Genomic DNA, 52,872 nt, shown 5'->3' on the forward strand with positions numbered 1-52,872 from the left:
TCCGGCGGGTTGCTTTCCAGCGCACAGACCAGCGGCGCGATGTCCAGCGTCGCCGATATCGCACCCGGCAGCGCCCCGCGCCCCGCAAGCAGCGCCAGCATGCCCTAGCCCCCCGGCGTCAGGAACGAACGGTCGGTCTCGCCCATGACGAAATCGACGATATGGCGCACGTAATCGCTGTCGGTGTCCTCGCCCAGGCGACGGGCGCGATCCTGAAAGGTGCCCTCGCCCTGGGCCAGCATCTGGAACGCCGCGCGCAGCGCGGTAATGTCCGAGCGCGCCACCCCCCGGCGCTTCAGCCCGATCAGGTTCAGCCCGTCAAGCTCGCCGCGCGGGGCCTGCACCAGACCATAGGGGATGACATCGTTGGTCACCCGGGTCAGCCCGCCGATGATCGCGCCACGCCCGATCCGCACCCATTGGTGCACCCCCGACAGGCCGCCGACGATGACATCGTCCTCGAGCACGCAATGACCGGCGATGGCGACATGGTGCACCAGGATCACCCGGTCGCCGATCTGGCAATCATGCGCGATGTGGGTGCCGGCCATGAACAGCCCGTCGTCGCCGATCCGCGTGACCCCGCCGCCCCCCGTGGTGCCCGGGTTCATCGTCGCGTGTTCGCGGATCCGGTTGCGGGCACCGATGACCAGCCGGGTATCCTCGCCCTGGTACTTCAGGTCCTGCGGAATCTCGCCGATCACCGCGAAAGGAAAGATCACCGTGTCCTCGCCGATCCGGGTATCGCCGGTGACCACCACATGGCTTTTCAGTTCGACCCGATCGCCCAGAACCACCTTGGGGCCGACAACGCAGAACGGGCCGACGACGCAGCCCTCGCCCAGCCGGGCGCCGTCCTCGACAATCGCGCTGGGGTGTATCCGGCTCATCTCGGTCATTCCTTCCGGATATCGACCATCGCGGAGAACTCTGCCTCGGCGGCGGTTTCCCCGGCCACCGTCGCCTTGCCGGAGAATTTGAAGATCTTGCCGCCGGGCTTGCCGCGCAGGGTGGTCACATGCATCTCGAGCACATCGCCGGGCACCACCTTGCGGCGGAACTTGCACTTGTCGATGTTCATGAAATAGATCAGCAGGTCGGAATCGATGATATCCATGCCGACCCCCAGCATTACGCCGGCGGTCTGTGCCATGGCTTCGACGATGGTGACACCGGGCATGATCGGGGTTCCGGGGAAATGGCCCTGGAACTGCGGTTCGTTCATCGTCACGTTCTTGATGCCACGCGCGGCGCTGTAGCCGTCGATATCGACCACCTTGTCCACCAGAAGGAACGGATACCGGTGGGGAAGGATGCGCTGGATCAATTCGATATCCGCGCTTTTCAACTCTGCGGTCATGGATGGTTTCCCGTTGTTGAACGTTGCGGCCTGACTAGCAACCCCGCCCGGCTTCGGCAAGCCGCGCTATTGATCGACCTCGGGTGTCGCACTCTTGCCGTCGCCGATGGCCGCGTCGATGCGCATGATTGCCAGATCGGTGATATCGGTGGCGTTGGCGCTGAGGAACACGCTGGAGCGTTCCAGGATCACGCCGGCGCCGGCCTCGCGCATGAGCGCCTCAAGCACCGGTCGTGCGGCGCGCAGGAACTCCACCCGCGCCTTGTCGGCCCGCTGGCTCAGGGCCCGGGTCTTGGATTCCTGGGTGCGCCGGATCGACTGGACCTTTTCGTCGAAGGCATCGGCCAGGGTACGAAACGCCTCGGGCTCCATCTCCGGGCGGCGCGTGGTCAGGTCCTGCTCCTCGGCCATCAGTTCGGCCTCGATGCGCCGGTTCTCGGCCGCCAGCACCGCGCTGTCGGCCTCGATCTCATTGGCGGTGCGCCTGCCGAAGGCCGATTGCGAAAACAGCCTGTCGGTCTCGATGGTCAGGATCGCCGACTGCGGCAGGCCAAGCTGCTGGGCGGCGCCCGGACCGGCCGGAGCGACCAGCCCGGCGCAGAGCAGAGCCAGCACTAGCCCCCAGACGATATGCGCCCGCGACCGCGCCATCCCCGGCGATCAGAACTGCGCCTGAAGGGTCAGGTCGAAGGACTGTTCCTTGTCGTAGGATTCCTTGCTGATCGCCTTGGAGAAATTGAACCGCAAGGGGCCGAAGCCGGTGTTCCAGAGGAACGACAGCCCGATCACCGAGCGCCAGGCGCCATCGGCGCCGACGATGCAGGACGAGGTGCCGGCCGGCCCGCAGGTCGAGGCAGCGGCGGCGGTGTTGGCATCGCTCAGGTCCCACAGGTTGCCGACATCGAGGAACACCCCGCCGCGAAGGCCCAGTTCCTCCGGCAGGCCAAGCGGGAAATCCGCCTCGAACCGGGCCACGGCATAGAGGTTGCCGCCGAGACCGTCGTCATAGGCGACCCCGGTCGCGTCCGGCGACAGGTCGCGCGGACCGATGCCATAGGATTCGAACCCGCGCATAATGTCCGACGACAACACGAAGCGGTCCAGAACGCGACTGTTGTTGTTGCTCATCCAGCTCAGCGCACCGGCTTCGACGGTGGCGCGCAGAGTGATTTCCTCGTTGAAAACCTTGGTCTGCGCGGTCGCCTTGGCGCTGGTCCGCAGGTATTGGTTGTCGCCGCCCAGGCCGGCGTAGTCAGCCCCGAATTCCAGCAGAACACCCGAGTTGGGATCAAGCCCGGTGACCCGGCTGTCGTAGGTATAGGTGAACCCGAGCGAACTGCTGGTCAGGGCGCCCTGACCGATTTCGGTGCCAATGACCGGGCCGTGGATCGGGGTTTCCCGCGATTTCATCTCGCTTCCGTCCCAGGAGTACCGGACGTTCAGCTTGGATTTTTCCGCCAGTTTATAGGTGAGCGACGGTGAGAAGAACGCGCGCCCGGTGTCGAAGGCGGAGTAGCTGGAATCGGTCTCAGCATAGCCCATGTCGAGATTGAAACGAAGTTCGCGCCCAAGCAGGAACGGTTCGGTAAAGCCCAGAATGTAGGATTCCGCGTCCTCCGCGGTCGAAAAGGTGAACGACAGGCGCTGGCCCCGACCGAGGAAGTTGTTCTCGGTCAGGCCGATGGCGACGCCGAATCCGTTGCTGACCGAAAAGGAACCCCCGAGGTTGAGCGAGCCGGTCGGTTTCTCCTCGACGTTCACATCGACGATGACCTGTTCGGGAGAGGAGCCTTCGCGCGCCTCGACATTGGCGTTTTCGAAGAACCCGAGCGCGCGGATGCGTTCGGCGCTGGCACGGATTTCACGCGGGTTGAACGGGTCGCCCTCGGCGATCTGGAACTGCTGGCGCACCACGCGGTCGAGGGTCGTGGTGTTGCCCTCGATATCGATACGTTCGACGAAGATCCGCGGCCCCTTGGTCAGGGCGAATTCCACGTCCAGCGTCAGGTCGCGTTCATTGCGGGTAATCCGCGGTTCGACCCGGAGGAAATCGATTCCCTGCTTGATCGCCAGCCGTTCCTGGCGCGTGATCGACGTCTCCACGAGCGTCGGCGTATACACCGCCCCGGTCCGGATCTTGAGCGCGTCCTGGAACGCCGCGGCATCCACGCCGGGATACTCGCTGACCGTGGTGATCTTGCCAAAGCGGAACTGCTGCCCCTCCTGCACGTCCATCACCAGGTAGAAGGCGTCGCGCTCGCGGGTGAATTCCACGTTTGCGCTGTTCACCCGGAAATCCACGTAGCCGCGCGACAGGTAGAAATCGCGCAGCACCCGCTTGTCGAACTCGATACGGTCCTCGATCAGCGTATCGGAGCGAAAGAAGGCGCGCAGGATGTTGGCCTGTTTGGTTTCCATCACCTGCCGCAGCCGCCGGTCGGAGTAGATGCGATTGCCGACGAAACTGACGCGCTCGACCTCGATCGTCGTGCCCTCGGCGATCTCGAAAATCAGATCGACCCGGTTGTCGCTGCGGCGGATGATACGCGGCGTAACCGTCGCTGCGACTCGCCCCTGCTGCGAATAGGCGGTGGCGATGGTGTTGGCATCACGCTCGGCCTGTGCCGGGTTGAAGACCTGCCGCGACGTGGATTCGACGATCTTGGCCAGATCCTCGTCCTTGATCCGGCGGTTGCCCTCGAAGTTGATCACGTTGATCGTGGGATACTCGGTGACCGAAACCACCAGCGTTCCGCCGCGTGGCGTCAGGTCGACGGTCTCGAACAATCCGCTGCCGATGACGCGCTGATAGGCGTCGTTCAATTCACCGGCCGAAACGGTCTTGCCGCGTTCGATCCCGGTATAGGCCACGATTGTGGCCGCTTCGATCCGCTGGTTGCCCTCGACGCGCACCGAATTGAAGCGATAGCTTTGCGCCGACGCGGTCTCTGGCAGTACCGTGAGCAGCAGCGAAAAGATGAAAACGAACGCGGGAAGCACACGATGCAGAATGGTGCGACCAAAATCACGTTCAACGCAGGGTTCCCCTGCGGTGCTCCCCAATCCCATTATCTTGAACCCAGTGTTAAGCAGACATTGGGACTGTGAGTATCGGGATTGCCCGGCGTTGTCAAAAGCCCAGTTGACGTTTTTCGGGGGGCTTCGCCGCAGCCTGCGCAGAGCCTAGAGCAGGCTGCCCAGCCAGGCGCCCGCCAGCAAGGCCACGGCAATGGTGGCCATGTAAATGATCAGGTCCCAGTTCAGTTCCATCACCAGGCTGAGCCCGCGATATGACCGCTCCAGAGTGTGCATCCCGTGGTCCTTCCGGCATTCTATTCCTGCGTTTGCACAGGTTAGGGGCCGAATATGGCAACACTAGGGCGTGCAGTCTGCCGCCATCCCGCCGCGCCGGCGCCTCAGCACAGCAGATCGTTGCCCAGGGCAAAGACCATCAACGACAGAATGAGCGCCAGACCGATTGCCATCAGCACGCGCACGACGCCGTCGCTGGGCGGTTTGCCGACCACCGCCTCATAGGCGTAGAACATCAGGTGACCGCCATCCAGCGCCGGGATCGGGAACAGGTTCAGCAGCCCCACCGCGGTGGACAGCACCGCGATGAAGGAGATGAAGCTCTGCGCGCCCTGGCTGGCCATCGCGCCTGAGGTTTCTGCAATGCCGATGGGACCGGAGATATTGCAGGTACTGATCGCGCCGGTGACCATGTGCCACAGCCCCGACAGCGAGCCCTGGATGATCGACCAGGTCTGCGACAGCCCGCCCAGAAACGCGGCGACGGGCCCGGCGGTCTCGGTCGCGGGCTCGAACGCCATGCCGCCGGCGATGCCGATCCGCCACAGGGTGGCAAAGCCGCCATCGGGCGTCGGTTCGTCGGTGCGGCGCGGCGCCAGCGCAAAGTCCAGCATCTCGCCGTCGCGCCACACATTGAGCAGCAGCGGCCGCCCGCCCGAGCTTTCAACCGCCTGTTTCAACTGGTCGAAGGCATGGATCGTCTCGCCGTCCAGGGCGGTGATCACGTCGCCCGGGCGCAGGTCGATGTCCATCGCGGCGCTACGCGGCGCGACCCGATGGACATAGGGCGGAAACGGGTAAGGCCCGGTGACCGTCATCTCCTGCCCGTCGCGGCGCACGCGATAGTCCAGCACCGGCGCCTGCGGCAGCGCCGCAGTGAACGCCGACCACGAAATACCATCCTCGGCCCCCGGCGCCTCGACCCCGCCGATCGACAGGATCTCGTCGCCTTCGCGCAACTCGATCCCCTGCTCCGGCAGCGGGTAGAGCTTGCCCACGGTCAGCGGATCGCGCGCCACCCCCTGCACCATGAACACCGCCGTGAAGACCAGGATCGACATGACGAAATTGAACACCGGCCCTGCCGCCACCGTCGCGCTGCGCGCCCAGAGCGGCGCGCCATGCATGGTGTGGCGCAGATCCTCGGGGCTTTCGCGATAGATCTCGGCCATGGTCTCGCCGTCCTTGCCCGAGGCCGCGTTGGCATCGCCGAGGAACTTGACGTAACCGCCAAAGGGCAGCGCCGCGATCTGCCAGCGCGTGCCGCGCCTGTCCTTGCGGCTCCACAGCACCGGACCGAAGCCGAGCGAGAACACCTCGGCATGGATGCCGGACCAGCGACCGACGATGTAATGGCCGTATTCATGCACCGCAACGATCACGGAAAGGGCGATGACAAAGGCAGCAATCGTATAGACCAGCCCGCCAAACTGCGGGATCAATTCAATAATATTCAAAAGCTTTCCCCTGCCCTCTCGGTCATTGCCTCATCTGCCCATATCCGGGCGACATGGTCTGTTTGCAGCACGTTATCAAGGGTCATCGCCGCGTTCAGCCGGTCGCCCTGGGTCACGAAACGGTCAAGAACGCGTTCCACGACGGTGGCCATGTCGAGAAATCCGATACGCCCGGCGATGAACCCGTCGAGGCCGCGTTCCTTGGCGGCGTTGAAGGCCGCACCGGCCAGCCCGCCCATGTCCATCACCGCGCGGGCCAGACGCAGCGCGGGATAGCGCGCCTCGTCCGGCGCCCGGAACGTCATCGTGCCGACCTGCGCGAGGTCAAGTCGCGGCACCGGAAGCGCGCGGCGGTCAGGCCAGTGCAGCGCATAGCCGATGGCGTGGCGCATGTCGGGCGCGCCGACATGGGCCATCAGCGCCCCGTCATTGAACCCCACCAGTGCGTGGATCAGGGATTCGGGATGCACCAGCACCTCGATCTGCTCCGGACGCACGCCGAAGAATTCCCGCGTTTCGATCACCTCCAGCGCCTTGTTGAACATCGAGGCGCTGTCGATGGTGATTCGCTGGCCCATGTCCCAGTTGGGATGGCTCGAGGCCTCGGCCACGGTCGCCCGGGCCAGCCGGTCCATCGGCCAGTCACGGAAGGCGCCGCCGGAGGCGGTGATCACGATACGCTCGACCGCCGTCATCTCCTCGCCCGCCAGCGCCTGGAACACCGCCGAATGCTCGCTGTCCACCGGCAGGATGCGGGCGTCGTGGCGCCGCGCCGTCGCCAGCATCAGCGCCCCGGCACAGACCAGCGATTCCTTGTTGGCCAACGCCAGCGTCGTGCCCTGCTCCAGCGCCGCGAGGCCGGGCGCGAGGCCGGCCGATCCGACGATGGCGGACATGATCCAGTCGGCCGGGCGGCGGGCCGCCTCGATCACCGCCTGCGATCCTGCCGCCGCCGCGATTCCGCTGCCTGCCAGTGCGGCGCGCAGATCCTCCAGCCGGTCCTCATAGGCGGTCACTGCCAGCTCCGCCCCGAGCGCGCGGGCGTCCTCTGCCAGCCGGGCGATATTGGCTCCGCCGGTCAGCGCCACCACGTCATAGGCCTCCGGCTCGCGCCGGATCAGGTCGATCGTGTTCTGCCCGATCGAGCCGGTCGCGCCCAGGATCGTCACCCGCCGCATCACGCTTGTCCTTTCCGAGTGCTCCAGATCATACAGGTCCGGGCGGATAGCCGGTCAGATGCATCACCACCAGCACCAGAATCGCCGCCCCAAGCATACCGTCGAACCGGTCGAACAGCCCGCCGTGCCCCGGGATCAGCGCGCTGGAGTCCTTGACCCCGCTTTTGCGTTTCACCGCGCTTTCGGCGATGTCACCCAGTTGCGCGGCAAAGGAGGTGGCGGCCGACAGCAACACCAGCCACGCCCCGACCCCGGTCAGGAGCATGAAGATCCCGCCGACCGCAGCGGCGACGCCCCAGCCGGCAACGGTGCCCGACCAGGTCTTTTTCGGGCTGATCGCGGGCCAGAATTTCGGCCCGCCGAGGAGGCGGCCGGCAAAGTACCCGGCAATATCGGTGCCCGCCACCACCAGCACCAGCCAGAGCATCCAGACAAAGCCGAATTCGCTGCGCACCGACATCATGCCGAAGGCGGCCAGCAGGATGAACACCAGGAACGGCACGAACACCCTCCGGTGCGCCGGCATCCAGGCGTATCCGACGATGGCCGGCACCAGCAGCGTCGGCAAGGCCAGGCCGGCGGGGAAATAGATCGCCAGGAACCCCGCGACGCCGGAGACTGCGCCCATCACCACCGCGCGCATCCCGTCCTCGGGCGCCAGCATCCGGGTCAGTTCCCAAGCGATCAGCCCGGTCACCACCGAAACGAAACTGACGAAGTAATAGCCGCCCGCCCAGACCGCGCCGAGCCCTGCCACCGCCAGCACGAGGCCGGACAGCAGGCGCGCGGTCAGGTCCCCCCATTGGCCCGCTCCGCTCATGCCTTGACCGACCCGAAGCGGCGGTCGCGCGCGCCGTAACTCTGGCACAGGCGCGACAGTTCGTCGGCGGTGAAATCGGGCCAGAGCGTATCGATGAATTCATACTCGGCATAGGCCGACTGCCACAGCAGGAAGTTCGAGATCCGCGCCTCGCCGCTGGTTCGAATCACCAGATCCGGGTCGGGCAGAACATGGGTGTCGAGGTATTTCGGCAAGGTTTCCTCATCGACGTCCTCGGGGCGCAACCTGCCGTCTGCGACGTCCTGCGCCAACCGCTTGGTGGCGCGGGCCACCTCGTCGCGGCCGCCGTAGTTCAGCGCGATGGTCAGCTGCGTGCCGGTGTTTCCGCCGGTCTCCTGTTCGAGCTGGTCCATCAGCGCAATCAGCTTCTTGTCCAGCCGCACCCGGTCGCCGATGAAGCGCACCCGCACGTTGTTGGCCGCGATCGCCTGCATCTCCTTGGCGATATAGCGGCGGAACAGGCTCATCAGCCCGGCGACCTCGACCTGGGTGCGTTTCCAGTTCTCGGTCGAAAAGGCGAAGATCGTCAGGTACTTGATCCCGAGGCGCGGGCAGGCCTCGACGACCTCGCGCACGCGGCGGGCACCGGCATGGTGGCCGAACAGCCGCGGCCGCCCGCGCGCCTGCGCCCAGCGTCCGTTGCCGTCCATGATGATGGCGACGTGGCCGGGGCCGTGGGGGTGGGCCGCGATGTCGGGATCCTTCGGCATGGTTGCGTTCAGACCTGCATGATCTCGGCTTGCTTGGTCTCCAGCGACCCGTCGACGGCGGCGATCATCTTGTCGGTCAGCTCCTGCACCTCGGTCTCCCAGAACTTCTGGTCGTCCTCGGACATGCCGTCGGCCTTGGCCTTCTTGATCTGGTCCATGCCGTCGCGGCGCACGTTGCGAATCGAAACCCGGGCGTGTTCGGCATACTGGCCGGCGACCTTGGTCAGCTCGCGCCGGCGCTCCTCGTTCAGCTCCGGGATCGGCAGCATGATGATGGTGCCGTTGAGCTGCGGGTTGATCCCCAGCCCGCTTTCACGGATCGCCTTTTCGACCTTTCCGACCAGGCCCTTGTCCCAGACGTTGATGGTGACCATGCGCGGCTCGGGCACGTTGACGGTGCCGACCTGGTTGATCGGCGTCATGCTGCCATAGGCATCGACCATCACCGGCTCCAGCATCGAGGCGCTGGCCCGACCGGTACGCAGCGAGGCGAACTCGGTGCGCAGATTGGCCATGGCGCCATCCATGCGGCGTTTCAGATCGTCGGTATCGAGTTCAAAATCATCGGACATGTCTGCCCTCTCCCCATGCTTAGGATTGTCGCCTGCATGTTACATGCTTGCGCGGTCTATACCCCTAGCCGCGTACCTTTGTATAGGTGCCCTCGCCCGCGAGGATGCCCTTGAACCCGCCCGGTTCGTCCAGCGAGAACACGATGATCGGCAGGTTGTTGTCGCGCGCCAGCGCGATGGCGCTGGCATCCATCACCCCCAGCCGCTTGGCCAGCACGTCGTCGTAGCTGACCTCGTCATAGCGCTTGGCATCGGCGTGTTTCACCGGATCCTTGTCATAGACGCCGTCCACCTTGGTGCCCTTGAAGATCGCCTCGCAGGCCATTTCGTTGGCACGCAGCGTCGCCGCGGTGTCGGTGGTGAAATAGGGGTTTCCGGTGCCGGCGGCAAAGATGCAGACCCGCTTTTTCTCCAGGTGGCGCACCGCGCGGCGGCGGATGTAGGGCTCGCAGACCTCGTCCATGCGGATCGCGCTGATCACCCGGGTGAACACACCGATCCCCTCCAGCGCGCTCTGCATCGCCAGGGCGTTCATCACCGTGGCCAGCATCCCCATGTAATCGGCGGTGGTCCGCTCCATCCCCTGGGCGCTGCCCTGCAACCCGCGAAACACGTTGCCGCCGCCGATCACCATGCAGATCTCGACGCCCATCTCGTGCACCGATTTGACCTCCTGCGCGACGCGCTGGACGGTCGGCGGGTGCAGGCCAAACCCCTGGTCGCCCATCAGGGCCTCGCCGGAGATCTTCAGCAGCACACGTTTGTACGTCGTCTTTTTCGGTTGCGGTTCGGGGGAATTGGACGAGGTCATGTTGCGCTTCTCTCCGGCACGGGGTTATTTTCGCGCAAAATGTCGGAATTCGCCGCAAGGTTCAATGCGCCAACCGCCGGACCGGGGCGGGTTTCGACGGTTTCCAACAGGCCGACATGCTGAATCCGAGCAAGCTTTCCGAATTTCCCGACGACCGGCCGGTGCTGATCGCGGGGCCCACCGCCTCGGGCAAGTCGGCGCTGGCGCTGGAAATCGCCCAGAAGCGCGGCGGCGTGGTGGTGAACGCCGACGCCAGCCAGGTGTTTTCCTGCTGGCGCATCGTCACCGCGCGGCCCAGCGAGGCGGAAGAGGCGCAGGCGCCGCATCGGCTTTACGGCCATGTCCCCTGCGACGCGCAATATTCCGCCGGTCACTGGCTGCGCGAGGTGGCGCCTCTGCTCCGGTCCGGCCGACGCCCGATCATCGTGGGCGGCACCGGGCTTTATTTCACCGCGCTGACCGTGGGGTTGGCCGAGATCCCGCCGACCCCGCCGGAATTGCGCGCCGAGGCCGATCTGATCCCGCTCGACACCCTGCTCGCCGATCTCGACCCGGCGACCGCCGCGGGCCTGGACCGGCAAAACCGGGCGCGAGTCCAGCGCGCCTGGGAGGTGCAGCGCGCCACCGGCCGCCCGTTGGCCGACTGGCAGGCCGACACGCCGCCGCCGCTGCTGCCGCTCGCCGCCGCCGTGCCGCTGCTGTTCGACGTTCCCAGGGACTGGCTCCTCGACCGCATCGCGCGGCGGTTCGACGCGATGCTGGCACAGGGCGCGGTCGACGAGGTGGCGGCCATGCGCGACCACTACACCCCCGCCCTGCCCGCCTTTCGCGCGATCGGCGTGCCGGAGCTGATGGCCTATATCGAGGGCCGATGTACCCTTGACGAGGCGCGGGACCGGGCCACCATCGCCACCCGCCGGTTCGCCAAGCGGCAACGCACCTGGTTTCGCGCGAAAATGCGCCACTGGCAGCAGGTCCGCCCCGCAGGGTGAGCGCCAGACTTGTCCGCGGCCGGTTTTTGTGGTGTAAAACCGGGTATAACCCCCGATGATGACAGACATTTTTTGCCAATGCCCTTCGATCCAAACGAAATGGACGACCTGCGTCTGGTCACATTGGCGCAACTGGCAAAAGCCGGGGCGTGGCAGCTCGAACTTGCCCATGACCGGGCCGAGCATCTGCTGATCTGGATCACCAAGGGCCAGGGCGTCGCGCTGCTCGACGGGGTGCGGCGCGGCATCGGCACGCATAACGCCCTGTTCATCCCGGCCCGCAACCTGATGGCGATCGAATTGATGCGCAACGGGTTCGGCCAGGCGCTGGTGATCCCGGACAGCGCCAACCTGGCCCTGCCGCAATCGGTGCAACACCTGCGCGTTCGCGACGTCGCGGCCCAGGCCGAGCTGACCGCCCTGTTCGAGGCGATGGGGCGCGAGCAGAACGCGCATCGCCCGCTTTTCCATTCAGCAATGCGCGCCTATGGCGATCTGATGGCAGTCTGGTTGCGCCGGCACCTGCCCGAGGACCCCGCCCCCAGGCACAGCGCGGCCCGGCGGCTGGTGATTGCCTATTGCGAACGGCTGGTTCGGGAGTATGCCAGCGGCGCCAGTATGGCCAACCATGCCGAGGCGCTCGGGGTCACCCCGACCCACCTGACGCGGGTCTGCCGGGCCGAGACCGGGCGCACCGCCGCCACCCTGCTGACCGAGCGTCAACTGCACGCCGCACGGCGCCTGCTGATCACAACCGATGTCCCGGTGCAGGACATCGCGCGCCATCTCGGATTTGGCAGCGCGGCCTATTTCACCCGCTTCATCCAGCAGCACACGCAAAAGACACCGACGGCGTTGCGCAAATCGGTGCGACCCGCCGCGTAACTGGATCGCAAAAGCGTCTTGTCGGTTTTTGACCTGTTGATGTCGCTTTCCTACAATGCAATGCTAATTCAAACCGTTGACGGATGTGCATTTCTGATGCCGAATGAAGGTCATGGGGGACATCCGGAAAGAGACGCAGACTTTCACCCGGAACGGCGCCGGCCAAATCCGCGCCGGCCAACAAAACTCAGCCTGAACCACTGGCACACAGGGAGATCTAAATGAACAACCCGACACTCAACGGAAGACCCATCCACCCGGCGGCGCATATGCACGCCCAGGAGTACAGGGATGGCAAGCTCAGCCGGCGCGAGTTTCTGACCCGCGCCACGGCTCTCGGCGTTTCGGCGACGGCCGCCTACGGCCTGATCGGCGCCGCGGCGCCCGGCATGGCGCAGGCCGCCACCCCCAAGGCGGGCGGCACGCTGCGCGTCCAGATGCAGGTCAAGGCCCTGAAGGACACCCGCACCGCCGACTGGTCGGAAATCGCCTGTGCCACCCGCGGCACCTGCGAATACCTGGTCGAATACAACAATGACGGCTCGTTCCGGGGCATGCTGCTCGAAAGCTGGTCGGTGAACGACGATGCCACCGAATACACGCTGAAGGTGCGGCAGGGCGCCAAGTGGCACAACGGCGACGATTTCACCGCCGAGGACGTGGCCCGCAACATCGCCCGCTGGTGCGAGAAGGACGTCGAGGGCAACTCGATGGCCGCGCGCGTCGGCTCGCTGGTCGATCCCGACACCGGCAAGGCCCGCGACGGCGCGATCACCGTGGTCGATGCCTCCACCGTGCTGCTCAAATGCGCGACGCCGGACATCTCGATCATCCCCGGCCTCGCCGACTACCCGGCCGCCGTGGTGCATGCCAGCTACGACCCGGCCAACCCGAACGACCTGATCGGCACCGGCCCCTACAAGCTGACCAATATCGAGGTCGGCGTCGGCGCCACGCTGGAACGCGCCGCCGATCACACCTGGTGGGGCACCGAGGTCTATGGCGGCCCCTACCTCGACACCATCGAGTACATCGACTACGGCACCGATCCATCGGCCTGGCTGGCGGCGATCGAATCCGAAGAGGTCGACATGCTCTATGAGTCGGTGGGCGAGTTCATCGACATCATGAACGACATCGGCCTGGTCCAGTCCGAGGTGGTGACCGCCGCGACCATCGTGATCCGTCCCAACCAACTGGCCGAGATCGACGGCAAGAAACCCTATGCCGACAAGCGCGTGCGCAAGGCGCTGGCGATGGCGGTCGACAACGCCGTCTGTCTCGAACTGGGCTATGGCAACCGGGGCGAGGTGGCCGAAAACCACCATGTCTGCCGGATCCATCCCGAATACGCCGAACTGCCCAAGGTCAAGGCCGACCCCGCCGGCGCCAAGGCGCTGATGGAAGAGGCCGGCATGGCCGACTTCGAGCATGAGATCATCTCGATCGACGACGACTGGCGGCGCAACACCACCGACGCCGTGGCCGCGCAGTTGCGCGACGCCGGCATCAAGGTCAAGCGCACGGTGCTGCCCGGCAACACCTTCTGGAACGACTGGGTGAAATATCCGTTCAGCTCGACCAACTGGAACCACCGTCCGCTTGGCGTGCAGATCTGGGCGCTGGCCTATCGCTCGGGCGAGGCCTGGAACGAGTTCGGCTGGGCCAACCCGGAGTTCGACGCGCTGCTCGAGGACGCGCTGGCGATCGCCGATGCCGACAAGCGCCGCGAGATCGCCGCCAAGGGCGAGGCGATGATCCAGGAAGAGGGCGTGACGATCCAGCCCTACTGGCGGTCGCTCTACCGCCACATGCGCGAGGGGCTTGCGGGCACCGACATGCACATCACCTACGAACACCACCACTACAAGTGGGGTTGGGCCGCCTGACCGGCCAAAACGACAGGGCCGTCCCGTGCGGGGCGGCCCAAATCCCTGCGGTGCGCGCAGCGCGCCTGCCACGAAAAGGCCCGCAAAGGGCCGATACGAAGCCTGACCAACAGGGGGCCCCATGGGACTGTTCATCCTGCGCAGGACGGGCGTGATGATCCTGACGGCACTTTGCCTGACCTTCATCGTGTTCTTTCTGACCAACCTCTACCCGAACCTCGAAAAGCTGGCCAAGACGCAAGGCAACTTCCGCATGTCCGACGAGGCGGTGGCCAGCTGGCTCGGCAACAACGGTTACCTGCAACCGCTGCCGGTGAAATACGGTCAGTGGCTGGGCGTGGCTCCGGGCTGGACCCATGAAACCGACGAGGGCATCACCGGCCGCTGCCTGCGTGGCACCGCGACCGCCGAAGAGGCCGCCGCAGCACCCCGGTTCTGCGGTATCCTACAGGGCGACTGGGGCTATTCCACCGTGTTCCGCGACGAGGTTTCGGGCATCATCAGCACCCGGCTGGGTCTGACCGGCAAGCTGATGTTCTGGGTTCTGGTGCTGATGGTGCCCTCGGCGCTGATCGTCGGCGTGCTGGCCGGGATGCGCGAGGGCTCGCCGCTCGACCGATCACTCTCGACCTTCTCGATCATCACCACGGCGACGCCCGAATACGTCTCCGGCGTGATCTTCATCGCCGTCTTCGCCTCATCCGCGGTCGGGCTGAAATGGTTCAAGGGCACCGCCACCAGCGCGATGGAGAGCGCCAATTTCGAAAACTTCTTCCTGCCGGTGCTGACCATCGCGCTATACGGCATGGGCTATATCGCGCGGATGACGCGGGCCAGCATGACCGAGGTGATGACGGCGCAATACATCCGCACCGCCCGCCTCAAGGGCGTGACGTTCCGCAACATCGTGATGAAACACGCGCTCCGCAACGCGCTGATCGCGCCGTTCACGGTGATCATGCTGCAATTTCCCTGGCTGCTGAACGGTGTGGTCATCGTCGAGACCCTGTTCAACTACAAGGGCTTCGGCTGGACGCTGGTGCAGGCGGCGGGCAACAACGACATCGAACTGCTGCTGGCGGTCTCGGTGGTCTCGGTGATCGTGGTGCTGGCGACACAGCTGATTTCGGATATCGGCTATGTCTACCTCAACCCGCGCATCCGGATTTCATAAGGGAGGATCGGACACATGGAACCTCTCGGCTGGATCGAGATCATCACCCGCGTACTTTACCAGTTCACCTCCGTCTGGGTCGCGCTGGTCATCCTCTTCGCCGTCTCGGCCGCCTTCAAGCGGCGGCTGGGCCTTTACGGGAAACTCTTCGACAGCCCGATCGGCATGATCGGCTTTGCGCTGGTCATGTTCTGGGTCTTCACCGGCGTGTTCGGCGCGCTTGACCTGATCGTGACCCACGATCCCCTGTCGCAGGTCTCGGGGATGAAGAACAAGGTGCCGGGCACGCCCCTGCGCGGCGCCGAGGCCGGAGACTACGCCTGGTACCTGCTGGGCGGCGACAACCTGGCGCGCGACGTGTTCAGCCGCATGGTCAAGGGGGCCTGGGTGGTGGTGCAGATCGCACCGCTGGCGACGCTCTTCGCCTTCATGGTCGGGATCACCCTGGGCCTGCCGGCGGGGTATTACGGCGGGCGGCTCGACACCTTCCTGTCGTTCCTGGCCAACCTGATCCTGGCCTTTCCGGTGATCCTGCTGTTCTACCTGCTGGTCACCCCCGAAATCGTCAATACCGGGGTGCCGAACTACATGGCGGCGGTGCTCTTCGTCTTTCCCATCGTGTTCCTCGCGGTGCTGCTGAACTCGCGCTATTACACCCAGCCGAAATTCCGCACGCCGCTGCTGATCGGGGTGCTGGGGGTGGCGTTCTGGCTTTACCTCTCGCTGATCTCCACCGATGGCTACCTGGTCAACTCCAAGACGATCACGATCCCGGCGCTGCCGCAGATCCTCGATCTGTTCGACATCCCCGGCGGCATCCTTGTGGTCTTCGTCTCGGTGGTCTTCGTCAACTCGCCCACGGTGTTCCGCATCGTCCGCGGGCTGGCGATGGACATCAAGACGCGCGATTACGTCGCCGCCGCCCAGACCCGCGGCGAGGGCCCGTGGTACATCATGCTGTGGGAGATCCTGCCAAACGCCCGCGGCCCGCTGATCGTCGATTTCTGCCTGCGCATCGGCTACACCACCATCCTCTTGGGCACCCTGGGCTTCTTCGGCCTCGGCCTGCCGCCGGAAAGCCCGGACTGGGGCAGCACGATCAACGAGGGGCGCAAGCTGCTGTCGATCTACCTGCATCCCGCCCTGCCCCCGGCGCTGGCGCTGCTCAGCCTGGTGCTGGGCCTGAACCTGCTGGCCGACGGGCTGCGAGAGGAATCGCTCAAGGACTGACGGAGGACTGGGGGCATCATCCATTGTTCTCGAACCAATGGCGAACAATGAACGATCCCCCGGACCCCCGGAACATTCGAAGCCAGAAAAAGACGGGGCGCCGGCCCTGCAAGCCAATGGGGACCAGAAGAATGCCGAAACCGAAATACGACGGCCCGATCCTGGACATCGACAGGTTGTCGATCTCTTTCTTCACCCGGCTGCGGGAAATCCCGGCGGTGATGGATTTCTCGGTCAAGGTGCAACCGGGCGAGGCGGTCGGCCTGGTCGGCGAAAGCGGCTGCGGCAAATCCACCGTGGCGCTGGGCGTTATGCGCGATCTCGGCAAGAACGGCCGCATCACCGGCGGCTCGATCAAGTTCAAGGGCCGCGACATGGGCGAGATGAGCGCCGACGAGCTGCGCCACATCCGCGGCAACGAGATCGCGATGATCTACCAGGAGCCGATGGCCAGCCTGAACCCGGCGATGAAGATCGGCAAGCAGCTGATGGAAGTGCCGATGGTCCACCAGGGCACCACGGAGAAAGAAGCCTACGAGCGCGCGCTCCAGGTCGTCACCGACGTCAAGCTGCCCGACCCCAAGCGCATCCTCAATTCCTTTCCGCACCAGCTTTCGGGCGGGCAACAGCAACGCATCGTCATCGCCATGGCGCTGATGTCGGAACCCTCGCTGCTGATCCTGGACGAGCCGACCACCGCGCTCGACGTCACCGTCGAGGCCGCCGTGGTCGAACTGGTCAAGGATCTGGGCAAGAAATACGGCACCTCGATGCTGTTCATCTCGCACAACCTCGGGCTGGTTCTGGAAACCTGCGACCGCATCTGTGTGATGTATTCCGGCGAGGCGGTCGAGCGCGGCAGCATCGAGGACGTGTTCGACGAGATGCAGCACCCCTATACCCAGGCGCTGTTCCGCTCGATCCCGCTGCCCGGCGCCGACAAGAACGCCCATCCGCTCAAGGCGATCCCGGGCAACTTCCCGCTGCCGCACGAACGCCCCAGGGGCTGCAACTTCGGCCCGCGCTGCGATTATTTCGAGGCGGGACGCTGCGACGCCAAGACCATCCCGATGTCCGACGTGCCCGGCAACGACCGCCACGCCACCCGCTGCCTGAAGTTCCAGGAGATCGACTGGCAGGCCCCGCCCGAACTGATGGAGACCAAGCAAAAGGGCGAGATCGGCGATGTCGTGCTGCGGATGGACAAGCTCAAGAAATACTACGAGGTAGCGGCCAACGCCCTGTTCGGCGGCGGCGCGAAGAAAGTGGTCAAGGCCAACGAGGAGCTGACCTTCGAGGCGCGCGAAAGCGAAACGCTGGCCATCGTCGGCGAATCCGGCTGCGGCAAATCCACCTTTGCCAAGGTCCTGATGGGGCTGGAGACGGCGACCGACGGCGAGATCCTGCTCGACGGGCGCAACATCGAACAGATCCCGATCCAGGCCCGTGACCGCAAGACCGTGGGCGAGGTGCAGATGGTGTTCCAGAACCCCTTTGACACGCTCAACCCGTCGATGACCGTGGGCCGGCAGATCATCCGCGCGCTGGAGATCTTCGGCGTCGGCAACTCGGAGGCCGAGCGCAAGGCGCGCATGCTGGAGCTGCTCGACCTGGTGAAACTGCCCCGCGCCTTCGCCGAACGGATGCCGCGGCAGCTCTCGGGCGGGCAGAAACAGCGGGTCGGCATCGCCCGCGCCTTTGCCGGAGATGCCCGCATCGTGGTCGCGGATGAACCGGTTTCGGCGCTGGACGTCTCGGTGCAGGCCGCCGTCACCGACCTGTTGATGGAGATCCAGCGCGAGCATAAGACCACGCTGTTGTTCATCTCGCACGACCTGTCCATCGTGCGCTACCTGAGCGATCGGGTGATGGTGATGTATCTGGGCCATGTGGTCGAACTGGGCACCACCGACCAGGTGTTCAGCCCGCCCTATCACCCCTATACCGAGGCGCTGCTCTCTGCCGTTCCCATCGCCGATACCTCGGTTCAGAAGACCCACATCGTGCTCGAGGGCGACATCCCCTCGGCGATGAACCCGCCGCCGGGCTGCCCGTTCCAGACCCGCTGCCGCTGGAAGGACCAGGTGCCGGACGGATTGTGCGACCGCGAAGTTCCGCCGGTGCGCACCCTGGCCGAGGGCCACCAGATGAAATGCCACCTGAGCGACGAGAAGCTGGCCGAGATGGAACCGGTGATCAAGATCGCGGCGGAGTGAGGCGGCCCGTCCGTCCGTCCGGACGGTGCTGCTGGCGTCCGGGGCTCAGCGCACGCAGAGGTTCCAGGCGTCCTGGCCGAGGTTCGACAGGGCCTCGGCGCCTTGGGTGCCCTTGGGCTGCGAACACGCGCCATTCGGCCCCACAGGTTCCCAGGCCCCGAGGTAGCGCCATCCGTTGCCGTCGAACATGCCCCAGACATCGGCTTCGAACTCTGACCGGATCTTGACGAAATAGCTCGGCGCGCCGCCACCGTTGGGGTCGATCTGATAGGCCTCGCGATAGCCCTGCTCGGGGGTGTGCCTGGTGACGACGCAGGGATACTGCCCGGTGGTGATCGATTCGCAGGTGGCATAGGCGGTCTGCGGTTGCGCCTGGACCGGCGGCTGCGGTTGGGGGCTGGCAGGGGCCTGCTGCGCCTGTGGCCGCGCCGCCACGCCATAGCTGCTTGCGCATTCCTCGGCCTTCAGTATGGCCGCCGCCGACCCGGTCAGCGGCCATTCCCGCCGCGGATCCCCCATGATCTCGACGCTGAGAAACGACCCGTTTCGGATCAGGTTCAGATCCGCCCCCCCGAGATCGCGCGACGCGAACCCGCCTTCGAAGCCGAACTGCGAATCGATATCGTGTTTGTCGACGCCCAGGATGGCGCCGCCAAAGCGCGCGGTCTGGTAGGTCGGCACGATGAGGCGCCAGCCAAGACGGCTCTTTTCCAGCATCATCTGCCCCTGTGCCCCGCTGCGCACCGCCCGGCATCCGGCAAAGCCGCCTGCCTTCTGGATCGCGTAAACGCCCCAGCCGCGCGCGTCCCCGTAATGCGCGTAGCTCTCGCCAACGCCTGCGGTTTGGGCCTGCACCGGCAAAGCTGCCATCCAGACACCGGCAAAGGCCATCGCCGCCTTTGAAATGAATCCCGTCATGGCAACATCCATTTTTCCAATAATTCAATAAAATTTGGAATATTTGTAGCGGGCGCATCTAAGCGAAACAAATGTTTTCGCGTAATGAGAGAAACCAAATCGTCACAACGACTAATAAGGAGTGTCCGAGAGAGAAACGAAACACGCCACCATCGCCGGACGGTCGCGGGCGGCAGAGCGGTGCGCCCCTACTCCAACAACCCCTCGTACCGCGCATCGGTCAGCGTCTTGAGAAACGCCACCAGCGCGTCGATGCGCACGTCCTCCAGCGCCGGCCCGGTGGTCAGTTCCTCCATCGAAAGCGTGCCCTCCACCTCTGGCGGGGCAAAGGGTTGCCCGGTCTCCGGGTTGATCTGCCGCGCCTCGGACCTGGAGTTGTAGGTGTTGTAAAACAGGACCACCGTGCGCAGATCCTCAAACACGCCGTTGTGCATGTAGGGGCCGGTCACCGCCACGTTGCGCAGGGTCGGCACCTTGAACCGGCCCGCCTGCGCCGGATCATCAACCAACGGGTTCTCCAGCAGCCCCCGGTCGGGCGCCGCCATATGCGCCAGAGCCGGGTTCGCCGGCACCCCGATGTTGTGGTACTCGTAATTTGTGAACGTCTCCGCCGGGTCCACCAAGCTGGTTTTCAACTGGTGGCAGAGGTTGCAGTTGGTGAACTGCTGCGAAAAGAACAGCAGTCGGCCCAGGTCCTCTTCCCGCGTCAACTGGTACGCGCCGCGCAGGTAACGGTCGTACTTGCTGTCAAAGGGGGCGAATTCCGCCGTGCGCTCAAAGGCGGCAATGGCCTGCGTTATGCCCGCATAGGCGCGCGCGGGGTCGTCGAAAACATCGGCGCCCGCCAGCTTTTGCAGGGCCGCCACGTATTCGGGGGTCTCGCGCAGCCGCGCCACAACGGCGGATTCATCGGGCATCGCCATTTCGACCGGGTTCAGTGGCGGCCCCCCCGCCTGTGCGGCAAGGTCGGTGGCGCGCCCGTCAAGGAACAGCCCGCCGACCCATTTGCCCTCGGCGTTCAGATGAAACGGCGGTGTCAGTGCCGCATAACTGGCGGTGGGCGCGTTGCGCACACCCAGCGAATGACCGTCATCGCCCAGCGACACCGCGCGGCCCAGATCCGTCTCGCGCGGATCGACAAAACCCGTGTTGGGATCGTGACAGGTGGCACAGGCCTGGGTGTGGTCCCGCGACAGGTTGGGGTCAAAGAACAGCGCCTCGCCCAGGGCCTCCCAGCTATCGAACCCCGGCGCGGCCTGCAATGGTGCGGCAAAGGCCGCCGCCATCGCGACCAGACCCGCACCCCCGAACCGCAATGCCCATGTCATGCTCCGCTCTCCCGATCCGATCCGATCCGAAAGTCAGAGTTTTATAGTCAGGTATGAAGCGGATGCAAGGTGCGCAAATTGCCCCGGCGCGGGACGCCGCGCCCCCTAGCTGCCCCAGATCGCCTTGACGTAATTCCGGGTCTCGTCGAAGGGCGGCACGCCGCCATGCTTGCGTACCGCCTCGGGTCCGGCGTTATAGGCCGCAAGCGCCAGCCGCCAGGATTTGAACTTGCGGTACTGCTTGGCCAGGTAGCGCGCCCCGCCGTCGAGGTTTTCCTTGGGATCGGCCGGATCCACCCCCAACCGCCGCGCGGTGTCCGGCATCAGCTGCGCCAGCCCCAGCGCGCCCTTGTGCGATTTGGCGTTGGGGTTCCAGCCCGATTCCTGCTGCACCAGCCGCAGGAACAGATCCTCGGGCACGTCATGACGCTGCGCCGCCGCGCGCGCCAGGGCCAGGTACTCGCCCTTGTACTTGCCGGTATAGGGCAGCGGACCCCATTTGCTTGGCGTATGGACCGAGGGCGGCTGAAGCCGAACGGAATCGTTGTACTGGATCGCCGCGCGGGTATCGAGCACGCGGGTCTGCGACTTGAACAGGTTCTTCTGGCTGCGGGTGGCAAAGATATCCGCCGCCGCCGGCATCGCCAAACCCATTGCCACCGTAATCCCGACCGCAAGCCTGCGCATACCGACCCTGCCCATAACCACCAAATCCGGCGCAACTATACAGGTTCGCGCGGCAAAGGAAACATGCCGCCCGCCCCGGGCCCGGGGATCGGCGGCGCCGTGCCGCGGGACGCCGATAACCATGTTTCAACCTCTGTGCGGGAGGTATAGGGTGCCCATCCAAGGATCGTACAGATTCGGGCATAAATCGGACAAAACAAGACGGGGGCTCTCATGGCCGGCTCAGTGAACAAAGTCATTCTCATCGGCAATCTGGGCCGCGATCCCGAGGTGCGCACCTTTCAGAACGGCGGCAAGGTGTGCAACCTGCGCATCGCCACATCGGAGACCTGGAAGGACCGCAACACCGGAGAGCGCCGCGAAAAGACCGAATGGCACTCGGTCGCCATCTTCAACGAAGGCCTGGTGCGGGTCGCCGAGCAATACCTGCGCAAGGGCTCCAAGGTCTATATCGAAGGCCAGTTGCAGACCCGCAAATGGCAGGACCAGAGCGGCCAGGACCGTTACTCGACCGAGGTGGTTCTGCAGGGCTTCGGCTCGACCCTGACCATGCTGGACGGCCGTGACGGCGGCCAGGGCGGCGGCGGCAACTACGGCGGTGGCCAGGGCGGCGGCTATGACAGCGGCCCGCAGGACGACCCCTACGGCGGCGCCCCTTCGGGCGGCAGCCGCGGCGGTGCGTCGAGCAACATCGACGACGACGAAATCCCGTTCTGACAGGGATGCGGTGCGGGCGCATTGCGGCGCCCGTTTTCATTTCCTGACAAGGTGGCAACATGGGCTGGTCTTTCTCCATCGGCAGGTTGTTCGGCTCGGAACTGAGGGTGCATGTCACCTTCTTCCTGCTGCTGGCCTGGATCGGCTATGTCGCCTATGCCGATGGCGGCTGGCCGGCGGCGCTGGAGAACGTGGTGTTTGTCCTCGCGCTCTTTGCCTGCGTGGTTGCGCATGAGTTCGGCCACGCCCTGACCGCGCGCCGCTATGGCATCAAGACGCCCGACATCACCCTGCTGCCGATCGGCGGGCTGGCCCGGCTGGAACGGATGCCGGAGAAACCGGCGCATGAGATCCTCGTCGCGATCGCCGGCCCGATGGTCAACGTGGCGATCTGGGCCATTCTCATGCTGGCCGGGGCCGAGATGACCTTCGATATCGCCGGTGAGATGGATCTGAGCGGACCGGGCTTTTTCGGTCGGCTCGCTTTCGTCAATCTCTTTCTCGCCCTGTTCAACCTGATCCCGGCTTTCCCGATGGACGGCGGCCGCGTGTTCCGCGCCCTGCTGTCGCTGGTCACCGACCGGGTCAAGGCCACCCGCATGGCCGCAATGGCGGGTCAGATCGTGGCCTTTCTGTTCGGCTTCGCCGGGCTGAGCACCGGCAACCCGATGCTGATCCTGATCGCCGTTTTCGTGTTCGTCGCCGCCAATGCGGAAAGTCAGGATGTGGCGATGCGCGCCGTGGCCCGGCAACTCAGCGCGCGCGACGCCACCATCACCAGCTATGAGAGCCTGACACCTGGCGACACGCTGCAGGCCGCCGCCTCGGCACTGGTGCACACCACCCAGCACGAGTTTCCGGTGATCGACACCGACGGAATATTCCTCGGCTTCGTCACCCGAAACGCCCTGTTCTCAGCACTGGCGCAGGAGGGGCCGCGCAGCCGCCCGGTGTCGGAGATCATGGACACCAAGATCCCCCACCTGACCCTGAACGCCCGGCTGGAAAAGGTGCTGGACGTGTTTTACAAGGGCGCGCCGGCGGTGGCCGTCACCGACAGCAAGGGCAACATGGTCGGCTATATCACCCGCGAGAACGTGGGCGAACTGATGGTGATCAACGGCCGCTGACCACCACCGATGGGCCTGCGGCCGGCGTCACCGCGCCGCCAGCGCCTCCTCCAGCAACCCGTGCACGGCGTGCCCCGGCACATCCGAGGTCACGAAGGCCTGCCCGATTCCACGGGCCAGGATGAACCGCAACTGCCCGTCCACCACCTTTTTGTCCTGCGCCATCAGGCCCAATAGCCCCGCCGCATCCGGCAGATCGCCCGGAATGTCGGCCAGATCCACCTTCATCCCCATCGCCCGCAGATGCGCCCGTACCCGGCTGGGGTCTTCCTGCGAACACAGGCCCAGCCGCGACGACAGCTCGAACGCCAGCGCGCAGCCAATCGCCACCCCCTCGCCATGCAGCAGCCGGTCGGAGTATCCGGTTGCCGCCTCCAGCGCGTGGCAGAAGGTATGGCCAAGGTTCAACAGCGCGCGGTCGCCCTGCTCGGTCTCGTCGCACACCACGATATCGGCCTTCATCTGCACCGACCGGGTCACCGCGCGCACCCGCGCGCCCATGTCGCCCCCTGCCATCGCCGGCGCTTCGACCTCCAGCCAGTCGAAGAACTCCGCATCCCCCAACAGACCGTATTTCACCACCTCGCCGTAACCGGCCAGGAAATCGCGCGGTGTCAGCGTGGCCAGCACGGCTGTATCGGCCAGCACCAGCGCGGGCTGATGAAAGGCACCGACCAGGTTCTTGCCCTGTGCCGTGTTGATCCCGGTCTTGCCGCCAACCGAGCTGTCGACCTGCGCCAGCAGCGAGGTGGGGATCTGGACAAAGCGCACGCCCCGGCGCAGCACGGCGGCGGCGAACCCCGCCAGGTCGCCGATCACCCCGCCGCCGAGGGCGACGACGATGTCGCGCCGCTCGACCCTTTGTTCCAGCAGCCATTCGACGGCGCGGGTGAACTGCGGCCAGCCCTTGGTCGCCTCGCCCGGCGGCAGCGCCAGCGACACCATCTCGATGCCCGCGGCGGCAAGCCCGGCGCGCAGCGCCTCCAGGTGCAGCCCGGCGACCGTCTCATCGGTCAGCACCGCCACCCTTGGCCGCGCCAGCAAAGGCGCGATGCGCGCGCCCGCCTCATCTATCAGGCCCGGGCCGATCTGCACGTCATAGGCCCGCTCGCCCAGGGCCACATGGACGCATTCATTCATTCTTCCGGCTCCAATACATCGGGGCGCGTCGCCAGCGCGGCCAGCACCCGGTCCACCATCCCCTCGACCGAGGTCTGCGCATCCGAGACCACGACAAGATCGGCCTCGGCGTAGAACGGCACGCGCTGGTCGTAAAGATCGCGCAGCGTCGCTTGCGGGTCGGGGGTTTTCAAAAGCGGGCGGGTGTCGCGGTGGCGCACCCGGCTCCACAGCACCGGAAGATCCGCGTTCAGCCAGATCGCAACGCCCTTGTCCGAGATGGTCCTGCGATTCGCAGCCGACAGGAACGCACCGCCGCCGGTGGACAGCACACCGCGCGCGTCCTCCAGCAGGCGCGCGATCACCTGGGCCTCTTTCTTGCGAAAGAACGCCTCGCCGTCGCGGGCGAAGATCTCGGGGATGGTCATGTTGGCGGCCGATTCGATCTCGTGGTCGCTGTCAAGGAACGGCACCCCGAGCCGCGCCGCCAGCGCCCGGCCCACGGCGGTCTTGCCGGCGCCCATCATGCCGACCATGACGATGGTCTTTTTCAGCCGCCCCGACCCGCCCGCTGGCCCGCCGGCCCGCGCATTCGCACTGGATGCGGCGGCACTATGCTCAATTTCACTCATTCTGTAGTGAATGACGTGATCTTGTCCAAAAGGCCATATATAAGTTGTTCAAAACGGCAGAGGCACGGGCACAGGGGACACGCATGGGGCGTTTGATCAAGTATCTGTTTTACCTTCTTATTCTCGCTGCGATCGGCTTGGTGATCTATGCTTACCTGGGGCCGTGGTTCGGTGCCGATTTCGCGCCGCCACGCGCCGAGATCCGGCAACCGGTGACGCTGCATGCGAACTAGCGCCACGCTGGTCGCGCTCTGGCTGCCGCTGGCCGCCGCGGCGCAGGAGCCGCTCTCGGTGATTGACTGGCTGGGCCAGGCGCACCCGTCGTCCCTGCCCGGCCCGGTGCTGCTGGAACCGCCGGTTGCCGAACATGCCCTCGGCCCGGATATCGAGGTCAGCCCGCTGGAGGAACTGGCGCCGCCGCTGGGGCTGGTGCCCCCCGATGTCACCGGGCTGCCCATCGATCTGTGGCACGGCAGCGACGCGCAGCTGTTGGCCCGGCTGATCGCGGCCGCGCCGGTCGAGAACAGCCCGGCGATGCAGGCGCTGTTCTATACCCTTCTGCTGGCCGAGAAACGCCCGCCGCCGGGGGCGTCGCGACAGGCGTCCGAGGCGCTGCTGCTGGCGCAGATCGACCGGCTGATCGAGCTTGGCGCCACCGATCCGGCCCTGGCCCTGACCGAGCTTGCCGGTCCGATGCGCTCCCCCGCGCTGTTCCGGCGCTGGTTCGACACCACGCTGCTGACCGGGCAGGAGGACGACAGCTGCGCCGCCCTGCAGCAGCATCCCCATCTGGCCCCCGATTTCGCGGCGACCATTTTCTGCACCCTGCGCGACGGCGACTGGCAGACCGCCGCGCTGACCTTGGAAACCGCCCATGCGCTCGAACTTCTGCCGCGTGCGCAGCTTGACCTGCTGGACCGCTTCCTCAGCCCCGAGATCTTCGAGGGGGCGCCGCCCCTGCCTGCGCCTGACGCCCCCGATCCGCTGACCTTCCGCCTCTACGAGGCGATCGGCGAACGGCTGCCCAGCACCCGGTTGCCGCGCGCCTTTGCCAATGCCGACCTGCGCGACCTTGCCGGATGGAAGGCCCAGATCGAGGCCGCCGAGCGTCTGACCCGGATCGGCGCGCTCAACCCCAACAAGCTGCTCGGGCTCTATACCGAACGGGCACCGGCCGCCTCCGGCGGGATCTGGGACCGGGTCGCGGCGGTTCAGCGCTTTGACACCGCGCTGGACACCGGCAGCGCCGAGGCGGTGGCAAAGACCCTGCCGCAGGTCTGGGACCAGATCCGCACCGCCGGACTCGAGGTGCCCTTTGCCCATCTCTTCGCCGACCGGCTCGCCGCCTACCCGCTGGAGGGCGCCACGGGCGTGCTGGCCTGGCACATCCGGTTGCTGTCGCCCGGATACGAGGATGCCGCGCGCCAGCCGCCGGAGGGGGGTGAAACCGACGCCTTTCTCGCCAAACTGGCCCAGGGGGTGCCCGGCGGCACGGCGCCGGCGGACGACCGGGCACAGGCCATTTCCGAGGGGTTTTCGGGCGCCACCCAACCGCCGCAGGAGCTCAAGACCGCCCTCGAGGCAGGCCGGCTGGGCGAGGTGATCCTGCGCGGCATCTCGCTGTTCGACAGCGGCGCACGCGGCAACCCGGCCGATCTGACGGCCGCCCTGGCGACCCTGCGCGCCATCGGGCTGGAGGACACCGCCCGGCGCGGCGCGCTGCAACTGATGCTGATCGGCCGGACCTGACATGGCGGCACCGGCGGATCATGCGGGCTGGATCAGCGCCTTTCTCGAGGCGCAGGCGGCGGAGCTGGGGGCGGCCACCAACACCCAGCTTGCCTATGGCCGCGACCTGAAGGATTTCGCCGGCTGGCTCGACCGGCGCGGCAGCGGCTTCGACACCGCCGATCGCGGCGCGATCGAGGCCTATCTGGTCAATTGCGATGCCCAGGGGCTGTCGCGCGCCACCCGCGCCCGGCGGCTCTCGGCGATCCGGCAGCTTTACCGATTTGCCTTCGAGGAGGGCTGGCGCGAGGACAGCCCGGCGATCCAGATCCGCGGCCCCGGCCGCGACAAGCGGCTGCCGAAAACCCTCGGCGTGCCGGATGTCGACCGGCTGCTGGCGGCGGCCCGCGAAACCGGCCGCAGCCCGGCGGACCGGCTGCGCAACACCTGCCTGATGGAGCTGCTCTATGCCACCGGGATGCGGGTGAGCGAACTGGTCTCGCTGCCCGCCGCCGCCGCGCGGGGCGATCCGCGCATGCTGCTGGTGCGGGGCAAGGGCGACAAGGAGCGGATGGTGCCGCTGTCGCCCCCTGCCCGCGCCGCTTTGGCCGCCTGGCTGGCCGAACGCGACGCCGCCGAGGAAAAATCCGTGGCCAAGGGCGCCGCGCCCTCGCGCTTTCTGTTTCCCTCGCGCGGCAAGTCGGGTTACCTGACCCGGCACCGCTTCTACCTGCTAATCAAGGAACTGGCGGCGACCGGCGGTATCGATCCGACCAAGGTGACACCGCATACCCTGCGCCACGCATTTGCCACCCATCTGCTGGCCAATGGCGCCGACCTGCGCGTCATCCAGACGCTTCTGGGCCATGCCGATGTCTCCACCACCGAGATCTACACCCATGTACTGGACGAGCGCCTGTCCGAACTGGTGCTGGAGCATCATCCGCTGGCACATCCCCGCAATGACGGCGACTGATCCATCACGGCCTTGATAACCGCTTGGCCCGGCCCCATAACCGAATGCAGGACAAAGGGTATTCAATTCCGATGGAGACCATCTCGACCCATCTCGACACCGCCTTCTGGGGAACGGCGGGCGGCATTCTTTTCCTGCTGATCCTCTCCGGCTTCTTCTCCGGCTCGGAAACCGCGCTGACCGCCGCCTCGCGCGGGAAGCTGCGCGCCCAGGCCGACAAGGGATCGCGCGGCGCGGAAAAGGCGCTGCGCATTACCGAGGACAACGAAAGGCTGATCGGTTCGGTCCTTTTGGGTAACAACCTCGTCAATATCCTCGCGGCCTCGCTGGCGACCGCTCTCTTTACCCGGGTGTTCGGCGAAAGCGGCGTGGCGCTGGCCACCCTGGTGATGACCTTCCTGGTGCTGATCTTCGCCGAGGTGCTGCCGAAAACCTATGCCATCACCAATTCGGAAAAGGCCGCCGCCGCCGTCGCCCCTATTATCGAGGTCATCGTCACCGTCTTCGCCCCGATCGTCGGCGCGGTGCGGCTGCTGGTGCGCGGCGTGCTGCGCATCTTCGGCGTGCGCATCGACCCCGACAGCCATGTGCTCGCCGTGCGCGAGGAGATCGCCGGCGCCCTGCACCTGGGCCATTCCGAGGGCGTCGTCGAAAAGGAGGACCGTGACCGCATCCTCGGCGCGCTCGACCTCGGCGACCGCACCGTCGAGGAGATCATGCTGCACCGTTCGGGCATCGAGATGGTCGATGCCGCCGACGATCCCGAAACCATCCTGTCGCAATGCCTTGCCAGCCCCTACACCCGCCTGCCGGTCTACCGGGTCGAGCCCGAGAACATCATCGGCGTGGTCCACGCCAAGGATCTGCTGCGCGCCATGTACAGCCGCATCGGCGGCCCCGACGGCGACGCCGGCGCGCTGCGCGGCTTTCAGGTGACCGATGTCGCCAAGCCGCCCTATTTCATCCCCGAGACCACGACGCTCGACGACCAGATGCGGCAATTCCTGCGCATGCGGTCGCATTTCGCGCTGGTGGTCGATGAATACGGCTCGCTCCAGGGGCTGATCACGCTCGAGGACATCCTCGAGGAGATCGTCGGCGAGATCACCGACGAATTCGACCCCGACAGCGAGCATCCGATCCGCAAGACCGAGGACGGGCAATACCTTGTCGATGGCGCCATGACGATCCGCGATTTCAACCGCGCCAGCGACTGGACCCTGCCCGACGACGAGGCCAACACCGTCGCAGGTCTGGTGATCCACGAGGCGCAGATGATCCCGACCGTGGGCCAGGTGTTCTCGTTCCACCATTTCCGCTTCGAGGTGATCGGGCGCGAGGGCAACCGCGTCACCGCGCTCAAGATCCGGCCGCTATGACCGGGCGGCTCGGTGCGCTGGGCGGCTGGGTCGATTCCGTCGTTTTCGACCTGTTGCGCCAATTGCGCTGGTCCTTCCTGCCGCCGTTGATGGTCTATTTCGCCTATGGCGCCTCGGGGATCACCGGCGTCGTCGGCACGTTCTTCATCAAGGATTATCTCGACGTCTCGGCCGCCTTCGTGGCGGGCCTGGGGTTCTGGATCGGGCTGCCCTGGGCGCTGAAGATGCCGATGGGCCATCTGGTCGATCTGATGTGGCGCTGGAAATGGGTGCTGGTGTTCATCGGCGCCGGGCTGATCGCGGCCAGTTTCACCATCATGTACGGGCTGGCCCTGCGCACCCCCTGGATGCAGGAGACGATGCCGGTAACCGCCTGGTTCGTGCTTGCCTCGCTGCTGTCGCCCTGCGGCTACGTGATCCAGGATTCGGTGGCCGACGCGCTCTCGGTCGAGGCGGTGCCGAAGGTGGACGCGGCCGGCAACCCGCTGGACCAGGAGGCGCTGCGCGCCCAGCATACCACCATGCAGACGCTGGGCCGTGTCGCGCTGATCGGCGCGCTGACCGTGGTCGCCGCGCTCAACATCACGCTGTTCTCGGGCATCGAGGACCTGCCGCTGGCGGCACAGGGCGCGGTCTATGGCCGGGTCTACCTGATCGGCCTGGTGATCCCCGTGATCTCGGTCTCCGGCGTTCTGCTGGCGATGGTCCAGCAACGCCGCCACATCGCCGCGCTGATCCAGAGCGGTCTGAGCCGTGACGCGGCCATGGCGCATTTCGCCCCCGAGGGCGGCGCGGTGAAACCCAACTGGGCCTATTTCATCGGCGGCGGCCTTTTCGTCGCGGTGACGCTGACGGTGGGCCTTTCCGACCTACCGTATTCGCAGGAAATCATCTTTGCCGGTTCGATGGCGGTGGTGCTGTTCCTGATGCGCCAGCTCATTGCCGTGCTGGAACCGGCCAAGGCGCGGGCGCTGATCGGCACCGCGATCATCATCTTCATGTTTCGCGCCACGCCGCTGGCCGGCGCCGGCGCCACCTGGTTCACCATCGACGAGCTTGGGTTCGATCAGCAGTTCCTCGCGGTGCTGTCGCTGATCGTCTCGATGCTCACTCTGGTCGGCATGTTCGTGCTGCGCCCGCTGATGGCCAATCACTCCATCGTCTATATCGTGGTGCTGCTGTCACTGGCGGCGGGGCTGCTGTCGCTGCCCAACATCGGGCTCTTCTACGGGCTGCACACCTGGACAGCCGCGCTCACCGGCGGCATCGTGGACGCCCGGTTCATCGCCATAATCGACGCCGCTGTGGAAAGCCCGCTGGGCCAGATCGCGATGATCCCGATGCTGGCCTGGATCGCCCGCAACGCGCCGGAGAACCTCAAAGCGACCTTCTTCGCCGTCATGGCCTCCTTTACCAATCTCGCGCTCTCGGCCAGCAGCCTGGGCACCCGCTACATGAACCAGGCCTTTACCGTCACCCGCGAGGTGCGTGATGATACCGGCGCGCTGGTCACCCCGGCGGATTATTCGCAACTGGGCTGGCTGCTGATCGCCGTCGCGCTGATTACCGTGGCGCTGCCACTGCTCACCGTGCTCATCGTCCAGAACTCGCGCCTGCGCACGCCGGATTAAGGCACCGGATCGGGCGATCGGGCGGGCGCATCGGCCCGCCCGTCCGGCATTCCGCTCCGGCTTCGGTCAGGCGATATCCCAATCGTCCCTGAAATCGGCAAAGTCACTGATCCCCTTGACGGTCAGCTGGTCCCCATCGCCGAAATCGAAGACCAGCGCCTTCTTGGTTTCCTCCACGATCTTGCCCAGCTTGGCATTGGTCAGCTTGCCCGCGACCAGCGCGTCGTCGAACAGGACCTTGTCCTTGTCGTCCTCGAACCCGAGGATCACGTCCTTGCCGCTGCCAAAGACGAAGATGTCCTTGTCGGCGCCGCCGTCGAGTTTGTCATTGCCCTCGCCGCCGTCCAGCCAGTCCTTGCCGGAGCCTGCCTTGATCGTGTCGTTGCCGCCGCCGGCGTCGATGCTGTCGTTCTTCTTGCCGGTAACGAATTTTTCCTTGGCCGAGGTCCCGACAAGATCCTGCGCCTTGTTCGATCCGTAGTTCAAGATCTTCAGCAATTGTGCCTTGACCGAGGTGCCGGCGCCATCGCCGAAATCGGACTCCCAGGTGACCGCCACGTTGCCGTTCTTCAGCGTGGTCAGCGCCGGATCTGCCTGGTCGCCCCTGGTGGTGGAGTTGATCACCTCGGCCCCGCCCAGCTTGACACCATCGGCATCGAACCGCTGCGCCATGATCGCAGAGCCCTTGCCATCGCCACCTTCATCGGTCCAGGCCACGAGGAACCCGCCATCCTTCAACGCGGTGATCTCGGCGTGATCCTGATCCTTCGAGCTGTCCGAATGCACCTTGATCACCGGAGAGGATGCCTTGAGGTTGCCGGACTTGAAGATCTGGACATAGACGTCGGTCTGCTCGGCCTTGCCGCTGCCGGTGGTTTCGGTCCAGGTGATGGCGAACTGCTTGCCCTTGAGCATAGCGACACGCGGGTCGGAGGCCGCACCGCTCAGCCCGGAATCTTCCAGCACGTACCGCTCGCTCAGGTCAAAGGCGAGGCCGTTCACCCGGGGTTCTTCGAACAACTGGAACTGGATGATCCCTTCGTCGCCAACCGCGTTCATCGCAAGCGTTCCGACGACAAGGATATTGTCATCGTCAAACTTTGCGAGATCACCAAAAGTGGTCGCGCCGCGCGGGAAAACCTCGTCGCCCATATAGTTGCGCGACCACTGGCCGTTGGTCGGCAGCCGGTAGGTATTGGCGGTATATTCGTCCACCGTGAACTGAAATTCGCCATGCAGATAATCGCGCACGAAATACCCCGTCGCGAACATATCGCCGCCCAGCGAGACCACCCGCGGCGCAATCGCGTCCTGCCCCTCGGCCTCCGGGTCGGTGCGGCCGTAGCGGACCCGCTCGAAATTGTAATACTCCTCTTCGGCGCCGTCGCCCTCGAACCCAAAGGTCTTGGACCGGGTGCGGATGTTATCGGCCTCGTAATCCCGCGATGTGGGAACCTCGTCGCGGTCGATATTGGTCTCGCTCCAGATTGCGTCGGTCTGCCAGACCCAGGAGCCCTGCCCCTTGCTGTTAAAGGCGACATCGGGGTTCTCCTGATCGCCGACGGTCATGTCGCTGATCCGGAACTCCTCGCCGACGGCCTTGCCCTTGGCATTAAAATCCTGACCATAGACGCCAAGTCCGTCGCCGTCCTGACCCTTGCTTTCCCAGACGATCTGGAACCCGCCGGTCTTGGGGTTCGCGTCGATCGCGGGGTCGCCCTGGTTGCTCTTGGTGTAGGAATTGACCTGGATCTCATCATTGAGAGTCCTGAACGAAGAAGCCATCGGCTTGTCTCCTCAAGTGCGATTAAATTTTAAAAATGTATGCAAAACCAAATTCGGAACGGTCCGCGCCGCGAGCGTTGCAACCGAATATTCACCTGTCAACCCGGCCATGGTATTCCGCCGGGCCATCGACAGGGCCTGTAATCACCCCCGCAGGCGCGCGCCGGCCGGATCAAAGGGCGGCTCGGCAAGGATCGTGGCGCGGTGCGGGCGACCCAGCACCATGACCTCGACCGCGTCGCCGGGTTCCGCCCCCTTCACGTATCCCAGCGCCAGCGACATGCCCACCGAATAGCCATAGGCGCCCGAGGTGACGCGTCCGATCCCCTCGCCACCCCGAAAGATCGGCTCGCCGCCCGTCGCATCGGCATTCGAGGCCGTCACATCCGCCTCGTCCAGCGCCAGAAGGACCAGCCGTTCGCGCGGCGGATTTGTCAGCGTGCCCTCAACAGCGGCCTTGTTCAGAAAATCCTTGTCCAGCTTCACCAGCCGGTCCAGCCCGACCTCCTGCGGCCAGTACTCCGGGCTGTATTCCCGCCCCCAGGAACCATAGCCCTTTTCGATGCGCAGGCTCATCAGCGCCCGGCTGCCCACCGGCCCCGCGCCCAGTTCGCGCCCTGCCTCGATCAGCGCCGAGTAAAGCCGGGCCTGATCCTCGGCCGCACAATGCAGCTCCCAGCCCAGATCGCCGGTGAAGGAAACGCGCAGCGCCAGGCAGTCGACGCCGCCCAGCTCGATCCGTTGCGAGCGCATGAAGGGAAAATCCTCCGTCTCAAGCGAGGTATTGGTCAGCCGCTGCAGCATCTCGCGCGATCTGGGACCGGCCACGTTGAAGCCGCAGACCGCCTCGGTCAGGCTCTCAAACTCCGTCCCCTCGGGCAGCGGCACCGCGCGGAAGAACCGCTGGTGATAACGTTCCGCCATCCCCGAACCGATCACCCAGAATTCCTCCTCGCCCAGCCGGGTCACGGTGAAATCCCCGGCGATGCCGCCGCGCCTGCCGATCAGCGGCGTCAGGCAGGACCGGCCCACGGCGCGCGGCATCCGGTTGGCGAACAGCGCGTTCAGCCAATCCTCGGCCCCCGGCCCCGCCACGCGGTACTTGGCAAAGTTGGAAATGTCGATGATCCCCGCCCGCTGGCGCAGCATCCGGCATTCCGCGCCCACCGGCCCCCACCAGTTCTGCCGGGTAAAGCCATTGGTATCCTGCGTACCCTGCGCATCCGCGAACCACAGCGGATGCTCCCAGCCGTAGTTCAGGCCGAACACCGCGCCCATCCCCCTTTGCATCTCGTAGACCGGCCGCGTGCGCACGGGCCGTCCCGCCGCGCGCTCCTCGTTCGGGAAATGGATCGAGAAACGGTTGGCGTAGACGTCGCGCACCTTCGCCTTGGTAAAACCCGCATCGGCCCAGTCGCCGAACCGCGCCATGTCCCAGGCGAACATGTCGTATTGCGTCTCTCCCTCGGTGATCCATTGCGCCGCCATCAGCCCCATGCCGCCCGACTGCGAAAAGCCCGGGATGATGCCGTTGCAGCAGAAATACCCGGTCATCTCCGGCACCGGGCCGAACAGCACATTGGCATCGGGCGACCATATCATAGGCCCGTTGATCACCCGCTTGATCCCCGCCGTGCCCACCGCCGGCACCCGGTCGATGGCGCGCATCATGTTTTCCTCGATCCGCTCCAGATCGTCGGGGAACAGGTCATGCGCAAAATCCAGCGGTGTGCCGCCCTCGGCCCAGAACCGCATGTCACGCTCATAGGCGCCGACCAGCAACCCCTGCCCCTCTTGGCGCAGGTAATATTCGCCGTCGCGGTCGGCGACCGAGGGCAACCGACGGTCCAGCGCGGCGATCTCGGCAATCGTCTCGGTGACGAAATACTGGTGCTCGGTCGGTTGCAGCGGCAGCGTCAGCCCCGCCAGTGCCGCCACCTCGCGGCCCCAGAGCCCGGCGGCGTTGATGACCCAATCGGTGCGGATCTCGCCCTTGGGCGTACGAACGATCCACGTCCCGTCCGGCAGTGCCTCGGTCGCCGTCACCGGGGTGAACCGGTGGATCTCCGCCCCCCGCGCCCGGGCGCCGGCGGCATAGGCCTGGGTCACGCCCGAGGGATCGACATTGCCGCCATCGGGTTCCCACATGATGCAGCGGATGCCGGTGAAATCGACCAGCGGATGCAGCCGCTCGGCCTCGTCGCGGCTGACCTCGTGGAAGTTCATCCCGTAGAGCTTCGCCTTAGCCGCCTGCAGCCGCAACTGGTGCTCGCGCGCCTCGGTCTGCGCCAGGTAGAGCGATCCGGGCTGGAACACACCACAGCCTTGCCCGGTCTCCTCCTCCAGCTCCTTGTAGAGGGTCATGGTGTAATGCTGTATGCGGCTGATGTTGGTGTTGTCATGCAGTCCGTGGATATTGGCCGCCGCGTGCCAGGTGGACCCGCTGGTCAACTCGTCCCGCTCCAGCAGGACCACGTCGGTCCAGCCCAGTTTCGTCAGATGGTAAAGGATCGAACATCCGATAACGCCGCCGCCGATCACGACGGCCTGTGCGTGGGTACGCATGAGGTGGGCTCCCTGGGCCGGTTTCGCTATCGGCCACCCTGCCCGCGCCACGGCGCGCCGGATCGCCACCCGGCGACATTTCCGGTCGCACCTGTACAATTCGGGGCTCGAATTCCCCGGTTTTCCCCTGTTCCCCTAGCGACAATCATGGTCGCATTCCAACAAGCGCAGGGCAGGCCAAACCCACAGGCTACCGCCGAAACAGCAGGAGGCTCTCCATGAAAACCACCACCCGTGTCGCGGTGATCGGCGGCGGCGTCGTCGGCTGCTCGGTGCTCTACCACCTGACCAAGCTGGGCTGGTCGGACGTGATGCTGATCGAACGCTCCGACCTGACCTCCGGCTCCACCTGGCACGCGGCGGGCGGGTTTCACACCCTGAACGGCGATACGAACATGGCCGCACTGCAGGGCTATACCATTCGCCTTTACAAGGAGTTGGAGGAGATCACCGGCCTCTCCTGCGGGTTGCACCATGTCGGCGGCGTGACCCTGGCCGACAACCGCGACCGGTTCGGCATGCTGCTGGCCGAACGCGCCAAGCACCGCTTCATGGGGCTGGAGACCGAGATCGTCGGCCCCGAGGAGATCGCGAAAATCGCCCCGATCACCAACCTCGACGGGGTGATCGGCGCGCTTTACGACCCGCTCGACGGCCACCTCGACCCCTCCGGAACCACCCACGCCTATGCCAAGGCCGCGCGGATGGGCGGCGCCACAATCGAGACCCATTGCATGGTGCGCGAAACCAACCAGCGCCCCGACGGCAGCTGGGACGTGGTCACCGACAACGGCACGATCCATGCCGAGCATGTGGTCAACGCCGGTGGCCTCTGGGCGCGCGAGGTGGGGGCGATGGCCGGGATCTATTTCCCACTGCACCCGATGGAGCACCAGTACATCGTCACCGACGACATCGCGCAGATCTACGAACGCGACAAGGAACACCCGCATGTGATGGACCCGGCCGGCGAATCCTATCTGCGGCAGGAGGGGCGCGGGCTGTGCATCGGGTTCTACGAACAGCCCTGCAAACCCTGGGCGGTCGATGGCACACCCTGGAGTTTCGGGCACGAGTTGCTGCCGGATGACTTTGACAAGATCTCGGAAAGCATTGAATTTGCATACAAACGCTTTCCGGTGCTGGCCGAGGCTGGGGTCAAGTCGGTGATCCACGGCCCGTTCACCTTTGCCCCCGATGGCAACCCTCTGGTCGGCCCGGTGCCGGGGGTGCGCAACTACTGGTCGGCCTGCGGGGTCATGGCCGGGTTCAGCCAGGGCGGCGGTGTCGGGCTGATGCTGGCACAGTGGATGATCGAGGGAGAGACCGAGCGCGACGTGATGGCGATGGACGTGGCCCGCTTTGGCGACTGGATCGGCCCCGGTTACACCCGCCCGAAAGTCATTGAAAACTATCAAAAACGCTTCTCGGTCTCCTATCCGAACGAGGAACTGCCGGCGGCGCGCCCAAATCGCACCACACCGATGTACGACATCTTTTCCGACATGGGCGCGGTCTGGGGCCAGCAATACGGGCTGGAGGTGGTGAACTATTTCGCCAAAGGCGACGAGCCGCATTATGAGACCCCCAGTTTCCGCCGCTCCAACGCATTTGACGCCACCGCGCGCGAGGTAAAGGCGGTACGAGAAGCGGTTGGAATCAATGAGGTTCACAACTTCGGCAAGTACCGCGTCACCGGGCCGGGCGCACGGGTCTGGCTCGACCGGATCATGGCAGGGCGGATCCCCGCGCCGGGGCGGCTTTCGCTCACGCCCATGCTCTCGCCGCGCGGGCGTCTGATCGGCGATTTCACCGTGTCCTGCCTGGCCGAAAACAGTTTCCAACTCACCGCCTCTTATGGCGCGCAGGCCTTTCACATGCGCTGGTTCCTGCAACATCAGGAACCGGGCGTAAATATCGAGAATATCAGCGATAAGCTGAACGGATTTCAGATCGCCGGGCCAAGGGCGCGGGATCTTCTTGCGGGTTGCACCCGTGACGATGCCGCCGCCCTGCGTTTCATGGACGTGCGGCGGATGACGGTGGGCATGACCGACTGCGTCGTGCAGCGGGTCAGCTATACCGGCGATCTGGGCTATGAGATCTACTGCGATCCGATGGCGCAGCGACAGCTCTGGTCCACCCTTATCACCGCCGGTCAGGACCACGGCGTGACCCCCTTCGGCATGCGCGCGATGATGAGCCTGCGGCTGGGCAAGTTCTTTGGCAGCTGGATGGCGGAGTTCTCGCCCGATTACACCCCGGGCGAGACCGGGTTGGACCGCTTCATCTCCTTCAAGAAAGGCGCGGATTTTATTGGCAGATCCGCCGCCGAGGCCGAACGGGTCGCCGGCCCCTCCCGCCGCCTTGCTGCCTTCGTGGTTGCCGCCGGGGATGCCGATGTGAACGGGTATGAGCCGATCTGGCTGGACGGGTCGGTGCAGGGGTTTTGCACCTCGGGCGGCTATTCCCACCATGCCGGGCAATCGGTGGCGCTGGGGTTCCTGCCCGCCGGGCGCATCGCCGAGGGGCTGGAGGTCGAGATCGAGATCCTCGGCGAGATGCGCAAGGCGCGGCTGGTCACCACGCCGCTTTTCGATGCCGACGGGGCGCGCATGCGCGGGTGACAGCGCCCGCGTGACGCGCCATGATCGCGGCATGACCGACCTGCCGATCCTGCTGCTCGCCGCCGGCCAGTCGCGCCGCATGGGCGGGCGCGACAAGCTGATGGAGGATGTCGATGGCCAGCCACTGCTGCGCCGTATGGCTCAGCGCGCCCGCGCCGCCGGGATCGGGCCGGTGATCGTCGCGCTGCCGCCGGCGCCGCATGCCCGCTACGCCGCCCTCGACGGGCTGCCGGTGACCCCGGTCGAGGTCCCCGATGCCGCCGAGGGGATATCCGCCAGCCTGAAGCGTGCCCTGTCCGCAGCGCCCGACGCGGCCCGCGCCGTGATGATCCTGCTGGCGGACCTGCCCGACATTCTCCCTGAAGACATCAGGTGTGTCGCGCAAGATGTTGATTTAAATCATAAACACTGCATCTTTCGCGGTGCCACAGCGGCTGGCGCGCCGGGTCACCCGGTGGTTCTGTCGCGGGCGCTGTTCCCGGAGCTTATGGCGCTGACAGGCGATTCCGGCGCCCAGACGGTGATCCGCCGCCACGCCGACAAGGTCAGGCTGGTGCCCTTGCCCGGCCGCCACGCGCTGCGCGATCTGGACACGCCTGAGGACTGGGCGGCCTGGCGCGCGGACCGGATCGGCGCACAGGAAAAAGGCAGGGGGTAAACCCTGCCTTTCCCCACGCATCGCGCGGCCGTTGTGTAGCTGCAACCGCCGGGCTCCCCCAGCCCCAGGGTTACTGCGTCAACAAGGCGGCCTCGTGCTTTTTCAGCGCGCGGCGCGCAGCCGGGTAATTGATCTGCCCGCTCTGCGTTCCCAATTCCGGGAACAGTTCGAGAAGTTCCCGCCTCTGGTCGCTGTCCATGCCGCGCAGGGTCAGGTCGCCCGGCTGGAAGCTTTCGGTCCAGGCCCCGTCCGAGAGCACAACCTCGTGCTGGTCGAACATGAAGTGGATGTAGGTGACCTCGGACAGGGTGATCTTCTCGACCCCCTCCATCCCGATCAGATGCTTGGCCGCGACCAGCACCTCGCGATCCTCAAAATAGAGCGCGGTTCGGTCATTGGCGACCAGCACCCGGTGATTGGGGCTGACCACCATGTCGCGTTGCGGCAGACCGCCCCCCAGCGCACCCTTGCGGATCCGCACCGGCTGCAGATGGTCAGAGAGCGCGAGTTCCAGCCCGTTCAGGCGGCGTGCGCCGATCCAGCGGATCTCCTGAATGCCGTTGTCGCGGGTGATCACCCGGTCGCCGGCCTCCAGATCCTCGACCAGCCGTTCGCCCTGCGGCGTCGCGATGCGGGTGCCGGGGGTGAAACAGGGAATGATCTCCTCGATTTCCTTGAAGGTGAGCGAGCCGGTCACATTGCCGAAGTCGTCCAGCAGATCCATCGTCCCCGAGGTGCTGTTACCGTCGGGATCCGGCGTTTCGCTGGTGATGGTAAACCGCTGCCCGCCCATGTTCAGGACGTCGTAGTCGTCACCACCGCTGCCGCCGTCGATCACCTCGCCGTCATCGACCCCGAGAAAGGTGTCGCGCCCGTCGCCGCCGAGCATCGTATCGGTGCCCTGGCCGCCGATGATGGTATCGTTGCCGGCGCCGCCCTCGATGTAGTCGTCGTCGATGCCGCCATCGAGGTAGTCGTCGCCATCGCCGCCATAGATGGTGTCGTCGTCATCCTGGCCAAAGATCGTGTCATCCCCGTCGCCGCCGTGGATCACGTCCATGCCATTGGTCGGGTCGGGGTCGGCGGTGCGCAGACTGCCGTCGTCGGGGATGTTCAATGCATCCGGAAACGCGGGGTCGAGGCCGCCGTAGATGGTGTCGTCGCCCGCGCCGCCGTCGATCGTGTCCGACCCCTCGCCGCCGACGATCATGTCGTCGCCGTCGCCACCCAGGATGGTGTCGTCGTCGATCCCGCCGTCGATGGTGTCGTTGCCGCCGCCGCCGTCGATCACATCGTTGTCGTCGCCAGTGATGATCGTGTCATCGCCCTCGCCACCATAGACGGTATCGCGATCGTCGTAGGGATCGCTATCTGCCGGAATCGCCGGCAGCCCGTCGTAGGAGGGAAAGCCGCGATCAGGCAGCGGCACGCCGGAGGTCGAACTGGTGTCGATGGTATCGTCGCCGTCGCCGCCGTCGATGGTGTCGCTGCCATCGCCGCCGGTGATGATGTCGTCACCGCCCTCGCCAAAGATGGTGTCGTCCCCTTCGCCGCCGTGCAGCGTATCGTTGCCGTCCGCGCCGGTGTCGCAGGGGGGGGCATCAAAATAGACATCCGTCACCGCAACGCCGGAATCCAGCGGCCCATCCTGATCGTGGGTGATCTCCAGCCTTGCAATCGGTCCGGCAATCTCCACCAGGACAGAATGTGATGGGCTGGTATAGGGGGGGTTCCCGCCGTTGGAATCGGCCGTATCGGCCCCGGCCACGGAATCGGTGTCCAGCAGCGTCACGTCAGAACCACCGGTCAGCGTGACCTCGACCGGATCGCCGTTGACGTCGAAGGCCTTGACCGTGACCAGGCCGTCGTTGTCGACGTCGTTGATGCGGAACGATACGTTCTCGACCGGTGCGCCGAACCCGAGTTCGTAAATCACCGGCTGATTCTCGACATAGGCGTCGGAATCAAGCGCGCTGGTGGCGTCCGCCAGGGTGCCGTCGATCGTGGTGATGCCATCCACAAGCTGGGTCTGGTCGGAGAAGGTCGAGGCGCTGCCCGGCCCCTGCGCCAACACCGTGAAGGTCACATCGACGCCACCCGCGTTCTGGGTGAATCCGCCGCTCAGATCGTCATAGACATCGACCTGCCCGCCGTCGTCCGGGTCGGGGGCCAGATCCCATTGGAACACCGCGCGGCCACCGCCGTTGGCGCCACCGGGGGCGTTGCCATCGCCATAGATGACATCGTTACCATCCTGGCCGTAAACCTCGTCGTCGCCGCTGCCCGCATAGATCTCGTCGTTGCCGTCGCCGGCCTCGATGTAATCGTCACCAGCTCCGGCATCGACGATATCGTCGTCGCCGACCTCGCCGGGGAGAGAGGCATCACCGTTGTCGATCATGTCGCCGTCCGGATCGCCGGTATAAGCAATGTCGATCCGGTCGTCGCCGCTGCTTCCTTCGACGATACCGTCGCTTTTCGGTCCTGGCGTACATTTATCTGGCATCACTCTCTCCTTCTCGACCTGCGCCGATCCATAATCCGCGCTGAACGGCGCCTGACTTAGTCTGTGGTTGGTGGCGGCGCCTTGCGCGCATTCCGCCCCGACCGAATTCACATCGCGGACAGCGCCGGACTCACCATGCCGAGCATGGCAAACCGCACTCGCTGCCGAGCGGCAAGCACCGTCACACGCGGCCAGGACTCAGACCCGGCGACGCATCTTTTTTCTGCACCGTCCTGTTGCGATCAATCGGTCACGAATGCGACCTTCTGACATCGCCCCCTTCAGGTACGTTAAGATTTACCTCAGGCGAAGAGGCCAACAAAATGAAAATTCGAACATAATCAGCTGCATTCCTGCATTGATCGCCCGATCAGTCGGTTTTCCGTGTGTCGTTCACGGTCAGGGACCTTGGCGATTGTTTCTAATTTCCCAACAAGTTCACCCTGATTTCCCACGGCGTTCGTCAGGTTCTGCGCGTTTCTGACCCGAATTCGCCCGGAATCCTCGGGTTACTGTTTCTCAAACGGGGATATTCGATGACAGGTGCGGATGTGACGCTGGCCGATACAGCGCCGTGTCCGGCGCCATGCCCGACCCAGGGCATTATGAAAAACCTGGAACCAATGCCCAAATTTCAGCCGGAAACCGCGATTAAACGTAAACAATCCCCCGGGTATCGTATGATTCGGCCTGTTAACTACTTTCGAGTCAATCCTATCCATCCGCCCCCGCCTTTCCACCCGGCCTGCCTTTCGGTCCGGGCCGGACCCTCCGCCGGCCGGCAACGGGCAAGCCACCGGCTTCACGCTGCGCGGTTCCAGCGCCGTCACCTCACCGTGCCGGGTGCGGAAGCTGACCGGTACGGAGCACCGGGCGTCGCGCCCCGGTCTGTCCTGGGGCATTTGCCCGCCGTCCGGTCGCGCAGTGCCCCCGGCCTCTACTTCTGGCCGGAAAAATCCCCGGAGGGTGCAGGGGGCTGGCCCCCCGCCTGTGCCTCGCCGGCCGGTCGCTCAGAAATCGTGCCTGCGGATATTGGCCAGCATCTTGTGAAGCGTGCCGAGGAAGGCGCGCTGCTCGGCCTCGTCGATGCCCTCGAACATCCGGTCGTGGCTGGCGGCCATATGCGGCCACATCCGGTCAAAGGCGGCGCGCCCGGCCCGGGTCAGGTAGATGCGGCTGGCGCGCTGGTCGTCCGGGTCGGTCTCGCGCCGGGCCAACCCCTCGGCGCAGAGCGATTCCGCCGCCCGCGACAGGGTCGATTGTTCGACCACCGCGTAAACACCGAGCTTGGACATCTGGATGCCGTCCATCACCGACAAGACCGCCAATGCCCGCATCTTGGCCGTGCTCAACCCCATCTCCGCCATCTCGCGGCGCAGATCGGCGTTGTAGCGGCCCATGATCCGGTTCATCAGATAGGGCGCGAACCCGTTCAACCCGACCTCACCCAGCCAGGGCGGCCGCCCCGCCTCGGCGCGGTCCGCCGGGGTTTCCACCTCAGGGGTGTCCGTCATTTCGCGCATTCGCTCCAACCCTCCGGCCGCCACATCCTGCCGTCCGTTTTCCCATGAAAAATCAGGTCGCCGCAACCGCTCACCACGGATCACCTTGTCGCATGCCGAATCCGCACCCCGTCCGGAACGCGCGGGGCTTCTGCACCCATTTGCAAATATCGACAACAACCGGAAAACCACCTCCTTTGAGATTACGAATGATCTCCGGGCACCCTCGTCAAATACAAATACCCGTTTGCATGCTTTTTAACCGCAGCTACACTGAGCCGGTCGCCGCGTGACTCGCTCTTGTCACCGCTGCGCTCAAGTTACCTACAGGGAGAGGTTCCATGAAAAGACTAGCATCCGCCGCCCTCGCGGCCGTTCTCGCCGCCGCGCCGGCCGTGGCCCAAGAGGTCACCCTGCGCGGGGTCAGCGCCTTTGCCGGCGGCACCACCTTTTCGCGCCCGTTCGAGGCCTTCGTCGCCCATGTCAACGAGATCGGCAAGGGCGTGGTGCAGATCGACTATGTCGGCGGCCCCGAGGCGGTGCCGCCGTTCGAGCTGGGCAACGCGGTCTCGGGCGGCGTCGTCGATATCGCCAACAACACCTCGGCCTTTTACACCAACCTTGTGCCCACCGGTGACGCGCTGCACCTGGCGACCAACACCGCCCAGGACCAACGCGCCAACGGCTGCATGGACAAGATCGACGCCATCCACCAGCAGCAGATGAACGTCAAGTTCCTGGCCCGCACCGGCGACAACGTCGCCTTTCACCTCTACCTGACCAAGCCGATCGACAGCCCCGACCTGAGCGGGCTGACGATCCGCACCACCCCGGTCTACCGCGCCATGTTCGAGGCCTTGGGCGCCACGCTGGTGCGCACCGCCCCGGGCGAGGTCTATACCGCGCTGGAACGTGGCGCGATTGACGGCTACGGCTGGCCGCTGCAGGGGGTGATGGATCTGGGTTGGGACGAGCAGACCAAGTACCGCGTCGATCCCGGATTCTACCAGGTCGATGTCAACGTGCTGGTCAACCTCGACCGCTGGGAGGGGCTGCCGGAGGCGGCCAGGGCCGTGCTGCAAGAGGCCGCCGAATGGATCGAGGCCAGGAACGCCGACAATATCGCCATCAACGCCGAAGAGGCGGAAAAGCAGGCCGGCGCCGGGATCGAGGTGATCACCTTCTCGCCCGAGGACGAGGCCAGGTGGCTGACCACCGCACAGGAGGCCGGCTGGGCCGGTGTCGCGGCGGTGGATGCCGGCATCGCGGCCGATCTCAAATCCTGCCTGACCGAGTGACCGCGAAAGGGGCCTGACAGAATGTCCAAGCTCAACACGCTTTTTGATGGCGTGCTCCTGGTCTGCGCCGCGCTGGCGGGGGCCATCTTCGCGGGGATCGCGGCGATGATCTCGGTCAACGTGGTGCTCAGGAACCTGTTCGGCAGCCCGGTCTACGGGCTGCTGGACGCGGTCGAATACGGGCTGCTGCTGGCCACCTTTCTCGGCGCGCCCTGGGTGCTGTGGAAACGCGGGCACGTCACCGTCGATCTGGTCACAGCCGCCCTGCCCGATCGGCTGGCGGCGCCGCTGGCGCGGCTGACCGCGCTGATCGGGCTCGCCGTCTGCGTGACGTTGGTGCGCTATGCCGGCGAGGCGGCGCTGATCTCGGCGCAGCGCGGCTCGATGATCCGCACGGCCTTCACCATTCCCGAATGGTGGGTGCTGGCGGTGGCCCCGCTGTGCTTTGCCCTGCTGGCGGTGGAATTCCTGCGCCAGGCGGCCGGGCGCGCCGACCGCACCCGGGCAACGGCGGGGCTCTAGACGCAATGGACTGGACCCTTGTTCTGAGCCTGATGCTGGGCGGCCTTGCGCTGCTCCTGCTGATGGGGCTGCCGGTGGCCTTTGCCTTTCTCACCGTCACCGTGATCGGCGCCTACGAGGTGCTGGGCGGCGACCGCGGCATCATGCAACTGGCGCGCAACTCCGTGCAATCCATCGCCAATTTCCAATTGGCGCCGATCCCGCTCTTTATCCTGATGGGCGAGTTGCTGTTCCAGACCGGCGTCGCGCATCGCGCCATCGAGGCGGTCGACCGGGTGGTGACCCGCATTCCCGGCCGCCTCGCGGTGGTCAGCGTCTTCGGCGGCACGCTCTTTGCCGCGCTGTCGGGCTCGACCATCGCCAATACCGCGATGCTGGGCTCGACCCTGCTGCCCGGCATGCTGAAAAAGGGCTATGCGCCCACTCTCGCCATGGGGCCGATCATGGCCTCGGGCGCCATCGCCATGCTGATCCCGCCCTCGGCGCTGGCCGTGCTGGTCGGCAGCCTCACCGGCATCTCCATCGCCGGGCTTTTGATCGCGGGTGTGATCCCGGCGCTGCTCTTGTCTGTGCTCTTCGTGCTCTGGATCGTCTGGCGGGTGACGCGCAATCCGCATCTCGCCCCACCCGATCCGGGGGCCGAGGGGCTCACCCTGTCTGAGCGCTGGGGGCCGTTCCTGCGCTATGTCGCGCCGCTCTCGCTGGTCTTCGCGGTGGTGATCGGCAGTCTGCTGGCGGGGCTCGCCACGCCGACCGAAAGCGCAGCACTCGGCTCGGTCGCCGCGCTGATCCTCGGCGCCGGGTATCGCGCGCTGAGCTGGAAAAAACTGCAAAAGGCGCTGACCGAAACGGTAAAGCTCTCGGTGATGATCCTCTTCATCATCCTGATTTCGCAGACCTTTGCACAGGTTCTGTCGTTCTCCGGCGCCACCAACGGCGTGATCCGCGCAGTGCAGGGCATCGGGCTGGAGCCGGTTCAGGTGCTCCTTGCCATGATCGCCGTGCTGCTGATCATGGGCTGTTTCATCGACCAGGTCTCGATGCTGATGGTCACCGTACCGATCTTCGTGCCGCTGGCCAAGGCGGCGGGGATCGATCCACTGGTGCTCGGCGTGGTCTATCTGCTGACGATGGAGATCGGCCTTCTCACCCCGCCCTTCGGGCTGATCCTGTTCGTGATGCGCGGGGTCGCCCCGCCCGAGATCCGCATGTCCACCATCTATGCCGCAATCCTGCCCTTCGTGGCGATCAAGCTGCTGGTGCTCGGGCTGATCGTCTGGCAGCCTGCGCTGGGCACCTGGCTGCCCTCGCTGATCGGGAGATAAGAGGGACCATGAGCCGCAGCATCGAAATCTACGGCCGCGGCCGCCTGCCGCCGCGGCTGGAAACCCGGCTGGCGGAGGCTTTTACCCTGCACGGCGATCCCGACCCGTTTCCGCCCGAGGACTGGCTGGCAAGCCACGGGGGGTCGGTGCGCGGGCTGGCCAATGGCAGTTTCACACCATTGACGGCAGAGCTCATGGACCGTCTGCCAAAGCTGGAAATCATCGCGAGCATCGGGGTGGGCTATGACATGATCGACGTCCCCGCCGCCAAGGCACGCGGCATCCTCGTGACCCACACCCCGGACGTGCTGAATGCGGATGTTGCGAATTACGCCCTGCTGCTGCTGCTCGCGGCGAGCCGCGACCTGATCCATCAGGACAGCCATGTGCGCAGCGGAGGCTGGGCCAGCGACGGGCCGAGCCCGCTGACCCACACGCTGGAGGGGCGACCGATCGGCATCGTCGGGCTGGGCCGCATCGGCCGCACGCTGGCAAGAAAGCTCGAGATCTTCGGCGGCCCGATCCTGTATCACGGACGTCGCGAACAAGCGGGGGTTCCGTACGAATTCTGCCCCGATCTGTACGACATGGCCCGGCGCTGCGCCGCGCTGATCCTGTGCCTGCCCGGCGGCGCCGGAACCGACGGGTTGATCGATGCGGGCGTGCTCGACGCGCTGGGGCCCGAGGGCATCCTCATCAACGTGGCGCGCGGCTCGGTGGTGGATCAGCCCGCGCTGATCGAGGCGTTGCAATCGGGGCGGCTGGGCCGTGCCGCGCTGGACGTGTTCGACGATGAACCGGACGTGCCGCAGGCGCTCCGCGATTGTGAGCGGGTGATCCTCTCGCCGCATGCCGCCAGTGCCACGGTCGAGACCCGACAGGCCATGTTCGACCTGACCGCCGACAACCTGATCGACTATTTCCGAACCGGCACCGCCCGCACCCCGGTGCCGGAGTGCCGGGATATGGCCTAGCCGGTTTCGCGCCCGTCCGGCTGGTCGAGCTGGCCCAGAAGCCTTTCAAGCATCGGCTTGATCCGCTGCGCGTCCTCGCCGCCCAGATCGGCGAGGATCCGGGCCTCGTGATCGCGCGCATCCTCGATCAGCCGCAGCGCCAGGTCCCGCCCCTCGTCGGAGAGGAACACCCGCACCCGGCGCCGGTCCTCGGGGTCGGACTGGCGGCGGACCAACCCCCGCTCGGCCATCTGATCGATGATTCGCGTCAGCCTCGATTGCTCCATCAACGACAGCCGCGCCAGCCGCGTCACCATCGCCCCGTCCTCGTCCGCAAGACAGGCAAGAACGCGCCATTCGGGCACCCGCAGGCCTGCCGTGCGGGCGTGGCTGTGAAATTCAGCACTCGCCCGATCGCTGACCGCCGCCAGAAGATACAGCAGGTAAGACGTGACAAACGGCTGATTGAGCGGGCCTTTTTTCATCTCATTCATATGTCGATATCTGTTTTTCGCTCGCGGCTTAGGCGCTGTCGTCTTCAAGGTCAAGAAACCCGTGGCTCCGCTGCAAAAAAGGGGTTGACCGATATTATATGAATTTTCATATTAATTGCACAGGGAGAAAACGCGTGAAACACGAACTGGTCATCGACAGCCTGAACGACGCAACCGACCGCATCCGGGTCCTCACCCTGCGCCCGGGCGACGGCGGCCGGTTGCCCGCCCATACCGCCGGTGCCCATCTGGATTTCGACCTTGGCACGCTCGGCACCCGGTCCTATTCGCTGATCGACTGGCCGGGCGACGCGCGCCCCGCCACCACCTGGCGCGTCGCGGTTCAGCGCGAGGACGGCGGTCAGGGCGGCTCCATGCAAATGCACAGGTTTCAGCCCGGTGAGCGCATTGCTGCGGCCGGACCGGCCAATGATTTCGAACTGGGCGATCATCCCGGCCCGGCCCTGTTGCTGGCCGGCGGCATCGGTATCACACCGCTGATCTCCATGGCCACCGCGCTCGCCGCCGCCGGACGCCCCTTTGTGCTGCATTATGCCGCCCGGTCGCGCGGGGTGATGGGCTTTGCCGGTGCGCTGACCGAGGCGTTCGGGGAAAACGTCACCTTTCATTTCGATGACGAGGCCCCGCTCGACCTTGCCGCGCTGTTCGCCGGGGTCGATCCGGCCACCCATCTCTATGTCTGCGGCCCCAAACCGATGATCGAGGCCGCGCGCGCCGCCGCCAATGCCGCCGGCCTGCCCGATGCGCAGATCCATTTCGAGCTTTTTGCCTCGCCGCAGCCGCAGGAGGGCGATAGCGCCTTTGAGGTCGAGGTCGCCTCGACCGGACAGGTGTTCACCATCCCGCCCGGCCGCTCCATCATCGAGGTGCTGGAGGAAGGCGGGCTCGACCTGATCCATGATTGCCAGCGCGGCGATTGCGGCATCTGCCAGACCGAGGTGCTGGAGGGCACGCCGGACCACCGGGATGTGGTATTGTCAGACAGCGAAAAGGCCGAGGGCAAACTGATGCAGATCTGCGTCAGCCGCGCCAAATCGGCCAAACTGGTCCTCGATCTCTAGGGAAGGAGCCCGCCATGCCAGCCGCCAAGCCAGCCTATACCGTCGATACCGTGACCGACCTCGTACAGCCGCACCAGGTTCACCGCGATGTCTATACCGATCCGGATGTGTTTCGGCTGGAGATGAAGCATCTCTTTGCCAATGCATGGGTTTTTGTCGGGCATGACAGCCAGACGCCGAACAAGGGCGATTATTATACCACCCAGATCGGCGATCAGCCGGTGATCCAGGTGCGCCATACCAATGGCGAGATCTGCGTGCTCTACAACCGCTGCCCGCACAAGGGCACCAAGATCGCCATCGACCGGACCGGCAACACCGGCAAGTTCTTTCGCTGCCCCTATCACGCCTGGTCGTTCAAGACCGACGGCTGCCTCTTGGCGATCCCGCTGAAAAAGGGATACGAGGGCACCGGGCTGGACAAGACCGAGAACGGCCAGGGGATGAAGGCTGTTGGCGCGGTAAGGAATTACCGCGGCTTCATCTTTGCCCGGCTGGCGGATGAGGGCATCAGTTTCGAGGACTACTTCGGCGCCAGCCTGTCCTCGCTCGACAACATGGTCGATCGCTCCCCCGCCGGGCGGCTGGAGGTGGCCGGGCCGCCGCTGCGCTACATGCACCAGTGCAACTGGAAAATGCTGGTCGAGAACCAGACCGACACCTGCCACCCGATGGTGGCGCATGAATCCAGTGCCGGCACGGCGGTCAAGATATTCGAGGACATGGACTGGCCCGAGGACAAGCCCAAGCCGATGGCGATGGAGATCATCGCGCCCTTCATGAGCCCCTATGAGTTCTTCGAGAACATGGGCATCCGCACCTGGCCCAACGGCCACGGGCACACCGGCGTGCATCATTCGATCCATTCCGACTACTCGGCCATCCCCGGCTATCTCGAGCAGATGGTCGAAGCCTATGGCGAGGACAAGGCGAAAGAGATCCTGGGCGAGAACAGGCACAACACCGTCTATTTCCCCAACATCATGATCAAGGGACCGATCCAGCAGCTGCGTAATTTCATCCCGCTGGGGCCCGACAAGACGCTGGTGGAAAGCTATATCTACCGGCTGGTCGATGCTCCCGATCAACTGCTGGCGCGCACCGCCATGTACAACCGGCTGATCAACGCGCCGACCTCGATGGTGGGTCACGACGATCTGGAGATGTACGAGCGCGCGCAGGAGGGGCTGGCCGCCGACGGCATGGAATGGGTGAACGTGCAGCGCCTCTACGAGGAGGGCGAGGATTTCGATCACGAAGCGGTCGAGAACGGCACCACCGAACGGCAGATGCGCAACCAGTTCAACGCCTGGGTCAAGTTCATGTCGCCCCAGCCCGCAACCGACAAGGCGGAGGCCGCAGAATGAGCTTTCCTTCCCGCGACGACCTGATCGATTTCATCTATGACGAGGCCCGCATGCTGGACGAAGGCCGCTTTTCCGAGTGGCTGGAGTTGTGGATGCCCGAGGGAATCTATTGGATGCCGCTCGATTACAAGCAGACCGACCCGGATTGCGTGACCTCGCTGCTTTACGAGGATCAGTTCATGCTGCGCCTGCGGGTGGAGCGTCTGAACGGCGCACGCACCTTCAGCCAGAAACCGAAAAGCCGCTGTCACCACGTGATCCAGCGCCCCTTCGTCGATGTGATGGACGCAGAGGCCAACCGCTATGTCACCAACACCAGCATGCATTACGTGGAAACCCGACTGGACGACCAGTTTCTGCTGGCGATCACCGCCACGCATGAGCTTTGCGTCGAGGGTGGCAAGATCCGCATCGCCAACAAGCGGGTCGATCTGCTGAACTCCGACGCCGCCTTTGGCAACATCCAGTTGCTGCCATGAGGCTGGGCGATTTCGACAGCATCTATGGCGCCTTCGCCGCCGCCGCCCGCCGCTGGCCGGAGCGGCCGATGCTGAACGTGCTGGAGGGAACCGCGCGGATCTATGACATCGACGCGGGCGAGATCCCCTATGGCGAGGCGCTGGCACGGGTCAATGCGCTGGCGTTGGGATTTGCCGTCGCCGGTTATGGTCCGGGCATGCGGGTGGCGCTGCTGCTGGAGAACCGCCCCGTGTTCTTCCTGACCTGGCTGGCGCTCAACCGGCTCGGCGCCTCGGTGGTGCCGGTCAACCCCGACCTGCGCGCGGCGGAGCTTGAGTATCTCATCGGTCATGCCGAACCGGCCCTGATCGTGGCGATCCCGGCACGGGCGGAAGAATTGCGCGCCGCCGCAAGGGCCGCCGGTATCACCCTGTCGGTCATCGCCCCGGACGAGGCACCCCCTGCCCCGCGTCCCGGCGCGGAGGTGGCGGATCTGGCCGAGGGACCCGCGCGCGAGGCGGCGGTGCTCTATACCTCGGGCACCACCGGCCAGCCCAAGGGCTGCGTGTTGTCCAACGCCTATTTCTTCGAATCCGGCGACTGGTACGCGAATCTCGGCGGGATTGCCGCGCTCACCGAGGACGGCGAGCGGATGATCACCCCGCTGCCGATCTTTCACATGAACGCGATGGCCTGTTCCTTTACCGTGATGATCGCCGTGGGCGGCTGCCTGACCGCGGTTGACCGGTTCCACCCGCGCAGCTGGTGGGACGACGTGCGCGACGCCCGCGCCACCTGCCTGCATTATCTCGGCGTGATGCCCTCGATGCTGATGGGCGCGCCGGAAAGTGCCGCCGACCGCGCCCATTCGGTGCGCTTCGGTTTCGGTGCCGGGGTCGATCCCAAGCTGCAGGCCGATTTCGAGGCGCGCTTTGGCTTTCCGCTGGTCGAGGCCTGGGCGATGACCGAGACCGGCGCCGGTGCCGCCATCTCCGCCCATACCGAGGACCGGCTGGTGGGTCAGGCCTGCCTTGGCCGGCCGACCGACGCGGTGCAGATCCGCATTACCGATGACACCGGCGCCGATGTGCCGCTGGGTGACCCGGGCGAGTTGCTGATCCGGCGCAGCGGCGCAAACCCGCGCCTTGGCTTTTTCACCTGCTATTACAAGAACCCGCAAGCCACCGCCGAGGCCTGGGAGGGGGAGTATTTCCACACCGGCGACATCGTGCGGCAGGACGCGGACGGCAACATGTTCTTTGTCGACCGCAAGAAAAACGTGATCCGCCGCTCGGGCGAGAATATCGCGGCGGTCGAGGTGGAATCGGTGCTGATGCGCCATCCCGACATCACCGCCGCCGGGGTTGCCCCGGTGCCCGACCCGCTGCGCGGGGACGAGGTGTTTGCCTGCCTCACCGTCGCCGATCCCGCGCCGGAAAAGGCGCAGGAGATCGCCCGCTGGGCGCTGACCCAGATGGCCTATTACAAGGTTCCGGGATACATCGCCTTTGTCGATGCCCTGCCGCTCACCGCGACGCAGAAGATCCAGCGCGCGGCGCTGAAAACACTCGCCGCCGATCTGCTGGCGGCGGGCAAGGCGCATGACACCACCGCGCTGAAGACACGGCAGGTGGCCTGATGGCAAAACGGCAGGGCTATGACGGGGTGGTTGTCGCGGCGCCGGTCTCGGTGCCCTACGAACGCTATTCCATCGAAACCGCGCATTGGTGGATCGCCCGCGCCCTGCGCGGCAGCCTTCAGGCGGCGGGGTTGAAACCGGCGGAGATCGACGGGTTCACCGTCTCCAGCTTCACGCTCTTTCCCGACACCGCCGTGGGGCTGACCCAGCATCTGGGGCTTTGCCCACGCTGGCTCGATCACATCCCGATGGGCGGGGCCAGCGGCGTGATCGCCCTGCGCCGGGCCGCCCGCGCGGTGCAGGCGGGGGATGCCGATATCGTCGCCTGCGTTGCCGGCGACACCAACCACATCGACAGTTTCCGTAGCCTTCTGTCCAGCTTTTCACGCTTTGCCTCCGATGCCTCCTACCCCTATGGCTATGGCGGGCCGAACGCGAATTTCGCCCTTTTGACAGACCGTTACATGCAAGATTTTAACGCAACGCGTGAGGATTTCGGCCGCATCTGCGTGGCACAGCGCGACAATGCGCTGCGCAATCCGAATGCGGTGATGAAAAAGCCGCTGACGCTAGACGACTATCTGAACGCCCGCCCCATCGCCGACCCCATCGCGCTCTATGATTGCGTGATGCCCTGCGCGGGCGCCGAGGCGTTCCTTGTCATGCGCGAGGACGAGGCAACCCGCCGCAACCTCCCCTTTGCCCGCATCAAGGGCACGATCGAGCGCCACAACGCCCATGCCAGCGACCCGATCCAGCTGCGCGGCGGCTGGACGCTGGACGTGGACGATCTTTACGACATGGCCGGCTGTGCCCCCACCGATATGGATCTGGTGCAGACCTATGATGATTACCCCGTCATCTCGATGATGCAGATCGAGGATCTGGGGTTTTGCGAGAAAGGCGGCGCGCCGGAGTTCCTGCGCAATCGCGACATGACCGTGACCGGCGATTTTCCCCATAACACCAATGGCGGTCAGCTTTCCGCCGGTCAGGCCGGTGCGGCGGGCGGCTTCATCGGATTGGTCGAGGCGATCCGGCAGGTTACTGGCATGGCCGAGGGCACGCAGGTGGCGGATGCGCGGCGCGCCCTCGTCTCCGGTTTCGGCATGATCAACTACGATCGCGGCGTCTGCTCCAGCGCCGCCATCCTGGAGGGCGCCGCATGACCGATCCGTTGCAACCGCCCCCGAAGAAGAACCCGCAGAAACGAACGGT

46 protein-coding genes (1 of these 46 cut by a window edge) are annotated in these 52,872 nt (G+C 65.5%); 24 read left to right on the forward strand and 22 right to left on the reverse strand.

Going from position 1 to position 52,872, the window contains the following annotated elements; genetic code table 11:
* The 12 genes from lpxI to pyrH all read right to left on the reverse strand — a co-directional run.
* A protein-coding gene (gene lpxI / locus P1U75_RS17580) for a UDP-2,3-diacylglucosamine diphosphatase LpxI (RefSeq protein WP_300245534.1) crosses the window boundary here: on the reverse strand, nt 1-101 show its start. The gene continues 694 nt to the left of window position 1, outside the view; the window shows 101 of its 795 coding nt (coding positions 1-101); the start codon lies at nt 99-101; its stop codon lies beyond the left edge, outside the window.
* Nucleotides 102-104: 3 nt separating this feature from the next.
* Entirely contained in the window at nt 105-890 is a 786-nt protein-coding gene (gene lpxA / locus P1U75_RS17585) for an acyl-ACP--UDP-N-acetylglucosamine O-acyltransferase (RefSeq protein ID WP_300245536.1), read from the reverse strand.
* Nucleotides 891-895: 5 nt separating this feature from the next.
* Nucleotides 896-1,360: a 3-hydroxyacyl-ACP dehydratase FabZ gene (gene fabZ, locus P1U75_RS17590; RefSeq protein WP_300245539.1), complete on the reverse strand. Its 465-nt coding sequence runs from the start codon at nt 1,358-1,360 to the stop codon at nt 896-898.
* 66 nt (nt 1,361-1,426) lie between these two features.
* Nucleotides 1,427-2,011, reverse strand: a complete 585-nt coding sequence (locus P1U75_RS17595; RefSeq protein ID WP_300245540.1) for an OmpH family outer membrane protein — start codon at nt 2,009-2,011, stop codon at nt 1,427-1,429.
* A gap of 9 nt (nt 2,012-2,020) precedes the next feature.
* Complete coding sequence (gene bamA, locus P1U75_RS17600; RefSeq protein WP_300245542.1) at nt 2,021-4,429, reverse strand: outer membrane protein assembly factor BamA; 2,409 nt, start codon at nt 4,427-4,429, stop codon at nt 2,021-2,023.
* A 114-nt stretch (nt 4,430-4,543) separates the two neighbouring features.
* Complete coding sequence (locus tag P1U75_RS17605) at nt 4,544-4,672, reverse strand: hypothetical protein (protein ID WP_300245543.1); 129 nt, start codon at nt 4,670-4,672, stop codon at nt 4,544-4,546.
* A 104-nt stretch (nt 4,673-4,776) separates the two neighbouring features.
* Nucleotides 4,777-6,129 carry an RIP metalloprotease RseP gene (gene rseP, locus P1U75_RS17610; protein WP_300245546.1) on the reverse strand — a complete coding sequence of 451 codons (1,353 nt, stop codon included), beginning with the start codon at nt 6,127-6,129 and terminating at the stop codon, nt 4,777-4,779.
* Nucleotides 6,126-7,307, reverse strand: coding sequence for a 1-deoxy-D-xylulose-5-phosphate reductoisomerase (gene dxr, locus P1U75_RS17615; RefSeq protein ID WP_300245548.1), 1,182 nt, complete (start codon nt 7,305-7,307; stop codon nt 6,126-6,128). Before dxr ends, rseP begins: the two co-directional genes overlap by 4 nt.
* Nucleotides 7,308-7,335: 28 nt before the next feature.
* The gene (locus P1U75_RS17620) at nt 7,336-8,127 is read right to left on the reverse strand and encodes a phosphatidate cytidylyltransferase (RefSeq protein WP_300245549.1); all 792 of its coding nucleotides are present in this window, start codon (nt 8,125-8,127) and stop codon (nt 7,336-7,338) included.
* Entirely contained in the window at nt 8,124-8,858 is a 735-nt protein-coding gene (locus P1U75_RS17625; RefSeq protein WP_300245551.1) for an isoprenyl transferase, read from the reverse strand. The genes P1U75_RS17620 and P1U75_RS17625 overlap by 4 nt, the downstream gene beginning before the upstream one ends.
* A gap of 8 nt (nt 8,859-8,866) precedes the next feature.
* Nucleotides 8,867-9,430: a ribosome recycling factor gene (frr, locus tag P1U75_RS17630; protein WP_300245554.1), complete on the reverse strand. Its 564-nt coding sequence runs from the start codon at nt 9,428-9,430 to the stop codon at nt 8,867-8,869.
* Between the two features lie 64 nt (nt 9,431-9,494).
* Complete coding sequence (pyrH, locus tag P1U75_RS17635) at nt 9,495-10,241, reverse strand: UMP kinase (protein WP_300245557.1); 747 nt, start codon at nt 10,239-10,241, stop codon at nt 9,495-9,497.
* A 116-nt stretch (nt 10,242-10,357) separates the two neighbouring features.
* Here pyrH and miaA point away from each other — a divergent pair, with 116 nt between their 5' ends.
* The 6 genes from miaA to P1U75_RS17665 all read left to right on the forward strand — a co-directional run bounded on the left by miaA (nt 10,358) and on the right by P1U75_RS17665 (nt 18,627).
* The gene (gene miaA, locus P1U75_RS17640) at nt 10,358-11,233 is read left to right on the forward strand and encodes a tRNA (adenosine(37)-N6)-dimethylallyltransferase MiaA (protein ID WP_300245559.1); all 876 of its coding nucleotides are present in this window, start codon (nt 10,358-10,360) and stop codon (nt 11,231-11,233) included.
* Nucleotides 11,234-11,311: 78 nt separating this feature from the next.
* Nucleotides 11,312-12,118, forward strand: coding sequence for an AraC family transcriptional regulator (locus P1U75_RS17645; protein ID WP_300245560.1), 807 nt, complete (start codon nt 11,312-11,314; stop codon nt 12,116-12,118).
* A gap of 221 nt (nt 12,119-12,339) precedes the next feature.
* Entirely contained in the window at nt 12,340-14,007 is a 1,668-nt protein-coding gene (locus tag P1U75_RS17650) for an ABC transporter substrate-binding protein (protein WP_300245561.1), read from the forward strand.
* Between the two features lie 121 nt (nt 14,008-14,128).
* On the forward strand, nt 14,129-15,181 hold the full coding sequence (locus tag P1U75_RS17655; RefSeq protein ID WP_300245563.1) for an ABC transporter permease: 1,053 nt from the start codon (nt 14,129-14,131) through the stop codon (nt 15,179-15,181).
* Between the two features lie 15 nt (nt 15,182-15,196).
* The gene (locus P1U75_RS17660; protein ID WP_300245565.1) at nt 15,197-16,411 is read left to right on the forward strand and encodes an ABC transporter permease; all 1,215 of its coding nucleotides are present in this window, start codon (nt 15,197-15,199) and stop codon (nt 16,409-16,411) included.
* Nucleotides 16,412-16,542: 131 nt separating this feature from the next.
* Entirely contained in the window at nt 16,543-18,627 is a 2,085-nt protein-coding gene (locus tag P1U75_RS17665) for an ABC transporter ATP-binding protein (RefSeq protein WP_300245568.1), read from the forward strand.
* Between the two features lie 45 nt (nt 18,628-18,672).
* On the opposite strand, the gene P1U75_RS17670 is transcribed toward P1U75_RS17665, so the two are convergent.
* The 3 genes from P1U75_RS17670 to P1U75_RS17680 form a co-directional block, all read right to left on the reverse strand.
* Nucleotides 18,673-19,545, reverse strand: coding sequence for a hypothetical protein (locus P1U75_RS17670; RefSeq protein ID WP_300245569.1), 873 nt, complete (start codon nt 19,543-19,545; stop codon nt 18,673-18,675).
* Nucleotides 19,546-19,733: 188 nt separating this feature from the next.
* Nucleotides 19,734-20,873, reverse strand: coding sequence for a cytochrome c peroxidase (locus tag P1U75_RS17675; RefSeq protein ID WP_300245572.1), 1,140 nt, complete (start codon nt 20,871-20,873; stop codon nt 19,734-19,736).
* 105 nt (nt 20,874-20,978) lie between these two features.
* A complete protein-coding gene (locus P1U75_RS17680; RefSeq protein ID WP_300245573.1) occupies nt 20,979-21,560 on the reverse strand; it encodes a lytic transglycosylase domain-containing protein in 582 nt (193 codons plus the stop codon).
* Nucleotides 21,561-21,773: 213 nt separating this feature from the next.
* On the opposite strand from P1U75_RS17680, the gene P1U75_RS17685 reads away from it, so the two are divergent.
* Both P1U75_RS17685 and P1U75_RS17690 read left to right on the forward strand, forming a co-directional pair.
* Entirely contained in the window at nt 21,774-22,277 is a 504-nt protein-coding gene (locus P1U75_RS17685) for a single-stranded DNA-binding protein (protein ID WP_300245574.1), read from the forward strand.
* Between the two features lie 59 nt (nt 22,278-22,336).
* The gene (locus tag P1U75_RS17690; protein ID WP_300245576.1) at nt 22,337-23,407 is read left to right on the forward strand and encodes a site-2 protease family protein; all 1,071 of its coding nucleotides are present in this window, start codon (nt 22,337-22,339) and stop codon (nt 23,405-23,407) included.
* Between the two features lie 27 nt (nt 23,408-23,434).
* Here P1U75_RS17690 and aroB read toward each other — a convergent pair whose 3' ends face one another.
* Nucleotides 23,435-24,547, reverse strand: coding sequence for a 3-dehydroquinate synthase (gene aroB / locus P1U75_RS17695; protein ID WP_300245578.1), 1,113 nt, complete (start codon nt 24,545-24,547; stop codon nt 23,435-23,437).
* Nucleotides 24,544-25,158 (reverse strand): shikimate kinase, encoded by a 615-nt coding sequence (locus P1U75_RS17700; RefSeq protein ID WP_300245580.1) that lies wholly within the window; start codon nt 25,156-25,158, stop codon nt 24,544-24,546. The genes aroB and P1U75_RS17700 overlap by 4 nt, the downstream gene beginning before the upstream one ends.
* Before the next feature lie 83 nt (nt 25,159-25,241).
* Between P1U75_RS17700 and P1U75_RS17705 the strand changes: the two genes are divergently transcribed.
* The 5 genes from P1U75_RS17705 (at nt 25,242) to P1U75_RS17725 (ending at nt 30,872) form a co-directional block, all read left to right on the forward strand.
* Entirely contained in the window at nt 25,242-25,391 is a 150-nt protein-coding gene (locus P1U75_RS17705) for a hypothetical protein (RefSeq protein WP_300245582.1), read from the forward strand.
* Nucleotides 25,381-26,907: a hypothetical protein gene (locus tag P1U75_RS17710; protein WP_300245584.1), complete on the forward strand. Its 1,527-nt coding sequence runs from the start codon at nt 25,381-25,383 to the stop codon at nt 26,905-26,907. Before P1U75_RS17705 ends, P1U75_RS17710 begins: the two co-directional genes overlap by 11 nt.
* Before the next feature lies 1 nt (nt 26,908).
* Nucleotides 26,909-27,862 carry a tyrosine recombinase gene (locus P1U75_RS17715; RefSeq protein WP_300245586.1) on the forward strand — a complete coding sequence of 318 codons (954 nt, stop codon included), beginning with the start codon at nt 26,909-26,911 and terminating at the stop codon, nt 27,860-27,862.
* Between the two features lie 71 nt (nt 27,863-27,933).
* On the forward strand, nt 27,934-29,241 hold the full coding sequence (locus P1U75_RS17720; RefSeq protein ID WP_300245588.1) for an HlyC/CorC family transporter: 1,308 nt from the start codon (nt 27,934-27,936) through the stop codon (nt 29,239-29,241).
* Nucleotides 29,238-30,872, forward strand: a complete 1,635-nt coding sequence (locus P1U75_RS17725; RefSeq protein WP_300245590.1) for a hypothetical protein — start codon at nt 29,238-29,240, stop codon at nt 30,870-30,872. The genes P1U75_RS17720 and P1U75_RS17725 overlap by 4 nt, the downstream gene beginning before the upstream one ends.
* 66 nt (nt 30,873-30,938) lie before the next feature.
* Here the strand turns inward: P1U75_RS17725 and P1U75_RS17730 are convergent, their stop codons facing one another.
* On the reverse strand, nt 30,939-32,657 hold the full coding sequence (locus P1U75_RS17730) for a hypothetical protein (protein ID WP_300245591.1): 1,719 nt from the start codon (nt 32,655-32,657) through the stop codon (nt 30,939-30,941).
* Nucleotides 32,658-32,801: 144 nt separating this feature from the next.
* On the reverse strand, nt 32,802-35,222 hold the full coding sequence (locus P1U75_RS17735; protein ID WP_300245593.1) for an FAD-dependent oxidoreductase: 2,421 nt from the start codon (nt 35,220-35,222) through the stop codon (nt 32,802-32,804).
* Nucleotides 35,223-35,440: 218 nt separating this feature from the next.
* Between P1U75_RS17735 and P1U75_RS17740 the strand changes: the two genes are divergently transcribed.
* Together P1U75_RS17740 and P1U75_RS17745 are read left to right on the forward strand one after the other, a co-directional pair.
* On the forward strand, nt 35,441-37,849 hold the full coding sequence (locus P1U75_RS17740; RefSeq protein WP_300245596.1) for an FAD-dependent oxidoreductase: 2,409 nt from the start codon (nt 35,441-35,443) through the stop codon (nt 37,847-37,849).
* Nucleotides 37,850-37,880: 31 nt separating this feature from the next.
* Nucleotides 37,881-38,507 carry a nucleotidyltransferase family protein gene (locus P1U75_RS17745; protein ID WP_300245598.1) on the forward strand — a complete coding sequence of 209 codons (627 nt, stop codon included), beginning with the start codon at nt 37,881-37,883 and terminating at the stop codon, nt 38,505-38,507.
* A 70-nt stretch (nt 38,508-38,577) separates the two neighbouring features.
* On the opposite strand, the gene P1U75_RS17750 is transcribed toward P1U75_RS17745, so the two are convergent.
* Nucleotides 38,578-41,013: a Hint domain-containing protein gene (locus tag P1U75_RS17750; protein ID WP_300245601.1), complete on the reverse strand. Its 2,436-nt coding sequence runs from the start codon at nt 41,011-41,013 to the stop codon at nt 38,578-38,580.
* 1,010 nt (nt 41,014-42,023) lie between these two features.
* Entirely contained in the window at nt 42,024-42,527 is a 504-nt protein-coding gene (locus tag P1U75_RS17755) for a MarR family winged helix-turn-helix transcriptional regulator (protein ID WP_300245603.1), read from the reverse strand.
* 329 nt (nt 42,528-42,856) lie between these two features.
* On the opposite strand from P1U75_RS17755, the gene dctP reads away from it, so the two are divergent.
* From dctP to P1U75_RS17775, 4 genes are read left to right on the forward strand one after another with little or no spacing between them, the layout of a single operon-like run.
* Complete coding sequence (gene dctP, locus P1U75_RS17760) at nt 42,857-43,813, forward strand: TRAP transporter substrate-binding protein DctP (RefSeq protein ID WP_300245605.1); 957 nt, start codon at nt 42,857-42,859, stop codon at nt 43,811-43,813.
* Between the two features lie 21 nt (nt 43,814-43,834).
* The gene (locus tag P1U75_RS17765) at nt 43,835-44,335 is read left to right on the forward strand and encodes a TRAP transporter small permease (protein ID WP_300245607.1); all 501 of its coding nucleotides are present in this window, start codon (nt 43,835-43,837) and stop codon (nt 44,333-44,335) included.
* Nucleotides 44,336-44,340: 5 nt separating this feature from the next.
* A complete protein-coding gene (locus P1U75_RS17770) occupies nt 44,341-45,660 on the forward strand; it encodes a TRAP transporter large permease (RefSeq protein ID WP_300245609.1) in 1,320 nt (439 codons plus the stop codon).
* Between the two features lie 8 nt (nt 45,661-45,668).
* On the forward strand, nt 45,669-46,634 hold the full coding sequence (locus P1U75_RS17775) for a 2-hydroxyacid dehydrogenase (protein ID WP_300245611.1): 966 nt from the start codon (nt 45,669-45,671) through the stop codon (nt 46,632-46,634).
* Here the strand turns inward: P1U75_RS17775 and P1U75_RS17780 are convergent.
* Nucleotides 46,631-47,107, reverse strand: coding sequence for a MarR family winged helix-turn-helix transcriptional regulator (locus tag P1U75_RS17780; protein WP_300245613.1), 477 nt, complete (start codon nt 47,105-47,107; stop codon nt 46,631-46,633). The genes P1U75_RS17775 and P1U75_RS17780 overlap by 4 nt on opposite strands.
* A gap of 134 nt (nt 47,108-47,241) precedes the next feature.
* Between P1U75_RS17780 and P1U75_RS17785 the strand changes: the two genes are divergently transcribed.
* The 5 genes from P1U75_RS17785 to P1U75_RS17805 are packed head-to-tail and all read left to right on the forward strand — an operon-like array spanning nt 47,242 to nt 52,823.
* On the forward strand, nt 47,242-48,189 hold the full coding sequence (locus P1U75_RS17785; protein WP_300245614.1) for a PDR/VanB family oxidoreductase: 948 nt from the start codon (nt 47,242-47,244) through the stop codon (nt 48,187-48,189).
* Between the two features lie 14 nt (nt 48,190-48,203).
* Nucleotides 48,204-49,556, forward strand: a complete 1,353-nt coding sequence (locus P1U75_RS17790; RefSeq protein ID WP_300245616.1) for an aromatic ring-hydroxylating dioxygenase subunit alpha — start codon at nt 48,204-48,206, stop codon at nt 49,554-49,556.
* Entirely contained in the window at nt 49,553-50,035 is a 483-nt protein-coding gene (locus P1U75_RS17795) for an aromatic-ring-hydroxylating dioxygenase subunit beta (RefSeq protein WP_300245618.1), read from the forward strand. Before P1U75_RS17790 ends, P1U75_RS17795 begins: the two co-directional genes overlap by 4 nt.
* On the forward strand, nt 50,032-51,654 hold the full coding sequence (locus P1U75_RS17800) for an AMP-binding protein (RefSeq protein ID WP_300245620.1): 1,623 nt from the start codon (nt 50,032-50,034) through the stop codon (nt 51,652-51,654). The genes P1U75_RS17795 and P1U75_RS17800 overlap by 4 nt, the downstream gene beginning before the upstream one ends.
* Complete coding sequence (locus P1U75_RS17805) at nt 51,654-52,823, forward strand: thiolase family protein (protein ID WP_300245622.1); 1,170 nt, start codon at nt 51,654-51,656, stop codon at nt 52,821-52,823. Before P1U75_RS17800 ends, P1U75_RS17805 begins: the two co-directional genes overlap by 1 nt.
* The last annotated feature ends 49 nt before the right edge of the window (nt 52,824-52,872 follow it).

It is taken from the genome of Antarcticimicrobium sp. (genome assembly GCF_029212575.1).
Taxonomy (GTDB): Bacteria; Pseudomonadota; Alphaproteobacteria; order Rhodobacterales; family Rhodobacteraceae; genus Antarcticimicrobium.

Coding starts and splice junctions, on each gene's coding strand:
- P1U75_RS17805 (WP_300245622.1), top strand. CDS start 51,654: ATGGCAAAACGGCAGGGCTATGACGGGGTGGTTGTCGCGGCGCCGGTC.
- P1U75_RS17725 (WP_300245590.1), top strand. CDS start 29,238: ATGACCGGGCGGCTCGGTGCGCTGGGCGGCTGGGTCGATTCCGTCGTT.
- bamA (WP_300245542.1), bottom strand. CDS start 4,429: ATGGGATTGGGGAGCACCGCAGGGGAACCCTGCGTTGAACGTGATTTT.
- P1U75_RS17735 (WP_300245593.1), bottom strand. CDS start 35,222: ATGCGTACCCACGCACAGGCCGTCGTGATCGGCGGCGGCGTTATCGGA.
- P1U75_RS17710 (WP_300245584.1), top strand. CDS start 25,381: ATGCGAACTAGCGCCACGCTGGTCGCGCTCTGGCTGCCGCTGGCCGCC.
- P1U75_RS17605 (WP_300245543.1), bottom strand. CDS start 4,672: ATGCACACTCTGGAGCGGTCATATCGCGGGCTCAGCCTGGTGATGGAA.
- P1U75_RS17650 (WP_300245561.1), top strand. CDS start 12,340: ATGAACAACCCGACACTCAACGGAAGACCCATCCACCCGGCGGCGCAT.
- P1U75_RS17765 (WP_300245607.1), top strand. CDS start 43,835: ATGTCCAAGCTCAACACGCTTTTTGATGGCGTGCTCCTGGTCTGCGCC.
- pyrH (WP_300245557.1), bottom strand. CDS start 10,241: ATGACCTCGTCCAATTCCCCCGAACCGCAACCGAAAAAGACGACGTAC.
- P1U75_RS17625 (WP_300245551.1), bottom strand. CDS start 8,858: ATGCCGAAGGATCCCGACATCGCGGCCCACCCCCACGGCCCCGGCCAC.
- P1U75_RS17775 (WP_300245611.1), top strand. CDS start 45,669: ATGAGCCGCAGCATCGAAATCTACGGCCGCGGCCGCCTGCCGCCGCGG.
- P1U75_RS17660 (WP_300245565.1), top strand. CDS start 15,197: ATGGAACCTCTCGGCTGGATCGAGATCATCACCCGCGTACTTTACCAG.
- dxr (WP_300245548.1), bottom strand. CDS start 7,307: ATGCGGCGGGTGACGATCCTGGGCGCGACCGGCTCGATCGGGCAGAAC.
- P1U75_RS17595 (WP_300245540.1), bottom strand. CDS start 2,011: ATGGCGCGGTCGCGGGCGCATATCGTCTGGGGGCTAGTGCTGGCTCTG.
- P1U75_RS17680 (WP_300245573.1), bottom strand. CDS start 21,560: ATGCGCAGGCTTGCGGTCGGGATTACGGTGGCAATGGGTTTGGCGATG.
- P1U75_RS17645 (WP_300245560.1), top strand. CDS start 11,312: ATGCCCTTCGATCCAAACGAAATGGACGACCTGCGTCTGGTCACATTG.
- P1U75_RS17800 (WP_300245620.1), top strand. CDS start 50,032: ATGAGGCTGGGCGATTTCGACAGCATCTATGGCGCCTTCGCCGCCGCC.
- dctP (WP_300245605.1), top strand. CDS start 42,857: ATGAAAAGACTAGCATCCGCCGCCCTCGCGGCCGTTCTCGCCGCCGCG.
- P1U75_RS17780 (WP_300245613.1), bottom strand. CDS start 47,107: ATGAATGAGATGAAAAAAGGCCCGCTCAATCAGCCGTTTGTCACGTCT.
- P1U75_RS17745 (WP_300245598.1), top strand. CDS start 37,881: ATGACCGACCTGCCGATCCTGCTGCTCGCCGCCGGCCAGTCGCGCCGC.
- P1U75_RS17795 (WP_300245618.1), top strand. CDS start 49,553: ATGAGCTTTCCTTCCCGCGACGACCTGATCGATTTCATCTATGACGAG.
- P1U75_RS17750 (WP_300245601.1), bottom strand. CDS start 41,013: ATGCCAGATAAATGTACGCCAGGACCGAAAAGCGACGGTATCGTCGAA.
- P1U75_RS17700 (WP_300245580.1), bottom strand. CDS start 25,158: ATGAGTGAAATTGAGCATAGTGCCGCCGCATCCAGTGCGAATGCGCGG.
- P1U75_RS17770 (WP_300245609.1), top strand. CDS start 44,341: ATGGACTGGACCCTTGTTCTGAGCCTGATGCTGGGCGGCCTTGCGCTG.
- frr (WP_300245554.1), bottom strand. CDS start 9,430: ATGTCCGATGATTTTGAACTCGATACCGACGATCTGAAACGCCGCATG.
- P1U75_RS17670 (WP_300245569.1), bottom strand. CDS start 19,545: ATGACGGGATTCATTTCAAAGGCGGCGATGGCCTTTGCCGGTGTCTGG.
- P1U75_RS17790 (WP_300245616.1), top strand. CDS start 48,204: ATGCCAGCCGCCAAGCCAGCCTATACCGTCGATACCGTGACCGACCTC.
- P1U75_RS17690 (WP_300245576.1), top strand. CDS start 22,337: ATGGGCTGGTCTTTCTCCATCGGCAGGTTGTTCGGCTCGGAACTGAGG.
- P1U75_RS17730 (WP_300245591.1), bottom strand. CDS start 32,657: ATGGCTTCTTCGTTCAGGACTCTCAATGATGAGATCCAGGTCAATTCC.
- P1U75_RS17740 (WP_300245596.1), top strand. CDS start 35,441: ATGAAAACCACCACCCGTGTCGCGGTGATCGGCGGCGGCGTCGTCGGC.
- miaA (WP_300245559.1), top strand. CDS start 10,358: ATGCTGAATCCGAGCAAGCTTTCCGAATTTCCCGACGACCGGCCGGTG.
- P1U75_RS17620 (WP_300245549.1), bottom strand. CDS start 8,127: ATGAGCGGAGCGGGCCAATGGGGGGACCTGACCGCGCGCCTGCTGTCC.
- P1U75_RS17705 (WP_300245582.1), top strand. CDS start 25,242: ATGGGGCGTTTGATCAAGTATCTGTTTTACCTTCTTATTCTCGCTGCG.
- P1U75_RS17675 (WP_300245572.1), bottom strand. CDS start 20,873: ATGACATGGGCATTGCGGTTCGGGGGTGCGGGTCTGGTCGCGATGGCG.
- P1U75_RS17720 (WP_300245588.1), top strand. CDS start 27,934: ATGGAGACCATCTCGACCCATCTCGACACCGCCTTCTGGGGAACGGCG.
- lpxA (WP_300245536.1), bottom strand. CDS start 890: ATGAGCCGGATACACCCCAGCGCGATTGTCGAGGACGGCGCCCGGCTG.
- fabZ (WP_300245539.1), bottom strand. CDS start 1,360: ATGACCGCAGAGTTGAAAAGCGCGGATATCGAATTGATCCAGCGCATC.
- P1U75_RS17685 (WP_300245574.1), top strand. CDS start 21,774: ATGGCCGGCTCAGTGAACAAAGTCATTCTCATCGGCAATCTGGGCCGC.
- aroB (WP_300245578.1), bottom strand. CDS start 24,547: ATGAATGAATGCGTCCATGTGGCCCTGGGCGAGCGGGCCTATGACGTG.
- P1U75_RS17665 (WP_300245568.1), top strand. CDS start 16,543: ATGCCGAAACCGAAATACGACGGCCCGATCCTGGACATCGACAGGTTG.
- P1U75_RS17715 (WP_300245586.1), top strand. CDS start 26,909: ATGGCGGCACCGGCGGATCATGCGGGCTGGATCAGCGCCTTTCTCGAG.
- P1U75_RS17755 (WP_300245603.1), bottom strand. CDS start 42,527: ATGACGGACACCCCTGAGGTGGAAACCCCGGCGGACCGCGCCGAGGCG.
- P1U75_RS17655 (WP_300245563.1), top strand. CDS start 14,129: ATGGGACTGTTCATCCTGCGCAGGACGGGCGTGATGATCCTGACGGCA.